General features: G+C 43.6%; 53 protein-coding genes (2 of these 53 running past the window's edge). 13 read left to right on the plus strand and 40 right to left on the minus strand.

Annotated features, from left to right (window positions below; translation table 11 throughout):
- From fabF to yceD, 8 genes are all read right to left on the minus strand, one after another.
- Nucleotides 1-833, minus strand: partial view of a beta-ketoacyl-ACP synthase II gene (gene fabF / locus ACQEXU_RS11585; protein ID WP_427010930.1) — the 5' portion only. The gene continues 412 nt to the left of window position 1, outside the view; the window shows 833 of its 1245 coding nt (coding positions 1-833); its start codon is at nucleotides 831-833; its stop codon lies beyond the left edge, outside the window.
- A 90-nt stretch (nucleotides 834-923) separates the two neighbouring features.
- Entirely contained in the window at nucleotides 924-1157 is a 234-nt protein-coding gene (acpP, locus tag ACQEXU_RS11590) for an acyl carrier protein (protein WP_004406112.1), read from the minus strand.
- Nucleotides 1158-1392: 235 nt separating this feature from the next.
- Nucleotides 1393-2127: a 3-oxoacyl-ACP reductase FabG gene (gene fabG, locus ACQEXU_RS11595; RefSeq protein ID WP_427010989.1), complete on the minus strand. Its 735-nt coding sequence runs from the start codon at nucleotides 2125-2127 to the stop codon at nucleotides 1393-1395.
- Between the two features lie 34 nt (nucleotides 2128-2161).
- The gene (gene fabD, locus ACQEXU_RS11600) at nucleotides 2162-3085 is read right to left on the minus strand and encodes an ACP S-malonyltransferase (protein ID WP_427010931.1); all 924 of its coding nucleotides are present in this window, start codon (nucleotides 3083-3085) and stop codon (nucleotides 2162-2164) included.
- A gap of 76 nt (nucleotides 3086-3161) precedes the next feature.
- Nucleotides 3162-4112 carry a beta-ketoacyl-ACP synthase III gene (locus ACQEXU_RS11605; protein ID WP_427010932.1) on the minus strand — a complete coding sequence of 317 codons (951 nt, stop codon included), beginning with the start codon at nucleotides 4110-4112 and terminating at the stop codon, nucleotides 3162-3164.
- A gap of 5 nt (nucleotides 4113-4117) precedes the next feature.
- Nucleotides 4118-5143, minus strand: a complete 1026-nt coding sequence (plsX, locus tag ACQEXU_RS11610; RefSeq protein WP_427010933.1) for a phosphate acyltransferase PlsX — start codon at nucleotides 5141-5143, stop codon at nucleotides 4118-4120.
- Nucleotides 5144-5152: 9 nt separating this feature from the next.
- A complete protein-coding gene (gene rpmF / locus ACQEXU_RS11615; protein ID WP_427010934.1) occupies nucleotides 5153-5323 on the minus strand; it encodes a 50S ribosomal protein L32 in 171 nt (56 codons plus the stop codon).
- A 32-nt stretch (nucleotides 5324-5355) separates the two neighbouring features.
- Nucleotides 5356-5880, minus strand: coding sequence for a 23S rRNA accumulation protein YceD (gene yceD / locus ACQEXU_RS11620; RefSeq protein ID WP_427010935.1), 525 nt, complete (start codon nucleotides 5878-5880; stop codon nucleotides 5356-5358).
- A gap of 148 nt (nucleotides 5881-6028) precedes the next feature.
- Here yceD and ACQEXU_RS11625 point away from each other — a divergent pair, with 148 nt between their 5' ends.
- Complete coding sequence (locus ACQEXU_RS11625; RefSeq protein WP_427010936.1) at nucleotides 6029-6610, plus strand: Maf family protein; 582 nt, start codon at nucleotides 6029-6031, stop codon at nucleotides 6608-6610.
- A gap of 82 nt (nucleotides 6611-6692) precedes the next feature.
- Here ACQEXU_RS11625 and rluC read toward each other — a convergent pair whose 3' ends face one another.
- Entirely contained in the window at nucleotides 6693-7640 is a 948-nt protein-coding gene (gene rluC, locus ACQEXU_RS11630; protein WP_427010937.1) for a 23S rRNA pseudouridine(955/2504/2580) synthase RluC, read from the minus strand.
- Between the two features lie 569 nt (nucleotides 7641-8209).
- Between rluC and rne the strand changes: the two genes are divergently transcribed.
- Together rne and ACQEXU_RS11640 are read left to right on the plus strand one after the other, a co-directional pair.
- Complete coding sequence (rne, locus tag ACQEXU_RS11635; protein ID WP_427010938.1) at nucleotides 8210-11122, plus strand: ribonuclease E; 2913 nt, start codon at nucleotides 8210-8212, stop codon at nucleotides 11120-11122.
- A gap of 250 nt (nucleotides 11123-11372) precedes the next feature.
- Nucleotides 11373-12929 (plus strand): SulP family inorganic anion transporter, encoded by a 1557-nt coding sequence (locus tag ACQEXU_RS11640; protein WP_427010939.1) that lies wholly within the window; start codon nucleotides 11373-11375, stop codon nucleotides 12927-12929.
- Between the two features lie 41 nt (nucleotides 12930-12970).
- Here ACQEXU_RS11640 and rnd read toward each other — a convergent pair whose 3' ends face one another.
- The 8 genes from rnd to ACQEXU_RS11680 form a co-directional block, all read right to left on the minus strand.
- Complete coding sequence (gene rnd, locus ACQEXU_RS11645; RefSeq protein ID WP_427010940.1) at nucleotides 12971-14086, minus strand: ribonuclease D; 1116 nt, start codon at nucleotides 14084-14086, stop codon at nucleotides 12971-12973.
- 89 nt (nucleotides 14087-14175) lie between these two features.
- A complete protein-coding gene (fadD, locus tag ACQEXU_RS11650; protein WP_427010941.1) occupies nucleotides 14176-15864 on the minus strand; it encodes a long-chain-fatty-acid--CoA ligase FadD in 1689 nt (562 codons plus the stop codon).
- 122 nt (nucleotides 15865-15986) lie between these two features.
- On the minus strand, nucleotides 15987-16838 hold the full coding sequence (locus ACQEXU_RS11655; protein ID WP_427010942.1) for an alpha/beta fold hydrolase: 852 nt from the start codon (nucleotides 16836-16838) through the stop codon (nucleotides 15987-15989).
- A complete protein-coding gene (locus tag ACQEXU_RS11660) occupies nucleotides 16838-17395 on the minus strand; it encodes a Slp family lipoprotein (protein WP_427010943.1) in 558 nt (185 codons plus the stop codon). Before ACQEXU_RS11660 ends, ACQEXU_RS11655 begins: the two co-directional genes overlap by 1 nt.
- Nucleotides 17396-17418: 23 nt before the next feature.
- A complete protein-coding gene (locus ACQEXU_RS11665) occupies nucleotides 17419-17724 on the minus strand; it encodes a chromosome partitioning protein ParA (protein ID WP_427010944.1) in 306 nt (101 codons plus the stop codon).
- Nucleotides 17725-17770: 46 nt separating this feature from the next.
- Complete coding sequence (tsaB, locus tag ACQEXU_RS11670; protein ID WP_427010945.1) at nucleotides 17771-18472, minus strand: tRNA (adenosine(37)-N6)-threonylcarbamoyltransferase complex dimerization subunit type 1 TsaB; 702 nt, start codon at nucleotides 18470-18472, stop codon at nucleotides 17771-17773.
- Between the two features lie 12 nt (nucleotides 18473-18484).
- Complete coding sequence (locus tag ACQEXU_RS11675; RefSeq protein ID WP_427010946.1) at nucleotides 18485-20413, minus strand: ATP-dependent DNA helicase; 1929 nt, start codon at nucleotides 20411-20413, stop codon at nucleotides 18485-18487.
- 96 nt (nucleotides 20414-20509) lie between these two features.
- Nucleotides 20510-20710 (minus strand): hypothetical protein, encoded by a 201-nt coding sequence (locus ACQEXU_RS11680; RefSeq protein ID WP_427010947.1) that lies wholly within the window; start codon nucleotides 20708-20710, stop codon nucleotides 20510-20512.
- A 199-nt stretch (nucleotides 20711-20909) separates the two neighbouring features.
- On the opposite strand from ACQEXU_RS11680, the gene purU reads away from it, so the two are divergent.
- Complete coding sequence (purU, locus tag ACQEXU_RS11685; RefSeq protein WP_367988571.1) at nucleotides 20910-21743, plus strand: formyltetrahydrofolate deformylase; 834 nt, start codon at nucleotides 20910-20912, stop codon at nucleotides 21741-21743.
- A 43-nt stretch (nucleotides 21744-21786) separates the two neighbouring features.
- Here the strand turns inward: purU and ACQEXU_RS11690 are convergent, their stop codons facing one another.
- Entirely contained in the window at nucleotides 21787-23790 is a 2004-nt protein-coding gene (locus ACQEXU_RS11690; protein ID WP_427010948.1) for an FAD-dependent oxidoreductase, read from the minus strand.
- 251 nt (nucleotides 23791-24041) lie between these two features.
- Here ACQEXU_RS11690 and sppA point away from each other — a divergent pair, with 251 nt between their 5' ends.
- The gene (gene sppA, locus ACQEXU_RS11695) at nucleotides 24042-25892 is read left to right on the plus strand and encodes a signal peptide peptidase SppA (protein ID WP_427010949.1); all 1851 of its coding nucleotides are present in this window, start codon (nucleotides 24042-24044) and stop codon (nucleotides 25890-25892) included.
- A 177-nt stretch (nucleotides 25893-26069) separates the two neighbouring features.
- Nucleotides 26070-27083, plus strand: coding sequence for an asparaginase (gene ansA / locus ACQEXU_RS11700; protein ID WP_427010950.1), 1014 nt, complete (start codon nucleotides 26070-26072; stop codon nucleotides 27081-27083).
- A 57-nt stretch (nucleotides 27084-27140) separates the two neighbouring features.
- Here the strand turns inward: ansA and ACQEXU_RS11705 are convergent, their stop codons facing one another.
- Nucleotides 27141-27425: a YeaC family protein gene (locus ACQEXU_RS11705; RefSeq protein WP_367988567.1), complete on the minus strand. Its 285-nt coding sequence runs from the start codon at nucleotides 27423-27425 to the stop codon at nucleotides 27141-27143.
- Nucleotides 27426-27528: 103 nt separating this feature from the next.
- Between ACQEXU_RS11705 and ACQEXU_RS11710 the strand changes: the two genes are divergently transcribed.
- On the plus strand, nucleotides 27529-28347 hold the full coding sequence (locus tag ACQEXU_RS11710; protein WP_427010951.1) for a DUF2989 domain-containing protein: 819 nt from the start codon (nucleotides 27529-27531) through the stop codon (nucleotides 28345-28347).
- 34 nt (nucleotides 28348-28381) lie between these two features.
- Here ACQEXU_RS11710 and msrB read toward each other — a convergent pair whose 3' ends face one another.
- Entirely contained in the window at nucleotides 28382-28780 is a 399-nt protein-coding gene (msrB, locus tag ACQEXU_RS11715) for a peptide-methionine (R)-S-oxide reductase MsrB (RefSeq protein ID WP_427010952.1), read from the minus strand.
- 355 nt (nucleotides 28781-29135) lie between these two features.
- Here msrB and gap point away from each other — a divergent pair, with 355 nt between their 5' ends.
- Nucleotides 29136-30131: a type I glyceraldehyde-3-phosphate dehydrogenase gene (gene gap, locus ACQEXU_RS11720; protein ID WP_367988564.1), complete on the plus strand. Its 996-nt coding sequence runs from the start codon at nucleotides 29136-29138 to the stop codon at nucleotides 30129-30131.
- 156 nt (nucleotides 30132-30287) lie between these two features.
- The gene (locus tag ACQEXU_RS11725) at nucleotides 30288-31172 is read left to right on the plus strand and encodes a D-hexose-6-phosphate mutarotase (protein ID WP_427010953.1); all 885 of its coding nucleotides are present in this window, start codon (nucleotides 30288-30290) and stop codon (nucleotides 31170-31172) included.
- A 32-nt stretch (nucleotides 31173-31204) separates the two neighbouring features.
- Here the strand turns inward: ACQEXU_RS11725 and ACQEXU_RS11730 are convergent, their stop codons facing one another.
- The 5 genes from ACQEXU_RS11730 to cysB form a co-directional block, all read right to left on the minus strand.
- Nucleotides 31205-31999, minus strand: coding sequence for an ABC transporter ATP-binding protein (locus tag ACQEXU_RS11730; protein WP_427010954.1), 795 nt, complete (start codon nucleotides 31997-31999; stop codon nucleotides 31205-31207).
- On the minus strand, nucleotides 31996-32934 hold the full coding sequence (locus tag ACQEXU_RS11735) for an ABC transporter permease (protein WP_427010955.1): 939 nt from the start codon (nucleotides 32932-32934) through the stop codon (nucleotides 31996-31998). Before ACQEXU_RS11735 ends, ACQEXU_RS11730 begins: the two co-directional genes overlap by 4 nt.
- A gap of 61 nt (nucleotides 32935-32995) precedes the next feature.
- A complete protein-coding gene (locus ACQEXU_RS11740; protein ID WP_427010956.1) occupies nucleotides 32996-33961 on the minus strand; it encodes an ABC transporter substrate-binding protein in 966 nt (321 codons plus the stop codon).
- Nucleotides 33962-34123: 162 nt separating this feature from the next.
- Complete coding sequence (locus ACQEXU_RS11745) at nucleotides 34124-35317, minus strand: methyltransferase (protein ID WP_367988559.1); 1194 nt, start codon at nucleotides 35315-35317, stop codon at nucleotides 34124-34126.
- A 55-nt stretch (nucleotides 35318-35372) separates the two neighbouring features.
- Nucleotides 35373-36347: an HTH-type transcriptional regulator CysB gene (gene cysB / locus ACQEXU_RS11750; RefSeq protein WP_367988558.1), complete on the minus strand. Its 975-nt coding sequence runs from the start codon at nucleotides 36345-36347 to the stop codon at nucleotides 35373-35375.
- Nucleotides 36348-36652: 305 nt separating this feature from the next.
- Here cysB and ACQEXU_RS11755 point away from each other — a divergent pair, with 305 nt between their 5' ends.
- Both ACQEXU_RS11755 and miaE read left to right on the plus strand, forming a co-directional pair.
- Complete coding sequence (locus ACQEXU_RS11755) at nucleotides 36653-37417, plus strand: DNA repair protein (RefSeq protein ID WP_367988557.1); 765 nt, start codon at nucleotides 36653-36655, stop codon at nucleotides 37415-37417.
- A 77-nt stretch (nucleotides 37418-37494) separates the two neighbouring features.
- A complete protein-coding gene (miaE, locus tag ACQEXU_RS11760) occupies nucleotides 37495-38265 on the plus strand; it encodes a tRNA isopentenyl-2-thiomethyl-A-37 hydroxylase MiaE (RefSeq protein ID WP_427010957.1) in 771 nt (256 codons plus the stop codon).
- 63 nt (nucleotides 38266-38328) lie between these two features.
- Here the strand turns inward: miaE and pyrF are convergent, their stop codons facing one another.
- The 13 genes from pyrF to tig form a co-directional block, all read right to left on the minus strand.
- Entirely contained in the window at nucleotides 38329-39024 is a 696-nt protein-coding gene (pyrF, locus tag ACQEXU_RS11765; RefSeq protein ID WP_367988555.1) for an orotidine-5'-phosphate decarboxylase, read from the minus strand.
- A gap of 69 nt (nucleotides 39025-39093) precedes the next feature.
- Complete coding sequence (gene lapB, locus ACQEXU_RS11770) at nucleotides 39094-40263, minus strand: lipopolysaccharide assembly protein LapB (RefSeq protein ID WP_427010958.1); 1170 nt, start codon at nucleotides 40261-40263, stop codon at nucleotides 39094-39096.
- Nucleotides 40264-40291: 28 nt separating this feature from the next.
- A complete protein-coding gene (locus ACQEXU_RS11775) occupies nucleotides 40292-40567 on the minus strand; it encodes a LapA family protein (protein WP_367988553.1) in 276 nt (91 codons plus the stop codon).
- Between the two features lie 136 nt (nucleotides 40568-40703).
- Nucleotides 40704-40985, minus strand: a complete 282-nt coding sequence (gene ihfB, locus ACQEXU_RS11780; protein ID WP_367988552.1) for an integration host factor subunit beta — start codon at nucleotides 40983-40985, stop codon at nucleotides 40704-40706.
- Between the two features lie 215 nt (nucleotides 40986-41200).
- Nucleotides 41201-42871, minus strand: a complete 1671-nt coding sequence (gene rpsA / locus ACQEXU_RS11785; RefSeq protein ID WP_367988551.1) for a 30S ribosomal protein S1 — start codon at nucleotides 42869-42871, stop codon at nucleotides 41201-41203.
- Between the two features lie 105 nt (nucleotides 42872-42976).
- Complete coding sequence (cmk, locus tag ACQEXU_RS11790; protein ID WP_367988550.1) at nucleotides 42977-43657, minus strand: (d)CMP kinase; 681 nt, start codon at nucleotides 43655-43657, stop codon at nucleotides 42977-42979.
- Nucleotides 43658-43811: 154 nt separating this feature from the next.
- Nucleotides 43812-44111 carry a ComEA family DNA-binding protein gene (locus tag ACQEXU_RS11795; RefSeq protein ID WP_367988549.1) on the minus strand — a complete coding sequence of 100 codons (300 nt, stop codon included), beginning with the start codon at nucleotides 44109-44111 and terminating at the stop codon, nucleotides 43812-43814.
- 137 nt (nucleotides 44112-44248) lie between these two features.
- Nucleotides 44249-46108, minus strand: a complete 1860-nt coding sequence (gene ppiD, locus ACQEXU_RS11800) for a peptidylprolyl isomerase (RefSeq protein WP_427010959.1) — start codon at nucleotides 46106-46108, stop codon at nucleotides 44249-44251.
- Nucleotides 46109-46272: 164 nt separating this feature from the next.
- Nucleotides 46273-46545 (minus strand): HU family DNA-binding protein, encoded by a 273-nt coding sequence (locus tag ACQEXU_RS11805; protein WP_367988547.1) that lies wholly within the window; start codon nucleotides 46543-46545, stop codon nucleotides 46273-46275.
- Nucleotides 46546-46739: 194 nt separating this feature from the next.
- Complete coding sequence (lon, locus tag ACQEXU_RS11810) at nucleotides 46740-49091, minus strand: endopeptidase La (RefSeq protein WP_427010960.1); 2352 nt, start codon at nucleotides 49089-49091, stop codon at nucleotides 46740-46742.
- Between the two features lie 116 nt (nucleotides 49092-49207).
- Complete coding sequence (gene clpX / locus ACQEXU_RS11815) at nucleotides 49208-50491, minus strand: ATP-dependent protease ATP-binding subunit ClpX (protein ID WP_367988545.1); 1284 nt, start codon at nucleotides 50489-50491, stop codon at nucleotides 49208-49210.
- 82 nt (nucleotides 50492-50573) lie between these two features.
- Nucleotides 50574-51200 carry an ATP-dependent Clp endopeptidase proteolytic subunit ClpP gene (clpP, locus tag ACQEXU_RS11820; protein WP_367988544.1) on the minus strand — a complete coding sequence of 209 codons (627 nt, stop codon included), beginning with the start codon at nucleotides 51198-51200 and terminating at the stop codon, nucleotides 50574-50576.
- Between the two features lie 103 nt (nucleotides 51201-51303).
- On the minus strand, nucleotides 51304-52608 hold the full coding sequence (tig, locus tag ACQEXU_RS11825; protein WP_367988543.1) for a trigger factor: 1305 nt from the start codon (nucleotides 52606-52608) through the stop codon (nucleotides 51304-51306).
- A gap of 504 nt (nucleotides 52609-53112) precedes the next feature.
- On the opposite strand from tig, the gene ACQEXU_RS11830 reads away from it, so the two are divergent.
- Together ACQEXU_RS11830 and ACQEXU_RS11835 are read left to right on the plus strand one after the other, a co-directional pair.
- Nucleotides 53113-54894 carry a sensor histidine kinase gene (locus tag ACQEXU_RS11830; RefSeq protein WP_427010990.1) on the plus strand — a complete coding sequence of 594 codons (1782 nt, stop codon included), beginning with the start codon at nucleotides 53113-53115 and terminating at the stop codon, nucleotides 54892-54894.
- The gene (locus ACQEXU_RS11835; RefSeq protein ID WP_367989150.1) at nucleotides 54894-56240 is read left to right on the plus strand and encodes a sigma-54-dependent transcriptional regulator; all 1347 of its coding nucleotides are present in this window, start codon (nucleotides 54894-54896) and stop codon (nucleotides 56238-56240) included. The genes ACQEXU_RS11830 and ACQEXU_RS11835 overlap by 1 nt, the downstream gene beginning before the upstream one ends.
- 9 nt (nucleotides 56241-56249) lie before the next feature.
- On the opposite strand, the gene ACQEXU_RS11840 is transcribed toward ACQEXU_RS11835, so the two are convergent.
- Together ACQEXU_RS11840 and ACQEXU_RS11845 are read right to left on the minus strand one after the other, a co-directional pair.
- A complete protein-coding gene (locus ACQEXU_RS11840; RefSeq protein ID WP_367988542.1) occupies nucleotides 56250-56483 on the minus strand; it encodes a DUF2789 domain-containing protein in 234 nt (77 codons plus the stop codon).
- Nucleotides 56484-56601: 118 nt separating this feature from the next.
- Nucleotides 56602-57671: the end of a TonB-dependent hemoglobin/transferrin/lactoferrin family receptor gene (locus tag ACQEXU_RS11845; RefSeq protein ID WP_427010961.1), read on the minus strand. Its footprint extends 1099 nt past the window's final position; 1070 of the gene's 2169 nt are visible here — the last part of the coding sequence; the start codon falls outside the window, past its right edge — the gene reads right to left on this strand; its stop codon occupies nucleotides 56602-56604.

Below are 57671 nucleotides of genomic sequence, written 5' to 3' on the forward strand. Positions count from 1 at the left end.
GACCCATCTTCACTTGGAGAGGTCATATGATAAGCATCACCAGACATACCGAAACCAACAACTTCAGCATAAATCTTAGCGCCACGAGCTTTTGCGTGTTCGTATTCTTCTAGAACCATGATTCCGGCACCGTCACCAAGAACGAAACCATCGCGGTCTTTATCCCAAGGACGAGAAGCTTTCTGAGGTTCATCGTTACGAGTAGAAAGTGCTTTCGCTGCACCAAAGCCAGCCATGCCTAGTGGAGTAGATGCTTTTTCTGCACCACCAGCAACCATAGCTTCCGCATCGCCGTATGCAATCATACGTGCTGCGTGACCAATATTATGAAGGCCAGTTGTACACGCCGTCGAGATCGCAATATTTGGACCACGTAGACCGCGCATAATAGATAAGTTACCCGCAACCATATTAACGATGGTTGATGGAACGAAGAATGGGCTAACCTTACGTGGGCCTTTGCCTACCAACGCAGTGTGGCCAGTTTCGATCAAGTCTAGACCGCCAATACCTGAGCCGATAGCAACGCCTACGCGAGCCGCATTTTCTTCATTGATTTGTAAGCCAGAGTCATCTAGGGCTTGGATACCCGCGGCGATACCGTACTGGATAAAAAGATCCATTTTACGAGCATCTTTTTTAGACATGTACTCAGTGCAATCGAAGTCTTTTACAAGGCCTGCAAAGCGAGTAGAAAAGTTTTCAGTATCAAAATGTTCGATATTAACGATACCACTTTGACCTTCTAGCAGGGCTTTCCAAGATGATTCTACAGTGTTGCCTACCGGTGACAACATACCCATGCCAGTGACAACAACACGACGCTTGGACACGATTTTATTCTCCGGGATTGAAGTGATTCTACGAGAGAGATAGAAGAGTTTAAAAACACAGGCGGCCAGAAGGCCGCCTAGGGGGAGATATTACTGAGCGCTGTTCACGTAGTCGATTGCAGCTTGAACAGTAGTGATCTTCTCAGCTTCTTCGTCTGGAATCTCAGTGTCGAATTCTTCTTCTAGAGCCATTACTAGTTCAACAGTGTCTAGAGAATCAGCACCTAGATCGTCAACGAAAGAAGCTTCGTTTTTAACTTCTGCTTCGTCTACACCTAGCTGTTCAACAATGATTTTCTTTACGCGTTCTTCGATGTTGCTCATTTTTTCTTTTCCTTTACAGATTTCGCCTAATGCGATGATTCCGTAGTTTATTCGAACTATTGAAAGTTGCAAGGGGGTCCTTGCTGGTCAAACCACAATTTTAGCGATTTTAACCGAAATTCAATACATTTTTGACTTATATCATGCACAACTGTTGTGCAGGTTTACATCTAATCTCACAAGTTAGAAGCCGTTTTATAAGACAACAAACAGCTCATTTTGTTCAGATTAGACATTAAACCATGTACATGCCACCATTTACGTGCAAAGTTTCACCAGTAATGTAAGCCGCTTCAGGTGAAGCAAGGAAAACCACTGCTGATGCAATTTCACGTGGATCACCTAGACGACCAGCAGGCACGTTCGACAACGTTGCTGCACGTTGGTCATCATTTAGCGCCTTAGTCATGTCAGTTTCGATGAAACCTGGAGCAACAGTGTTAACCGTTACGCCACGAGAAGCCACTTCACGAGCCATTGATTTAGTGAAACCAATTACGCCTGCTTTCGCTGCAGCGTAGTTTGTTTGACCCGCGTTACCCATAGTACCAACAACAGAACCTACGTTGATGATGCGACCAGCGCGTTTTTTCATCATGCCACGTAGAACCGCTTTAGACATGCGGTAAATTGGTGTTAGGTTCGTATTGATGATGTCATTCCACTCATCATCTTTCATACGCATCAATAGGTTATCGCGCGTGATACCTGCGTTGTTAACAAGAATATCGATTGCACCGAACTCATCGTTGATGGTTTTTAGTGTTGCTTCGATAGACTCAACGTCAGTTACGTTAAGTGCTAGGCCTTTACCGTTTTCACCTAAGTACTCGCTGATCGCCGCTGCACCATTTTCAGAAGTCGCAGTACCGATTACCGTTGCACCGCGCTCAACAAGAAGTTCAGCAATCGCACGACCAATGCCACGGCTTGCGCCTGTCACTAGAGCGATCTTACCTTCTAGATTCATCATGTTGTGTTTTCCTTTTCTTATCGTGAACGAATTACTTAGCGGCTTCTAGCGACGCTACGTCGTTAACAGCTGTTGCACTTAGTGTTTTCACGATACGTTTAGTCAGACCTGTCAGTACTTTGCCAGGACCAAGCTCAAGAAGATTTTCTACGCCTTGCTCGCTCATTAGTTGCACACTCTCAGTCCAACGAACTGGGCTGTGAAGTTGACGAACAAGTGCGTCTTTGATTTTTGCAGGATCCGTTTCTGCTGCCACATCAACGTTGTTGATAACAGGAAGTTGTGGTGCATTGAACTCGATAGACTCTAGCGCAACCGCTAGTTTCTCTGCTGCTGGTTTCATTAGAGCACAGTGTGAAGGCACTGAAACAGGAAGAGGAAGTGCACGTTTTGCACCCGCTTCTTTACATAGTGCGCCCGCGCGCTCTACTGCGTCTTTGCTACCTGCGATAACAACTTGACCAGGCGAGTTGAAGTTTACTGGAGAAACTACGTCACCTTGCGCTGCTTCTTCACAAGCTTTTGCAATTGCTTCGTCATCTAAACCGATGATGGCATACATTGCACCAGTACCTGCTGGTACTGCTTCTTGCATAAGTTGACCACGTAGCTCAACCAGTTTGATTGCTTCTTTAAAGTCAATCACGCCAGCACATACCAGTGCTGAATACTCACCTAGGCTGTGACCCGCTAGATTTGCTGGTTGCTCAAGACCAAGCTCTTGCCACACGCGCCAGATAGCAACCGATGAAGCTAACAATGCAGGCTGAGTACGGAAAGTTTGGTTGAGATCTTCTGCAGGTCCATTTTGAACAAGCGCCCATAGGTCGTAACCTAGTGCGTCAGATGCTTCTGCAAATGTTTGTTTTACTACGTCATATTGTTCGCCTAGGTCAGCAAGCATACCAACAGCTTGAGAGCCTTGACCTGGAAATACGATAGCAAACTTGCTCATGTTATTTTCCTTTAAGCAAAGTAAAAAGAAATAAGATGCACCTTAGTGCATCTTAAATTTTGAATTTTTGTTAAATTTAAAACTTCACTAGGGCTGAGCCCCAAGTAAATCCGCCACCAAAGGCTTCAAGAAGTAGCGTTTGGCCACGCTTAATTCGACCATCACGAACCGCTTCATCCAACGCTGTAGGTACCGTTGCTGCAGACGTGTTACCGTGTTTATCAAGTGTAATCACGACTTGGTCTAGTGACATCGAAAGTTTCTTCGCTGTCGCCGAAATAATGCGGTAGTTCGCTTGGTGCGGCACTAACCAATCTAGCTCAGACTTGTGCATATCGTTTGCAGCAAGTGTATCTTTCACTAGCTTAGATAACTGAGTTACTGCCACTTTGAATACTTCGTTACCCGCCATGTGCAGCCATTTGTCAGCATCTTTACCACGCTCTGGTACAGGAAGACTCAGTAATTCGCCAAATTGACCATCAGCATAGATGTGTGTTGATAAGATGCCCGGCTCTTCACTTTGACCAACAACCACTGCCCCCGCAGCATCACCGAACAAAATGATAGTAGAACGATCGGTAGGATCACACGTTTTTGATAATGCATCAGCACCAATCACCAGTACGTTTTTACACATGCCTGATTTAATGTGTTGGTCAGCTACCGATAGAGCGTAAATAAAGCCAGAACATGCAGCTGCCAAGTCAAATGCAGGACAACCTTTGATGCCTAGCTTATCTTGAACCTGACATGCTGAAGATGGAAACGTGTGGCTACCGCTCGTTGTCGCTACAATGATCAAATCAATATCATTTTTGTCAATGCCAGCCATTTCGATAGCATTCTTAGCAGCGTAATAGCCCATATCTGCAACAGATTCGTTTTCAGCAGAAATTCGACGCTCTCTGATACCTGTTCGGGTTACGATCCACTCATCGCTTGTATCTACCATTTTCTCGAGATCTGCGTTTGTACGCACCTGAGATGGCAGGTAGCTGCCAGTACCTAAAATTTTGCTATACATGAAGACTAATAATGCCTCTCGAGTAAAACCGCTTCCAAACGATCGCTAATACGGCCTGGTACTTGTCGTTTGACCTCGTGTAGCGCTTCGCCAATTGCGTTGACAACAGCCGCTACATCAGCACTTCCATGGCTTTTTATGACAATGCCGCGCAATCCTAGCAAACTTGCGCCGTTATACTGGTCGGGGTTCAATGTTTTTAGTTCATTAAATAAGCCAGAAAATAATTTTCTTGCAATCCAACCTTTTATTGAGGAAGCCATCATATACGCTTTTAGCTTATCAATAAAAAGCTGGGCTGTGCCCTCACAAGCTTTAAGGCAAACATTACCTACAAATCCATCACAAACAACCACATCTGCAACATCTTGTAGTAGCTGATTACCTTCAATGTAGCCAACATAATTCACAGACTGAGTTTGTGATAGCATTTCAGCGCATCGCTTAACCAAGTCATTGCCTTTAATTTCTTCAGCGCCAATGTTTAATATTGCAATTCGAGGAGGACGTTGAAGATATTGCTCAGCCAATGCGCTTCCCATAACCGCAAATTGAAATAAAGAATCCGCATCACTGGAAACATTCGCACCGAGATCCAGCATCCAAGTTTTCCCACCTTTTAGGGTAGGTAACGCGGAAACTAATGCTGGCCGTTCGATCCCAGGCAATAATTTGAGCTTAAAGCGAGAGAGTGCCATTAAGGCGCCTGTATTTCCACCACTTACACAAGCTCCTGCTTGCCCATTGGAAACATGATCGATCGCCAGAGCCATGGAGCTTCCGGTACTATTTCTTAAAGCAAACGATGGTTTTTCTGAATTGGAAATCACTCGGTCACAGTGTTCAATACGCAGGCGTGAATCTGGCTGATAGCCAAGCAAAGAAAGTTGAGTTGTGATCGCGTCCCGATCACCAATTAGGGTCACTTTTAGCTCTGGGAAATGCGACAGTGCCTGCACGGCGGCAGGCACTGTGACGCGAGGACCGAAATCCCCGCCCATTGCATCAAGTGCAACGGTTATATTTTGCAAAGGTCAACCTTACTTGTTGATAACCTTCTTGCCGCGGTAGTAACCTTCAGCAGTGATGTTGTGACGTAGGTGAGTTTCACCTGAAGTTGCGTCAACAGAAAGTGCTGCTGTAGTTAGGGCATCGTGTGAACGACGCATACCACGCTTAGAACGTGTCTTACGGTTTTGTTGTACGGCCATGGACCCTACTCCTGTGTTAATGGCTTATAGAATTACTTCTTTAAGCTTTTTAAAACATCGAATGGATTCGGTTTCTCTTCCACTACTTCTTCTGGAAGTTCACCAAACACCATGCTATCTGAATTAACGCTACAGTCCGCCTCATCATGCATTGCAACTTGAGGTAAGTTTAGAATGAACTCGTCTTCAACTAACTGTATTAGGTCAACTTCACCGTACTCGTTAAGATCTACCAAATCGTACTCTTCCGGTGCATCTTCTTCACTTTTTTCACTGTAATACGGTGTATAAGTGAATTCGACTTCGCACTCATGTGCGAAAACCTCGTTACAGCGTTGACACTCTAAATCGACTTCTATGTTAGCTTTACCAGAGATAACAACAAGTCGCTGTTCATCTAACTCAAATGACAATGATACTTGAGCGTCGCGTTTAACGCCTTCGACCGATTCCTCTAAGCGCTTAAAAAGACTGACCTGAATGATACCATCATAATCAAGTCGCTTTTGAGCAGCGCGTGCCGGATCAACCGTTCGCGGTATTTTTACCTTTTGCATAGGGCGCGAATTCTATCTTTCAATTTGTTTAGAGTCAAAGAAAAAGGGCAAAAAAGTCTACTTTTTTTCCTTTCAGGCGAGAGTGCTATGGCTTGCTCAAAAAGATCGTATATCCTTCTGAAAACACGCGAGCAGATTGTAAATCAAAATGAAAAATTACCAACTAGTTTTAGCTTCAACCTCTCCCTATAGACAGTCATTATTGGCTAAGCTGAATCTACCTTTCGTAACGGCAAAACCTGAATGCGATGAAACACCGTTTGAACAAGAGTCCCCAGAAGAACTCGTGACACGGCTTGCTATGAACAAAGCAACCTCATGCCAGTTGGAGAAAGACTGTTTGGTCATCGGCAGCGACCAAGTTTGTGTTATTGATGGGACAATTGTTGGTAAGCCACTGACAGAGGAAAATGCAGTCGCTCAATTATTAGCTCAAAGTGGACGATGCATTACTTTTTTCACAGGTTTAGCACTTCACAATACTTCCACACTCGAAACACAAGTCAAAGTCGATACATTTCATGTGCATTTTCGACAGCTAAGTGAGGAGGATATTCGTCAATACATTCAAAAAGAGCAGCCTCTGTATTGTGCAGGAAGTTTCAAGAGCGAAGGGTTGGGTATTGCATTATTTGAGAAGCTTGAGGGGAAAGATCCCAATACATTGGTTGGGCTTCCACTTATCGATCTTATCGATATGTTAAAAAATCAAGGTGTTGATATTTTCTAACTCACAAAGTGCCCGTTAACCTTTGAGCACCAAGTAGCCTTATAAAATAAGGGAGCTTTCCGCTCCCCTATTTGTTAGATGTTCAATCTTTTTTACGCAATCCAGCCAATACTTTTTCCAGTTTTCGTTCCATTGGCGCATTAATTTCCATCCATTGTTCCGTTGCTGGATGAATAAACTTTATGTTTGCCGCATGAAGGAATAAACGCTCCAAACCAAATTGTTTTGTGTATGCATCAAATCTTCGATCACCATAACGGTCATCCCAAGCAATTGGATGGCCAGCGTATTGAGTATGTACCCGAATTTGGTGAGTACGTCCGGTGATGGGACTTGCTTGTACTAACGTTGCATCAGAAAACTTTTCTAAGATTTTGAAACGTGTTTCCGAAGGTTTTCCATTTGGGTTAACGCGAACAATGCTATTTACTTCATTTTTAAGTAAAGCAGCGTTCACCACTTTACAGCTGTTCTTCCACTGCCCCATCACCAACGCAAAATAAAACTTCTTCACCGTTTTCTCACGAAACTGAGCTTGTAAATGACGTAACGCAGAGCGTTTTTTAGCAACTAATAAAATACCCGATGTATCACGATCAATTCGGTGTACTAGCTCAAGGAAACGAGCTTGTGGGCGCAATGCCCTTAATGCTTCGATTGCACCAAATTTTAATCCACTACCACCATGCACTGCCGTACCTGAAGGTTTGTTCAAAATCAGCATATGATCATCTTCGAAAATGATCATGTTTTCCAACTCTGCCACCTTATTTAACTTCGTACTAGGTGCAACCTCGTTCGGTTTTTCTTCTATCGTTACTGGAGGAATACGAACTAAGTCTCCTGCTTGCAGCTTATATTCAGCTTTCACCCGTTTTTTATTTACGCGTACTTCTCCCTTGCGCAAGATTCGATAAACCATGCTTTTAGGGATACTTTTCAATTGGTTGCGCAAGAAATTATCAATACGCTGACCTGCCATGTCGTCATCAATGTCGACGAACTGGACTTTTGTTCTTATCTCGTTCATGAAGGCATTCTATCACTGAAAATTGCGTCAATTCACACTTTCTTCGCAACTTACTGGTAAATTGATTAAGTATGTGTCGGTTTCAAATCATGTCCGTTTAAATAACAGTCAAGCTTGAACAATTGAATCCTTAAATACAAATAGTCACTTAAAAACATAGAGTTATCAAAAGTGAAATTGGATTTTTTTATCGAATTATTATAAAGCTGATTGCTGAGTTTACTGGGTACTGCTATAGTTCACACCTGCAATAAATGATTTGTTTGCTATTTAAACAAAGCTGGTCATTTTTGAGCAAAACTTGAGTAGAAGGTTAATTTACTAAAATGCTGCATACGGCGTAAGACATTTTCGAAATTAACACTCTCGTTGCCCTACTCGCCGCCACTTCATGTTGAGTAAATCCGCCCCAATGCGGCTCATAAACGAAAGCGTTTGTGAGAACTGAAGTGCCCCAGAGCATCCCTCCAGCCGGGAGGCTGCACCGATATAGCCACGGGATCAGGCACCGTGAAGGCGCTCTCAAGCAACGAGAAAACGATTACAAAAAAAGACAACGAGATTTGTAAATGAAAAGAATGTTAATTAACGCAACTCAAAAAGAAGAGTTGCGTGTTGCTTTGGTTGATGGCCAAAGACTTTACGATTTGGATATCGAAAGTCCTGGTCACGAATCAAAAAAAGCAAATATCTACAAAGGACGTATCACTCGCATCGAACCTAGTCTTGAAGCAGCTTTCGTAGACTACGGCGCAGAAAGACACGGTTTCCTCCCTCTAAAAGAAATTGCTCGCGAATACTTCCCCGAAGGTTACACCTACCAAGGCCGTCCAAGCATCAAAGAAGTGTTAACTGAAGGTCAGGAAGTTATTGTACAAGTAGAGAAAGAAGAACGAGGTAGTAAAGGTGCAGCCTTAACTACGTTTATTTCTCTAGCGGGTAGTTACCTAGTATTAATGCCAAATAACCCTCGTGCTGGCGGAATTTCTCGTCGTATTGAAGGTGATGAACGCACTCAACTAAAAGCGGCATTGAGCACACTTGAGCTTCCTCAAGGTATGGGCCTCATTGTACGTACTGCGGGTGTAGGCAAAAGTGCTGAGGAGTTGGAATGGGACTTAAACGTTCTATTAAATCACTGGGGAGCGATCAAACAAGCTTCTGATGCTAACCCAGCACCTTTCCTTATTCACCAAGAAAGTAACGTCATTGTGCGTGCTATTCGCGATTATTTGCGTCGCGACATTGGCGAAATACTGATCGACAGTAATACGATTTATGAACGTGCTCTCGACCATATTCGCCTAGTGCGCCCAGACTTTGTCAATCGTGTGAAAAAGTACGATGGTGAAGTGCCACTATTTAGTCACTACCAGATTGAAAGCCAAATCGAGTCTGCCTTCCAACGTGAAGTTCGTCTCCCTTCTGGCGGCTCTATCGTTATTGACCCAACAGAAGCTCTCACATCTATTGATATCAACTCTGCCCGCGCGACAAAAGGCGGAGATATCGAAGAAACAGCGCTGAACACAAACCTTGAAGCTGCTGACGAAATTGCACGTCAATTACGTCTTCGTGATCTTGGTGGTCTCGTCGTGATCGACTTTATCGATATGACCCCTGTTCGTCACCAGCGTGAAGTGGAAAACCGTCTACGAGATGCGGTTCGTATGGACCGTGCTCGTGTTCAAATTGGACGTATTTCTCGCTTTGGTTTGCTAGAAATGTCACGCCAGCGCCTGAGCCCTTCTCTTGCAGAAGCCAGCCACCATATCTGTCCTCGCTGTACCGGTACTGGTGTTGTTCGTGATAACGAATCGCTTGCTCTCTCTGTTCTTCGTTTAATCGAAGAAGAGGCATTGAAAGACAATACAGCTCAAGTACTCGCTGTTGTTCCTGTCCCAATTGCTTCCTACCTACTCAACGAAAAACGTCGCTCGGTTAACCATATTGAACGTACACAAGAAGTGAAAATCACTGTTGTGCCCAATTCAGAAATGGAAACACCGCATTTCGATGTAATTCGTGTACGTGAAGGCGAAGAGTTCGACCTACTTTCTTACCTACTACCGAAAAAACTTGAAGCGTTGAAAGAAGCAGAAGGTAAAGAGTCTCCAGACGTTGAAAGTAAACCGAAGAAAATCGAAGAGCCTGCTCTTAAAGGGTTTGCCGCACCATCACAATCGGCACCGACACCAAAACCTAGCAAGGCCAAACCTGTTGCGACAAAAGCGCAAGCTGAGGAGCAACCAGGTATTATTTCTCGTCTGTTCAAAGCTCTAAGCGGCTTCCTATTTGGCTCAACCGAAACTGAAGAGAAGAAGGAAGAGCGTGGCCAAAAAGAGCAGAATAATCGCGGAAATCGCAATAACAACCGCCGTAACCGTAACGATCAACGTCGTCGCAATAATCGTGACAATAACCGAGATCGTGATAACAATCGTGATAAGCGCAAACCGGCGAAAGACGAGCAAGCTCAAACTCAAGAGCGCAAGCAACAAAATCGCAAGCCTAAACAAGAACGCCGCAATAAACGCGATCGTGACGATGTGAAGGCAAGTAAAGTTGCAGAAGAAGGTCTAAAGCTAGCGGCTGATGCTCAAAGCAAAGCACCAGAAGCTCGTCCAGAAGAAAAAGCTGCGAAGGTGAAAGAACGTCGCCAACGTCGCAAACTGAACAAGCAGGTTCGTGTTAAAAACCAAGCGGCTCAAGCTGAACAAGAGCAGTCTGCTAAAGTTGAACAAGCTCAAGCTATTGCTGAAACAGTGGAAAAAGAAACCATTGTAACGCAAGCAGAAGAGACTGAGCAACAACCTAAGCAGCGACGCAATCGCCGTTCTCCACGTCACCTACGAGCAAGTGGCCAACGCCGTCGTCGTGGTCGCGATCGCCGTCCAAACCCATTCCGCCTTCGCAAAGGTGGTGTAGCATCTCCAGAGATGGCTATGGGTAAGGTTATGCCTCGTTACGACTTACCGACTAAGCCAGTGAAGAAACAGGCTGAAAAAGAAAATGTTGTAGACACTACAACAGTAACTGTACTTGGCGGATTTGCATGCCCTGAAATGGCCATGGGTAAGGTTATTATCAGACATGAAACCGTTGCTCAGAAAGTTGAAGAGCAAGAAGTGCAGAGCACGACAGCAGAAACAATCGTTCCTGTCGTTGAATCAATAGCTGAACCTGTTGAGCAAGCTCAGCCAAATGCTGAAAGTGAGCAGAAGGTTGTAGTCGCGACAAAAGCAGAAACTCCAGAAGTGGTTGCTAACGTTGTTGCACCTCAATCTGACATCAAAGTGCCACTTGAAGTGAAAGGTCATGCTTCAGCTCCAATGGCGAAAGCTCCTGGTACTACAGCACTTAAAGAAATTGAAGTTATTGCAGCACCTTTCCGTGCTGAACGCTATCAAATTCGCGGTGCAGGTAGTCAAGTTGCAACGAACCAAGCTGGTTCTGCAATGGCAAAACCTAACAGCTTTTAATTAGCAAAAGCCTGAATAAGCAGCTCCTATTTGGAGCTGCTTTTTTATGTCATGCAGACGAACTCATTGGCATATTTATTGGTCAATGGTGGTTCATTATTGAACTTAATCACACTTTTCGGTAGCATGCGCCGATTCGGTCTAACTCTAGAACTTTTGTATCACGGCTCTTTTTACTTTGCATTCTGCTCAGCTGATATATAAGTCATAGTTAGAATACACTCATTTACTTAGTCAACACTGAGCAAACATGTTTGAATTCCCACAATTTTCTAAACACTCCGTAAAAAATGATGTGCTATCAGGTTTAACTGTTGCGCTTGCACTTGTCCCTGAAGCTGTTGCTTTCGCTTTTGTTGCGGGTGTTGACCCAATGGTTGGTTTGTACGCTGCATTTATTGTAGGGCTTGTTACCTCTATATTTGGTGGTCGCCCAGGTATGATTTCTGGTGCTACAGGCGCAATGGCTGTCGTCATGGTAAGCCTAGTTGCAACTCATGGCGTCCAATACCTGTTTGCCGCTATATTACTAGCTGGCCTTTTCCAGATTACCGCTGGTTTGTTTAAACTAGGCAAATTCATTCGTATGGTTCCTCACCCTGTAATGATTGGCTTTGTAAATGGTTTAGCCATTGTTATCTTCCTGGCACAATTAGGGCAGTTCAAAGCTCCGGATTTAAGTGGTGCGCTGACGTGGCTTCCATCCGACCAGATGATGTTGATGCTGGGTCTTGTGGCCTTAACAATGGCCATCATTCACTTTTTGCCAAAGCTAACCACAGCAGTGCCTTCTTCTCTGGTTGCCATCGTGACGGTTACAGCACTCGTTGTAGGGCTTGATCTAGAAACACGTACTGTTGTTGATTTCCTTCGTACTATGTCAGGTAACGAAGCTGCGACACTAGCAGGTTCTTTACCAACCTTCTCAATTCCAACCGTACCACTGACATTGGAAACTCTCCAAATTATCCTGCCATACGCAATTATTCTTGCTGCTATCGGGTTGATCGAATCACTGCTTACGCTAACGGTACTAGATGAAATGACCAATACACGTGGTCAATCAAATCGTGAATGTATCGGCCAAGGTATGGCTAACGTCACCTGTTCTATGTTTGGTGCAATGGGTGGCTGTGCGATGATTGGTCAATCCATGATCAACGTAAACTCGGGTGGTCGCGGTAGACTATCAGGTATCGTTGCAGCGGTAATGCTGCTGATGTTCATTCTGTTTGCCTCATCTTTAATCGAAATGATCCCACTTGCCGCACTTGTTGGCGTTATGTTCATGGTTGTGATCGGTACATTCGAGTGGGCAACATTCAAACTTGCGCGCCGTGTACCAAAACAAGATTTCTTTGTTATCGTCCTAGTTACGGTTGTAACCGTGCTTACTGACTTAGCAGTCGCGGTTGCTGTTGGTGTCGTAGCTTCTGCACTTATGTTTGCTTGGGAGCATGCGAAACACATCTACGCATCCAGCAGAATTAATGACGAAGGCTCAAAAGAATACCAAATCAATGGCCCTATCTTCTTTGGCAGTGCTGCAAACTTTTTAGAACTGTTTGACGCTCCAAATGACCCACAAGACGTTATCGTTGATTTTGCTAACTCACGTGTCACTGATCATTCTGCGATAGAAGCGATTGAAACTCTTGCTGAGCGCTACTCTGCGGTCGGTAAAACCCTTCACCTTCGTCACTTGAGCCCTGACTGCCGTGCCTTATTACAGAAAGCAGGAAGCTTGGTTGAGATCAACGTAAAAGAAGATCCAAGCTACAAAGTAGCTACAGATATATTGGCATAATAAAAACACTATAAAAAAGGCTCCCGATTGGGAGCCTTTTTTTAAATCAATTTATTCAGTTTTTCACCAAGCAGTTCCAAACGCCAACCTTGCATAAGATCAGGCAAATTAGCCGGGTCTCGATCCTTGTTCCACACCCAGCTTAATAGCTGATTGAGTTGCTTCTTAGAAGCCAAAAATTCGGTACTTAAGCCACTCAATTGAGAAACATGTTTAACCTCATCTTTTAGCTTTTTAAAGAGTTGCTTATATCCCGGTTTATCCATCATACGCACAATTTTCTCTGGAAAGTCCTCTGGCGAAGTGCCTTTTGCACTCTTAACCAAAGATATGATTCTCGCGCTATGACGCTGCACCGAACGAAGGTCCATCCCCTCTTGTTCCATTTGGTTGCGATTTTGGATGCCTAAACGAGCAACGGTCAGTAAGTCCGTTTCTTTAAAAACAAAGTTTAAGGCTAAATCTCGGCGAATGGCTTCTTTATATCGCCATGTTGCTAGGGGTTTGAGTATGGCTAGTTCTCGAGGTTTTAACTGCCAAGCCCCTTTTATATCCAAATAGGCTTTGTCAGGATCCACTTCTTTTATACGTTTTGTAGCAATAAGATCGCTTTCTTGTTGTGCAGCCTCCCACCAGCCCGCTTCTACAATTTCAGCATGCAGTTTTTCGTACAATGGTAGCAAGTAATACACATCAGCAGCAGCGTATTCAAGTTGACGATCGCTTAGTGGGCGAGCAAGCCAGTTTGTTCTTGATTCGCTTTTATCCAGTTCAACACCAAGGAAACTATCAACCAACGATGCAAAACCCGTCGACAATCCATTTCCAAGAAATGCCGCCATTATTTGTGTGTCTACCATTGGATAAGGAAGACATCCAAATGCATTTTGGAACACCTCTAAGTCTTCACCACAGGCATGCAGCACTTTCAGTACCGATGTATCTTGCAGTAACTGCACAAACGGTGTCATGTCTTCTAGCTCGATTGGATCTATCAAAGATAACTGTTTGCCATCGAATAGCTGAATCAGCCCTAATTGAGGGTAAAACGTCCGAGTCCTAACAAACTCGGTATCTAACATAACGACCTCAACCTCTCGGGCGGCGGTACAAACTTTCTCTAGCTGTGTCACTTGCGTAATGATTTGATAGTTCACTAAATTCTCGCTGTGTTGAAGTTTCTGCCATACAAAAATGCCGACAATTAAGTCGGCATTTTATCACTAATCAAAGCGTTAAAGTAATTTTACTCAGCTTTAGTAAGCTTCGCATCATTTTCTTCGCGCAGAACACGGCGTAAGATCTTACCCACATTAGTCTTTGGTAAATCTTCTTTAAACTCGACCAATTTAGGCACTTTATAGCCAGTTAAATGCTGACGACAGTGTGTGATCACTTCGTCTTTCGTCAAGCTAGGGTCACGCTTAACGACGTATATTTTCACCACTTCACCGGAGACATCATGCGGCTGACCAATGGCTGCAACTTCAAGTACTTTGCCATGAAGAGCAACAACATCTTCGATTTCATTTGGGTAAACGTTAAAGCCAGAAACCAAAATCATATCTTTCTTGCGATCAACAATATGTAGGAAACCTTCTTCATCAAACTTGACGATGTCGCCCGTTGATAGCCACCCATCTTGGTTGATCACCTCTTTCGTTGCCTCTGAGCGTTGCCAATAACCTTGCATCACTTGAGGACCACGAACTTGAAGTTCACCCACGCCATCATTGGCTAACGGATTCCCATCTTCATCAACAATACGTACTTCTGTTGAAGGAACTGGCAAGCCAATGGAACCATTGTACTCGGTTAAGTCGTGCGGATAAGCGGCCACTAAAGGAGAACACTCAGTCAAACCGTAACCTTCCAGCAAATAACAACCTGTCGTCTTCTTCCACTGTTCTGCAACCGCTCTTTGAACGGCCATACCACCACCAACAGCCAACCTTAAATTGCTAAAGTCCAATTCATGGAAGTCTTCATTGTTGACCAAAGCATTAAACAGCGTATTTACCCCAGTAATTGCAGTAAATGGGTGCTTTTGCAGCTCTTTTACAAAACCCGGAATATCACGCGGGTTGGTAATAAGTAGGTTGCGTCCACCAATTTCCACAAACAGCAAACAGTTAACGGTCAATGCAAATACGTGATAAAGAGGAAGCGCTGTGACGACTAACTCTCGTCCTTCCGTAAGTACTGGGCCATAAGCACCTTTTGCCTGCATGACGTTTGCGATCATATTACGATGCGTCAAAATGGCGCCTTTAGCGACCCCTGTCGTCCCACCCGTGTATTGCAAAAATGCAATATCATCACCCGACATAAATGGTTTGACGTACTGAAGACGACGACCTTTATGCAGTGCTTTACGCATGGAGATTGCACCGGGCAGGTTATATTTCGGGACCATCCCCTTGACGTACTTGACGACAAAATCAACCAACGTTCCTTTTGCCCTTGGTAGCATTTGCCCTAAACTAGTTAAAACAACGTGTTTTACTGGTGTATTTTCAACAACTTGTTCAAGCGTATTAGCAAAGTTTGAAACAATCACAATCGCTTTAGCGCCAGAGTCATTAAGTTGATGCTCAAGTTCACGAGGCGTATAAAGTGGGTTAACGTTAACAGCGATTAAGCCTGCGCGAAGAACACCAAACAGCGCAACTGGGTATTGCAATAAATTCGGCATCATCAACGCAACACGATCACCTTTTTGCAACTTCAACTCATTTTGCAAATACGCAGCAAATGCGCGGCTGCGCTCTTCCAGCTTACGAAACGTCATGACCGAGCCCATATTCATAAATGCGGGCTGATCAGCGTATTTCTGTACTGATTGTTCAAACATCTCAACAAGAGATGGATACTGATCTGGATTGATCTGTTCTGGTACGTCACTTGGATAACGAGACAACCAAGGTTTATCCACGATACTACTCCTCGTAATTGGCCTGCTAAAATGGCACCACTATTGACACAATATCGTGTCATTCCACGGGCATTATTACAGCACAGCCTAGGGGCTTGAGCACGAAAGACTCAAACACTTGTTTAAATTTTGTTAACTAAGCCAAAAATTAGATCAGATACTCTAGATGGATACTGTAAATGGCAGTGATGTCCTCCTCTGATAACATGAACATCAAAGTTAGGCCATTTTTCTATCTGAGTATTCAAGTATGAGAAGCCGTCTTCTCCTAGAATAATGTACTGTGGGCATTGGACTGCTTGAAGTATGCCTGCTGCATGTTCAAAGTGCATACGGTATAAGGAATCACTTTGTAACTTTTGATCATGTCGCCAACGCCACGTTGAGTCTTCTTGTATCAAACCTCGACGCACAATTGGCTCTATCTGCATTGCTTCTAACTGGTTTACTTTCGCTCTGCGAGCAACAGCCTCTTCGATACTAGCAGGACTTCTCTGTGGTTTTCGCCGAATGCGTTGACGACTCAGCACACCATCCCGCAGGCGAGCGACTACATTTGACGCAGGCTCAGCTAATGGACCAAAGCCTTCTATCTGAACTAACCCCGAGATCTGCTCAGGAAAGGCGGCACTATAACAACTCGCAATCAAAGCACCAAGAGAATGTCCTACCAACACCCGTTTGTTTGCTGAAAAATTAGACAAAACTTGATAAACGTCGTCGATATAGTCATGAAATGGATAAAAGTTACTGCCAGATTTATGGGTTGAGAGACCATGTCCAGGTAAATCGATTGCGCAAAGATGCAGTGATGGGTTGTGGCGATGAAGTGCTTCTATCGTCGTTATAAAGCTAGCCGCATTATCTAACCAGCCATGAAGAAAAACGACCGATATTTCGGCCGTTTCCATATTCCCTACTTCCAAAGCGGCGATCTCACCGCCATGAATTGAATAATGACAAGATTTGAGCATTATTTTACGACCTGAATCACTTGCCCTTGAGATACCCTTGGAAAAGGGTCACGACAGAAGATGCCACGACAAGGGTAATAGTGGCTGTTGAAGTCATTTACAATCACCCGCTCTTCAACACGCCATAAGTGGTAACCCACTCCTTTCATGACTGGAAAGATATAGTCATACTGCCCGACTTTACCTTTTTCAGTGCCACTCGCGGCGCCCAATACCGTCACCAATCGCCCTTTTGCAAAGGTGACCGGATCAACAAAACCGTCGATGTAAGCAACAAAACGTCCACTTGGTTCTGTATCTATGTTTGGTCGGCCTGTTTTATCGATCGGTATGTTAACAACTTCAACTCGCGTTTTATCCGCTAAGTTTCTTACATCGGCAATCATTCCACCAAGGCGTATCATGCTGTCCGACTTGATAGAGCCAGAGTTCCACGCTTGGTAATCGGTTGTCACCGGCATAGAATCGGTTTTGAGGTTTTCTGGCAATGTGCTGCAGGCTGACAATAAAATGAGTGCAGCCATTGAGATGATGAAACGGCAGGCTAAACGAGGCATGATGTTTTCCATTGTTGATAAAGCTAGATGTAAATATCGACGCCTAAAAGCTGGCTAAGTTCCTCTCGCTTGGCTTGGTTCATCACATTCATATACTCTTCCATTGCTTTACGACCTTGCCCTTCAGGGAGATCATATTGGATTTGAGCCCGATGTATATCAGACTCTTTCACTTGACGAATGCTATGAGCAACCGCGTTGGCAACCTTAGTAGGTTGGCCAACTTGAGACTGAGCTTGAGATTTCTTTACTTCGTTCTTTTTGTTGGTCTTATTCGTTCGGTTAGAACCAGGGACCTGAGAAGGAGGTAAACCATTAATCGATACCATATCGTTCCTTTAATAAAAAAGGCTGTTTTACCAGCCCTTTCCGTATTTACTCACGTCCCGGTAACTTTTTCCAAGCAACCTTATCGCGTAAGTAAACGGGGCTAGAATCTTCCACAGCCACCGTGTTGCCTTTCTCCAGCTCTAACTTTGCCAAATAGACAATGTCTTCCGCGTCGGGAAAGAAAACATCACTGGCTTGACGCTTCAGTTGCAACGCTGAAAATTCTTCGCTGTACGCTTCCCAACCAGTGCCCGCTGTATACCAAACCTGCTCATCGAGAACCGTTTGCTCAGCGACTTCAGTAGGTGGAACAACACATTCTTGATCTATCGCATCCCAACTGCCATCTTCTTGACGGCCAAAGCGTCCCCAATACACTTCACTCATACGAGCATCAATCGCACAAGCAACACGGGTAGCTTGATGCTTTCGGTAACAGCCTTGTGCCATGGCTTGAAGTGTTGATACACCGATCATCGGCAGATCTGCGCCAAATGCTAAACCTTGTGCAATTCCAATGCCAATGCGGACTCCCGTGAAGCTACCAGGCCCACGACCGTAGGCTAACGCATCTAATTCACTCAGTGTGATTCCGGCTTCTTTTAATACCTCATCCACCATTGGCAATACTTTTTTTGTGTGATCACGCGGTGCAACTTCACTGCGGACGTATATTTGGTCTCCGACCATGAGTGCAACAGAGCAGTTTTCTGTTGCAGTATCTAGAGCAAGAATTTTTACACTCATCGACATCTCTAACTATTCGTTTGTTGTTTCTGAAATCTGTTGTAGGAACGCTTTAACCCTATCCAAACCCCGCGTTCTTGGGATGGGTGGTAAACTGGATAAGAACACACCACCATAATCTCGAGTAACTAATCGGTTATCGCAGATGATCAATGCCCCTCGATCTTTCTTATCTCGGATCAATCGTCCAACCCCTTGCTTTAGCGTAATTACAGCATCTGGTAACTGTACCTGTGCGAATGGGTCTCCGCCTTTTAGGCGACAATCTTCAATTCGCGCTTTAAGCAATGGGTCATCTGGCGCTGTAAAAGGCAATTTATCGATAATAACACAGCTGAGTGCATCACCTCTAACATCTATCCCTTCCCAAAATGCTCCCGTGGCAACTAACAGCGCATTACCTAGCTCCATAAACTCAGCCAGCGTTTTCTGCTTACTGGTCTCACCTTGTAATAGAACTGGGAAATCCAGCACCTCTCGAAACAGTTCACCAAGTTCACGCATCATGCTATGTGATGTACAGAGAAAAAAGCAGCGCCCTTGGTTTTGTTCAATCACTGGTGCAAGCATATCCACCAGCTTTTGCGCCAATCCCGGACTATTCGGCTCAGGTAAATAACGAGGCACACATAGCCTTGCTTGTTGTTGATAATCAAAAGGACTTGGTAAGGAAAACTGAGACTGAGGCTTCAGCCCTAATCTTGACGTAAAGTGGCCAAAATCACCATTTACTGCCAGCGTCGCCGACGTAAAAATCCATGCCCCTTGCTTCATCTCAATTTGTTCATGAAACTTATCAGCCACAGAGAGCGGTGTGATATGCAAGCTGAAATGGCGTGGCGTAGTATCATACCAATACGAATACCCAGTAATGGAGACATCGCAAACTCGGTCAATGCGACCCTTAATGGTATTGGCTCTTTCAAATGCAGTGTCCAATAATTGGCTGCGACCCAGCGCTAGTTTTAATACATCAACAGCAAAATCTAACGCTTCTCTCACTCGCTCCAGTTCTCGAGCAATCGATGGCGATTGTATCGCCTCACGCCAATTACCACGAAACCCCGGCTCTCCTAGCGTGATTCGCAAGTCCATGGCACTTTGAACCAATTTCTCCCCGACCTTTTGCAATTGACGCATGTCTTTCGCTTCTGCCCGATAACCAATTTCAATGTCTTTCGCTAATTCTTGGATTTGGCGACTAGAGACTGATTGGCCAAAGTATTGGCTAGCAATGTCAGGAAGTTGATGTGCTTCATCAAAAATAAAGACATCCGCTTCGGGGATAAGCTCACCAAAGCCAGTCTCTTTGATTGCAAGATCGGCAAGAAATAAATGGTGGTTGACCACGACGACATCTGCATCCAAAGCTTTCTTACGTGCCTTTAAAACAAAACACTCTTGATAGCTTGGGCACTCCTTCCCTAAACAATTGTCATTCGTTGAGGTAATCGTGGGAATCACTAAACTATCTTCAGCGATGGCATCACAATCACCCAAATCCCCAGTCTTTGTTTCAGAAGCCCAACTACGCACCTTAACTAACTGACTCAATAAAGCCGGGTCAGCTTGGTGAGAGTGGCTTTCCACCATTTGACGACTTAGTCGATCTAAACACAGGTAGTTGGCTCGGCCTTTTAATAAAGCGACTTGCCCATAGAAACCCAATGCATTGGTCATTAAAGGCAGATCACGGTGAAAAAGTTGTTCTTGAAGGTTTTTCGACCCTGTACTGATGATCGTTTTCTTTCCACTCAATAAAGCTGGGACTAAATAAGCGAACGTTTTACCGGTACCCGTTCCTGCTTCAACCACCAATTGCACCTGTTGCTGGATGGTTTTTAAAACCGCCTCCGCCATATCGAGCTGAGCTTGTCGTGGTTGAAAACCGGGGATTGCTTTGCCTAGCGCCCCATCAGCAGAAAAGGTTTTCGAGATCATGTATATCGGTACAGTATTTTGAGAATAGAGAGGATTATGGCAGTTTTTGGAATGGAGCGCGAATCCGATTTTGACTCCGCGCTCAGTGGCAGAAAATTAACGGCGATTTAAGTAGCGTGCAAGCCAAGAAGGCCCAAAGAATTCGTTCTGATTGTCTGTGATTATTTTTGCTGCTTCACTGGGTGAGGCTTTACTTTCCCATAGTTCCATGAGTAAGGCATCATCAATTTCATGATCCCCAACTAATTCGCTTACTCGTTCTGAATACAGTTTGCGCGCGAGTAGTTCTCTATCCATAAATACCACCTTAAGACACTCAAATGAGGGAGAGAATCTTCAACAAATGCGGTCAACCAAACGGTTAACTCAGATTATTTGTTGAAACCAACTTGATATTAGTTTAATTGTAGCTGTGATATTGCGGCTTAGTTCACCGTTCGCTAGCCCGAAAAAAATTCACCATACAAAAAAAATAATTCACGGAAGTACGAACTAAATGGAAAAGAAAACACTGTTGACCCACTGTACAGACGCACCGGGTCTTATCTCAAAAATAACCAATATTTGTTATAAACATCAGTTAAACATCATTCACAACAATGAGTTTGTTGATAACACCAGCGGCCATTTCTTTATGCGCACTGAGCTTGAAGGCTATTTCAATGATCAAACTTTCCTTGCGGACTTAGATCAAGCACTACCTGAAAAAGCGAAGCGCAAATTGGTCGATTCGTCACGTAAACGTATCGTCATTCTCGTGACCAAAGAAGCCCACTGTATTGGCGATATTCTCATGAAGAATTTCGATGGCAGTTTGGATGTCGATATCGCAGCTGTCGTTGGCAACTATGACACACTACGTGATCTAACAGAAAAATTTGGCATCCCATACCATTGCGTGTCTCATGAAGGTTTAAACCGCGAAGAACATGAGCAAAAGATGTTAGAAGTCATCGATCAGTATCAAGCAGATTACCTTGTTCTGGCTAAATACATGCGTGTTCTCACACCAGGTTTTGTTGAAAAATATCATCACAAAATAATCAATATTCATCACAGCTTTTTACCGGCATTTATTGGTGCAAAACCGTATCAACAAGCCTATGAACGTGGTGTAAAAATCATCGGTGCGACGGCTCACTTTGTAACTAACGATCTCGACGAAGGCCCGATCATCAAACAAGATGTGATTCCTGTCGATCATAACTTTAGTGCCCAAGACATGGCTCAAGCAGGCCGTGATGTTGAAAAAAATGTTCTTAGCAAGGCATTGAATAAAGTTTTGAATGATCACGTTTTTGTATATGGAAACAAAACCGTTATCCTCTAAATAGTAAAAAGGCCTCATTACAATGAGGCCTTTTTGATTGATGTTATAGCTTTAACGCTAATTCAACGCCTTGCCGAATCGCGCGCACTGCATCAAGCTCACCAGCATAGTCAGCACCACCAATCACATGCAGTTTTCCTTCAAGGCTCGACCATTGTGCTTCAAATGGACGTACTGATTCTTGACCAGCACAAATCACCACTTTATCTACTGGCAGAAGTTCTTCCTTGCCATTGTGATGAATATGAAGTCCTTGATGGTCAATTTTGTCATAGCTGACACCACCAAACAGGTTCACTCCCCTTTTTTCCAACGTACGTTTGTGGATCCAACCTGTCGTTTTTCCCGGACCTTTCCCTACTCGGCCATTTCGACGCTGCAGTACCCAAACTTGTTTATCAGTCTCCGAGTCCGGGTATGGGAATAAGCCCCCTGGGTGATCTATTTCCTTATCAATCCCCCACTCGTGTAGCCAATCATCCAAGCTATGCTCCGTGGGTTCTGTAAGCATGGTAGCAATATCAACACCAATACCACCAGCGCCAACAATGGCGACATTGTTACCAACATAGGTTTTGTCTTTGATGAGCGTTTGGTAATCAACAACTTTATCCGGGTTATCAATACCTTCAATCTCAACCATGCGTGGTTCAACTCCAGAAGCCATCACCACTTCATCATATTCACTCAGCAACGCCATGTTTGCTTCTGTTTCGAGCAATAGATTCACGCCAGTCTGTTCGATTCGGTTAGCAAAATAACGAATAGTTTCTCTAAACTCTTCTTTTCCTGGAATTTGCATTGCTAATCTAAACTGACCACCAATCCGATCATTTCGCTCAAATAAGTCAACTTTATGAGCACGCTGAGCCAATGTGGTTGCGCAAGCAAGCCCGGCAGGACCTGCGCCAACAACTGCAATAGATTTTGGTGATGAAGTTGGAGTAACCACTAACTCCGTTTCTCGGCACGCGAGCGGGTTCACCAAGCAACTGGCACGTTTGCCTTTAAATACATTATCAAGACATGCCTGATTACAACCAATGCAAGTGTTGATAAGTCGAGATTGATTATTTTCTGCTTTTGCTACGAAATAAGGGTCTGCAAGAAATGGGCGCGCCATGGACACCATATCAGCCTGACCACTTGCTAAAATCTTTTCTGCTTCATCTGGCGTATTAATGCGGTTGCAAGTCACAATTGGTACATTCACGTGTGGCTTTACTTTCTCGGTCACCCAAGTAAATGCGCCTCTTGGCACTTGTGTCGCTATAGTGGGTATTCTTGCTTCGTGCCACCCAATACCAGTGTTAATGATGGTCACACCTGCTTGCTCAAGCGCTTGGGCAAGTTGTATCACTTCTTCAAACGTGCTGCCTTCTTCCACCAAATCCAACATCGACAATCGAAAGATAATAATGAATTCTCTACCGACAGACTTCCTGATGGCTTTGACCGTTTCAAGCGCAAAGCGAATGCGATTTTCATAACACCCACCCCAATCGTCGTAACGCATATTGGTGCGTTTACAGATAAACTGGTTGATGAGATAACCTTCAGAGCCCATCACTTCCACACCATCGTAACCAGCTTGCTTCGCCAAGGAGGCGCTATTTGCAAAAGCCGCGATCGTATTTTTGATCTGGCGTTCACTCATTTCACTCGGAGCAAAACGAGCAATCGGAGCTTTAATCGCTGAAGCACTTTGGGAAAAGGGATGCATTGCGTATCGCCCAGCATGGAGTAGTTGAAGCGCAATTTTGCCACCGTGCTTGTGCACTGCCTCGGTCACTACTTTATGAGCTTGAGCATGTTTAGGTTTACTGAATTCGGCACTAAAAGGATGTAAACGCCCACGTAAATTTGGAGAGAAACCACCGGTAACAATCAGTCCAACGCCACCTTTAACACGTTCTTCGTAGAACGCTGCTAATTTACCGAGGCCTTCCTTATCCTCTTCCAAACCAGTATGCATTGACCCCATCAAAACTCGGTTACGCAGTTGGGTAAAACCAAGATCTAATGGTTTAAGTAAATTCGGATACATAGCAAACTTCACTTCTCATTATTATCTTTCTGGTCTGACCACAATATTACCAACAACAACAAAAATCAAACAAGCGTTTACATTTATGTAACACCGATCAATCTTGAGGTTGTTCACATGTACTACTTTAAGTAGGATGGTAGATACTTAGGTTGTCAGGCATGTTTCTGAACAACACACGGTTAAGTGTCTAAAAAACCGAAGGAAAACGTTTAGTAGAGATTATCGACGTATTCCAAAGCGGAGAGAGAATGAAAAAAATATTTAAATTTGTTGGGCTTATTTTTAAGGGGATATGGAAACTCATCACCTTCATGCGCCTAGCATTAATGAATCTGTTCTTTATTGCCAGTATTGCTGTGATCTATTTCGTATACACCAGTGGAGATACAGCAGCGCCGTCCGTTCCGACCAAATCAGCATTAGTTCTGAATCTATCAGGCCCAATTGTTGAGCAAGCGACTTATGTCAACCCTATGGATTCATTAACGGGTTCGGTGTTTGGTCAAGAGATCCCTCATGAGAATGTCTTGTTCGATGTTGTTGAAGCGATCAGATATGCCAAAAGTGATGATAACGTCACTGGCCTAGTGCTTGCGCTACGTGATATGCCTGAGACCAATCTCACCAAACTTCGCTACATTGCAAAAGCGCTCAATGAATTCAAAACTTCTGGAAAGCCAGTTTACGCGGTTGGCGACTTTTACAATCAGAGCCAATACTACTTAGCCAGCTATGCAGATAAGATCTACTTAGCACCTGATGGCGCTGTCATGATCAAAGGCTACAGTTCCTACTCTATGTATTATAAAACGCTGCTCGAGAAGCTGGATATTAATACACATGTATTCCGTGTAGGGACGTATAAGTCTGCGATTGAACCTTTCGTCCGTGATGATATGTCTGATGCGGCCAAGGAATCAGCCTCACGTTGGTTAACGCAACTTTGGGGGGCGTATGTTGATGATGTGTCCACCAATCGCAACATCACACCAGAGACGTTAAATCCAAGCATGGATGACTTCTTACATCAGCTCAAAGGTGTCAATGGTGATCTGGCTGTATTATCAAAAAACCTCGGGTTAGTTGATGAACTAGCAACCAGACAAGAAGTTCGCTCAAAACTGGTTGAGACCTTCGGTAGTGATGGTGAAGACAGTTACAACGCGATTGGTTATTACGATTACCTCGCAACAATGAAGCCAACCTTCGATATCGCCAGTGATGATATTGCTGTTGTCGTCGCTAGCGGGACTATCATGGATGGTACGCAACCACGTGGAAGTGTAGGTGGCGACAGCACCGCTGCTCTATTGCGCCAAGCTCGCAATGATGACAAGGTCAAAGCTGTGGTTTTACGCGTCAACAGTCCTGGTGGTAGTGCATTCGCCTCAGAGGTCATCCGCAATGAAGTTGAAGCAATTAAAGCGGCTGGTAAGCCCGTAGTAGTTTCCATGTCGAGCCTTGCAGCTTCAGGTGGGTATTGGATTTCCATGGGAGCCGATCAAATTGTAGCGCAACCAACAACGCTCACTGGCTCTATCGGTATATTTAGCGTTATTACCACATTCGAAAAAGGCCTTAATAAACTTGGGGTATACACCGATGGTGTAGGCACTTCACCATTCTCTGGTGTAGGCATCACAACAGGGTTAAGCCAAGGCGCTGCAGATGCTTTCCAAATGGGCATCGAACATGGCTATCAACGCTTCATTTCTTTGGTGAGCAATAGCCGTGACATTCCGGTTAATCAAGTTGATGGTATTGCTCAAGGACGAGTCTGGACAGGCCAAGATGCATTAGAGCATGGTTTGGTGGACAAAATGGGCGACTTTGATGACGCACTTGATCTTGCGGCTGAACTTGCACAAATTGAAAACTACAATGTTTTCTGGGTAGAAGAGCCATTGTCTCCCGCTGAACAATTCATCCAAGAATTCATGAATCAAGTTACTGTCAAACTTGGGGTTAACCTCCAAAGCCTGATACCGCAAAGCCTATTACCCGTTGTAAATCAGCTTGCACAAGATGCTTCACTACTAGACAGCTTAAACGATCCAAAGGGGCAATACTCTTTCTGTCTCACCTGCGAAGTTCAATAACTATGAAGCTAGGCCAAATGGCCTAGCTTTTTTAGTCCCACTAATAAATAGCAAAATCAAACTTTCTCACTGGTTGCTGGAACTCTAATCAAGTAGTGACTGAAGGCTCTTTTTATTGTGAGCCATTTCGCTATAATCGCCGCTCTGTTCCCTAATTTACATTGGTTGTCTCAAACCATGGCTAGAAAACATATCTATATCGCCTACACAGGCGGAACCATCGGCATGCAGAAATCGGATCACGGCTATGTTCCTATCGCCGGATTTATGGAAAAACAACTAGCAAGCATGCCTGAATTCCACCGACCAGAAATGCCAAAATTTACCATCCACGAATATGATCCTCTGATCGATTCATCTGATATGACGCCTGCAGATTGGCAGCAAATCGCTGATGACATTCGTGACAACTATGACAATTACGATGGGTTCGTGATTCTCCATGGCACCGATACAATGGCATATACCGCTTCTGCACTGTCTTTTATGCTAGAAAACTTGGGGAAACCTGTCATTGTTACAGGTTCGCAAATTCCTCTTGCGGAATTGCGCTCGGATGGTCAAGCAAATTTACTGAATGCCTTACATATCGCAGCCAACTACCCTATTAATGAAGTGACCCTGTTCTTCAATAATCAGTTAATGCGTGGCAATCGCAGCACTAAATCTCATGCAGACGGCTTTAATGCATTTACCTCACCCAACTTACCTCCATTGTTGGAGGCGGGCATCAACATTCAAGTTAGTAACAACGTAAAAGTTGATGAAAAACCACAAGGTAAATTTAAGGTGCATACGATCACACCACAACCGATTGGCGTGATCACCATGTATCCAGGCATTTCACACGAAGTTATCCGAAATACGTTGCTGCAGCCCGTTAATGCGATGATCTTATTGACGTTTGGTGTGGGCAATGCTCCGCAAAACCCAGAGTTACTTGGCCATCTTAAAGAAGCATCTGAGCGTGGTGTCATTGTTGTAAATCTGACCCAATGTCTGGCAGGCAAGGTAAATATGGGGGGTTATGCCACAGGTTGTGCTTTGGCTGAGTCTGGCGTGATCAGCGGTTATGATATGACTCCAGAGGCAGCATTAGCGAAACTGCATTACTTATTGAGTCAAGGCTTATCTTATGAAGAAGTCAAAACTCAAATGCAAAAAGTATTGCGTGGAGAAATGAGCCTCTAGCACCCAACTTAAATAAAAAAACCATTCAAGAGAATGGTTTTTTATTTCCAAACGCGCTTAATCGCGATTGATGTTCACCCTAACAATATCGGTCTCATTAGCCGAAAATTGTTTTTTCAATTCAGCTTTGGATTTGAAATTGATCTCTCCACCTTTCGCCACCGTCATATGCTGAGCATCATCATTATGTTTAGATTGATACAGCATCACAGCTTGCATACAAGAATCTCGCTGCTCTTTTGAAAGTGGTGTACCCTCAGGCCACTTACCTGTTTCAACAGCATAAACCAGCCGCTCATATACTTCCGGTGTAATAGCGTTTAATAACTGTTGTGCATCCATGATGTATCCTTAATGATAGAGATTGCCATAAACCATAACCAGCAATGCGATTGAGTCAAGGTGAGGCAAAAGAATAAGTGTAACTGATCACAAGCAGTCGAATATGAAACCAATAAAACTAACGTTAGTAACAATGGTCGCCGTAAGTATCACAGGATGCTTTGAAGGCAGAAAAAATACCGAACAATTGTGCAACGATAATCCTGCGTTGAGGTGTGAACAACTCAATATCAATGACGGGCAATGCCGGGTTCCACGAACAGATTTAATTTGGCACCGTTTTGAAGTGCTAAAAAACCCGACTGACACACGTCAGATCAAAGAGTATCAATTGGTTAGCGAATACAAAAAGTGCCTTGAACTGGCCTCGCAAATACAGCCAATCGATCAAACCGAATTGAAACAACGCCGATTTAATGCACTTATTCATTCAGGTGAAGAACAAGAGCGAATTGCCCAAGAGCTTAAAAAATCCAACTCGCCTCAAGCACTTTATTTTTTGTGGAGCCAAATTGGAGACGACCAAGCTAAGCGAGCTTTTCTTCAATTGGAAGGTTCACCCGCTCTTGAGACCGCAGAAATGCAATATGCTCTAGCGACCTTTTACACGAGCCGAGACCTAGAAAAAACCATCAAATTACTCAATCATGCACTTGAACTGTCCAAAGGGAATAATGTTAACCCTGAAATATTTAAGTCTCTTGCCAGTATTAATTATCGCTTAAACAATAAAGAACGAGCCTACGTATGGGCGATCGTCGCCAGCAACTTTGATGTCCCCATTGCGTCAGACAAAGAGCTGCAACTTCTCTATGGATTCAGCGATGCCAAGTACCGACAACTACAGGAACTCGCAGACGACTTAGAGAGTGCGATAAAATCAGGAAAATATCGCACTTCAATGACATCTAAAATCGATTAGAAAATTATGAAAGGATAGAACAACGAGCGGTGATCTATTCACCGCTTTTACTAGATTTGTTGAAAATTAACGACACAGAGTTGACACAAAATCGCTCTCCCGTAGTTTTAGGCCCATCAGGAAACACATGCCCCAAATGACTATCACATGCCGCACAACGTATCTCGATACGCTTCATTCCGTGGCTCAAATCATCTAGATATTTGATACAAGTCTCATTAACTGGCGCGTCAAAACTTGGCCAACCGCAGCCTGAATCATACTTATTGTCAGACTGAAAAAGTGGCGCTGAACAACAAGTACACGTATAAATTCCCGTCTCTTTATTGTGGAGTAATTTACCACTAAATGGCGCTTCAGTACCTTGTTCACGACAGACTCTAAACTCTTCGTCCGTTAGCTGCTCACGCCATTGTTCATCTGACTTAATCATTTTTCCCACTCCTGATTTATTCAATTTTTTTCTTCCTTTTCTCAGTTTTTATATTGACTTTTTTCGCGAAAAACTTGCTAACGCCACCCTTTGTAGCACATACTTTCTCACCGTAAAAGTATGACTGAATTTTGAGCTTTTTTTAAACCTCTAAGTTATCTTACGCCAACTGGTGAAAACAAAAGTCAACATTAGGGTTAAAAATTAACCGATTGCGACGAATTGTGAAAAAAAGCGACGCTTTTTTTTGACTTTAAACAAGTTAAGTCCGATTATCTGTTGCAGATTTTGGCTGGATTTTGTAATTTTACTACCAGTTATCTTTAATCAGAAATTAAGTTGTGGAGCAACTATAATGACTATCAAAGTAGGTATTAACGGTTTTGGCCGTATCGGTCGTTTCGTATTCCGTGCAGCGCAAGAGCGTGCAGACATCGAAGTTGTAGGTATTAACGACCTAATCGACGTAGAATACATGGCATACATGCTTAAGTACGACTCAACTCACGGCCGTTTCAACGGTACTGTTGAAGTTGAAGGCGGTAACCTAATCGTTAACGGTAAGACTGTACGTGTTACTGCTGAGCGTAACCCAGCTGACCTTAAATGGGATGCAATCGGTGTTGACGTTGTAGCTGAAGCTACTGGTCTTTTCCTAACTGACGAGACTGCACGTAAGCACATCGAAGCTGGCGCGAAGAAAGTTGTTCTAACTGGTCCTTCAAAAGACGCAACTCCAATGTTCGTAATGGGTGTTAACCAAGACACTTACGCTGGTCAAGACATCGTTTCTAACGCTTCTTGTACTACTAACTGTCTAGCGCCTATCGCTAAAGTTCTTAACGACGAGTTCGGTATCGAATCTGGTCTTATGACTACAGTTCACGCAACTACAGCTACTCAAAAAACTGTAGACGGTCCTTCTGCTAAAGACTGGCGCGGTGGTCGTGGTGCTTCTCAGAACATCATCCCATCTTCAACTGGTGCTGCTAAAGCTGTAGGCGTTGTTCTTCCAGAACTAAACGGCAAACTAACTGGTATGGCTTTCCGCGTACCAACTGCTAACGTTTCTGTAGTTGACCTAACTGTTAACCTTAAGAACGGTGCATCTTACGAAGCTATCTGTGCAGCTATGAAAGCAGCATCTGAAGGCGCTCTAAAAGGTGTTCTAGGTTACACTGAAGATCAAGTTGTTTCTCAAGACTTCATCGGTGAAGTTCAAACTTCAGTATTCGATGCTAAAGCTGGTATCGCACTAACTGATAACTTCGTTAAAGTTGTATCTTGGTACGACAACGAAATCGGTTACTCAAACAAAGTTCTAGACCTAATCGCTCACATCTCTAAGTAATTAGAAATAGCGCTTAGCGAAGATCTTCGTTAAAGAAAAGGCGGCTCACGAGTCGCCTTTTTTGTATCTGAAATTTGAGCATAGTCTTCGACAATATACCAATAACTGTGAATACTACGTCGAGGTTCTTCTCTCCCTACCATAGGAAAACAGACGATGGATTTAAAAACTCTTCCGGCCCTAACTGTCTTGTCCGATAACATCACTATCGTAGAAATTGACCAAGTTAAAGTCGTACGCGTTATTCATGAGAAAGCAACGGCTGGTATCGCTTTACACGGCGGCCACGTAGTCTCGTTTACACCAGCAGGTCAAGAAGATCTGATTTGGATGAGCGAGAAAGCAATCTTTGATGGAAAAGCCGCACTTCGTGGTGGTATTCCAGTTTGTTGGCCGTGGTTTGGCCGTATTGCAGCACCTGCGCATGGCTTTGCACGTACCGCAGAATGGGAACTGGTTGAACACCGCGAAAATGATAATGGCGTAATCATTGAACTCGCACTGTTCCCAACAGAGGAAATTCACGACATCTGGCCTCATATGTTTGATGCTCGTCTTGTCGTTGAAGTAGCTGAAGAGCTTAAAGTAACGCTGAAAGTGATGAACATCGACGATGAAGCTTGGGTCTTCTCTGGTGCATTACACACTTACCTAAACGTAGGCGACATCAAACAAGTTCAAACCATGGGCATGGGTGCAGAATATATTGATGGCTTAAAAGCAGGTGAAGTTTGCCAAGGCGGCGATGTTCTGCAATTAACTGACACGATTGACCGAGTTTACACACAACCAGAAGCACAAATACTAGTGAAGGATCCGGTATTGAACCGCACGCTGAATGTAGAAAACCAAGGTCACAATTCCGCGGTATTGTGGAACCCATGGGCAGAAGGCGCACAAGGTATGAGTGATATGGCCGACAATGGTTATGAAACCATGCTGTGCGTTGAATCAACTTTACATGCCCCCGTTATTGAGGAAGGGAAAACCCTTCAGCCTGGTGAGTCACATTTATTAGTAACCACTATTGGTGTTCAGTAAGAGTTAAAAAAGGAGGCATCAAGCCTCCTTTTTTAATTTAATAACAGACTATCATCTGCTAACTCTTCTCCTCGAACTTTCGAGAACATTTCTAATAGATCAGGAACCTTCATATTGCTACGTTGATCCCCTTTCACATCAAGGACAATTTCCCCTTGGTGTAGCATGACGGTTCTATCTCCACATGCCAATGCATCTTTCATTGAATGTGTCACCATCATTACAGTAAGGTCGAACTCTTTTACGATCCTCTTCGTTAAGTCAATAATAAATGCCGCCATCCTTGGATCGAGTGCTGCAGTATGCTCATCTAGCAATAGCAACTTACTCTCTGACAACGTCGCCATAACTAAGCTCACGGCTTGACGTTGCCCACCGGAAAGCAGGCCAATGTTATCTCCCAACCGGTCTTCTAAACCAAGACCTAAGATACTGATCCGCTCTTGAAATAGCTTTCGTCGCTGAGAAGACAACGACAAACTCCAACCTCGCTTTTTCCCCCGCATATATGCTAACGCCATATTCTCTTCAATGGTGAGGTCACCGCAAGTTCCGGCAAGCGGGTCCTGAAACACTCGAGCACATTGACTTGCTCGCTGATCCACGGTTTGTCGAGTCACGTCCATTTCATCAATGATGACTTTCCCACCAATCATTGGTGTTTCGCCTGTCACCGCACCAAGCAGCGTCGATTTTCCAGCCCCATTAGAACCAATCACAGTCAAAAACTGATGTTCAGGCACCTCAAGAGTGACTCCTCTCAAAGCTTGATTCTCGAGTATGGTCCCAGGATTAAATGTGACCCTAATATCTTCCAATCGAATCATGCAACATCTCCTGATTCTTTCTCCTGCTCAACATGCTTCTGAGCAGGATGATTAATCTTTTTTGGCGTTAAGTTCCCTTTTATTTTTGGCGCGATCAGTGCGATTGCGACTAATACGGCCGTAACTAGGTTTAAATCTGAGGCTTGAAGGCCAAACATACCCGTACTTAAAGCAAAAGCAACTGCCAAGCGATAAAGCACCGAGCCAACGATAACGGCGACAACAGCAACCCATATCTTACGGCCGGGAATCAGCGTCTGTCCTAAAATAACAGCAGCAAGTCCGACAACAATGGTACCAACACCAGATGTTACATCAGCAAAGCTATTAGTTTGGGCAAATAAAGCACCGGCAAATCCAACAAACCCATTAGATAAAGCCAAACCAAAATAGGTATAAAATGATGTGCTAGCTCCTTGAGCTGAAACCATTCGCGCATTCACCCCTGTCGCTCGCAACGCCAAACCAAAATCGCTATTAAGCAATCGAACAACGAGCCATGCGGAAACTAACACTAATAAGCCAACGATGAGAGGACGGATTAGAACTGGGTCTCCAATGGCTTCAAACGGTGTAAGAATGGTTTCCTCACCAAGCAAAGCCATATTGGGCTTACCCATAATTCGAATATTAATTGAAAATGCTGCAATCATCGTGAGGATAGAGGCCAATAAATGCAATATTCCACAACGTACAGCTAGAAATGCCGTGACCCACCCTGTCGCCGCACCAGCCATTATCGCCATAAGAGTTGCAACCCATGGGTTAATACCTGCAACAATAACCGTCGCGGCAACCGCTGCCCCCATTGGGAAGCTACCATCAACACTTAAATCGGGAAAATCAAGAACACGAAATGTTAAATAGACGCCGAGTGCGACCAAACCGTATAGCAGACCGATTTCCAACGCACCAAAAAAAGCAAAAGCAGACATACAAACTCCCTTTTCTGCTAATTGCGGACAACCTCGTGTTGTCCGCATTCGTATAATCGCTTTATTTCACGCTGGTTGCGCGAGCTAGGACGGACTCTGGCAATGCAATACCCAATTTCTCAGCCGCTTTTTTGTTAACGACCAAATCAGAGCCTTGAGCAACTTTTACATCCAAAGTTCCTGGCTCCGCTCCTTCAAGGATCGCCGCAACATAATCCGCAGTTTGAACACCAACTTGATAGTAATCAAAACCTAAGCTGGCTATTGCTCCTTTTTCTACATAAGACGTTGCACCACCAAGAACCGGTGTCTTGGCTTGGTTTGCCGCAACAATCATCCCTTCGATTGCACTGGCAACTGTATTGTCTGTCGGCGCATAGATGACATCAGATTTAGCTGCAATCGCCTGTGTTGCAGACTGGACATCCGCACTTTTCAATGCAGTCGCTTCCACCACTTTGATACCCTGCTCTTTTGCACTGGTTTTCAGTAGTTCGACCAAAGTAACCGCATTTGCTTCCCCTGGGTTAAAAACAACCCCTATAGATTTAACATTAGGGAAGATTTCTTTAATCAATTCAACATGCTGCTTAACAGGTGAAAGATCAGAAAGGCCCGTCACATTTTTTCCTGGTGCCTTCATTGTTTTGACTAACTTAGCACCAACTGGGTCAGTGACTGCCGTAAAGACAACTGGAATTGTTCTGGTTGCAGACACTAGTGCTTGCGCTGTTGGTGTAGCAATGCCAACCAATACATCTGGCTTTTCTCCAACGTATTGTCTTGCGATTTGAACCGCAATAGCAGGGTTTCCTTGTGCAGTTTTATAATCAAATTCTAGATTCTTTCCTTGCTCATAACCCTTTGCTTTCAAACCATCGACTAAGCCTTGTCTAGTCGCATCTAAAGCGGGATGCTCGACAATTTGCGATACTGCTACTCTTGCGGTTTTGGCCATAATGCTTGCCGATGATAATACCGCCGCGCTTGCAAGAACGGCGGTTACAATAGCTTTACCTGCTTTCATCTCAACTCCTTGAATTCAGCACTGTGGTGTGGATGTTGTGTTTCATTGTGTTGTTATATTTACCTGTACACTAAGTGTGCAGGTAACAACATTATTACCAGTAACGATACGGAATTGGAAGTAAGATTTAACAATAAGGCAACAAAGATTGATCGTCAGTCGTTATTTTCTTTCCGCGTGCAAGAGAATGTTTCTAGGGGTGATTTTCTTTGGACAAAAGGTCGATAACTCAACCTGATAACCACATGATTGTAGATATAGAGCGCGATCGTACACCAACCACATTTCCAATGGACGACGAAAAGCCTGTTGAATTAGGCTCAATTTCTCCATCTGCCAATAGCGCAGCTCTCCCGCTTCCTGATATAGCGAGAAATTCACATCAGGTAATCTTATTTTCTTTTTCTCACTTGCCCAGTAACAAAAAACTTCAAACCCTTCATTTAAAGAAGACTTTTTTATGCTCGGAATAGGAATGTATTGTGTTATACCCAACTGTTCGCGAAGTAACAAATCGAATCCCAGTCGATAACTCATTTCAAGAAAGCGGTGACGTTTAACTCGTTCGCCTCCCGTTACCGTTTCTTGCAAGGGTATACGCAAATCTTGCCGCTTGAGTTGCAAACAAGCCTCGCGCCCTTCAGCCGACAGAGGCTGATAGTCGTCATTCTGTATCAAGTGATAACAACAGGGTGATATCGATATTGCAGGAAGCCTGAGCTTTGTACCAATCTTAAGTAGGGAAACATGTAGATCACCACAAGCATGAAGTGCTACAGCATGTTGATTGACGTTAAACACTGATTCAACCTGTTGGCTTAACGCATCCCCCTGAACAAATGTCATCGGAAGTTTTTGTTTGTCAGCTTCTGCTTGACCAGACTGACAAAGGTCATCTTGGTACTCTAAACTCGTCACCAGTTCTGAACTTTCAGATGCTAGTAAACGCCCCAAATACCCCTTCCCTGAGCACCACTCCAACCATTCAGAGCCTTTGTGATGCTGTATCACGTGATAGCTTAATGAAGCAATTTGCTCTAGTTTTCGTCCGGGGATACCTGCATAACGACGTGAAGAAAAATCAAGCAAATGTTCTTCTCGACAAGGTAAAGAAGACAATTGATCAAGTTGTGCTAAATCAGGAATAAATTGGGTTAACCATAGATTAAGTGCCGAGGCATCATGCTTAAGTCGTTCTACTTCTTCGTCAGATAAACTAAACAAAGCTTGATAGAGTTCAGGGTAATGCTCAGCCCAAGCAGGTTTACCCGAGCAAGCAGAATAAAAAGGGTCAGCACGCCACAACGATTGATAGCGTGATAATAGTGAATCTAACGAGATAAAAACAGACTTCATGGCTCCCCCAAAAGTTGGCGTGTATTTTGAGGGAACCGGTATGAAAAGAAAAGTGCTATCGAACAGGGAGATCGATGTCTTTAAACATTTCCTCTATTTCAACATTTGACTTGAGTGAAATGGCTTGCTCAACAACAGGTCGAGTTAAATGAGGAGCAAAACGCTCCATGAAATCATACATGTAAGAGCGCAAAAAAGTGCCTCGACGGAAGCCAATGCTTGTCGTACTTGCCCCAAAGATATGGCTTGCATCAATTGCGACTAAATCCGTATCCTTGTCTTGATCGATTGCCATACTTGCGATGACACCCACCCCAATACCCATTCGTACATAGGTTTTTATCACATCCGCATCTGTTGCTGTAAATACCACGCGTGGCGTAAGCCCGACTTTATTAAATGCTGTATCTAACTCAGATCGCCCCGTAAAACCGAACACATAAGTAACGAGTGGATAAGAAGCCAGATCTTGAATGGTAATATGCTCTTTTTGCGCCAGTGCATGATCCTTCGGAACCACAATCGAACGATTCCAATGGTAGCAAGGAAGCATAATTGCATCTTGATACAAGTGCAAAGCCTCAGTAGCGATAGCAAAGTTTGCAGTCCCTTTTGCTATAGCTTCAGACATTTGCGTTGGCGTGCCTTGATGCATATGTAGAGACACTTTAGGGTAGCGAGCGGTGAAGCCTTTGATCACCTCTGGAAGAGCGTAACGTGCTTGAGTGTGGGTAGTTGATATATTCAGCGTCCCCATTTCTGGGTGCGTGTGTTCGCCAGCGACCGCTTTAATGCTCTCTACTCGCGATAAGATTTCTTGAGAAATACGAATAATATCTTCACCCGCAGAGGTCACTTGAGTTAAATGCTTACCACTACGCTCAAAAATTTGGATACCGAGTTCATCTTCTAATAACCTAACTTGCTTACTGATACCTGGCTGAGAAGTATATAGACTCTCAGCTGTCGCAGACACATTCAGATTGTGGTTCACTACTTCAACAATATACTTCAGTTGTTGTAACTTCATTCTTGACCTCGTAATCCCTTTCGACGCCCCATATCGAGCAAACATAGTTTATAATGTTTAGTTATAACGCCTCTTGAATAAAATTGATAGTGGATTTGTTGTTTTGTAGAAGCTCGGAGAGGAATTGAGCGAAGAACAAAGTATTTTGCAAGCAATGACTCATTATGGAATGATGGTCAGGTAATTTTCTTTAATTATCAAGAAGCAAACAGTCATAATACAAAAGAGCGAAATATGGATGCAGTGTTAGTTAAGATTCGTGTATCCTTATCTGCTAGCCATTAAAGACATAAGATACGGAATTTATGAATATTGGTTTAATTATTGCGTTAGTCGCAATCTTATTAGTGTTGGTCCTTGGCTACAACATCATGCTTCAATACAAAGTTAAGGTCGAGACAGCTAAGAAACAAGAAGGTGCACGTTACTTAACGATCATCGATGCGACAGAAGAGCTTATTGGGCATGCACACCACCTTCCTTACAGTAAGGAATTGTTGCTCTGCCTGAATAACCGAATCTTGGATGCCGTAGAAAGTATGCATCAGCTTGATCCCAAAAATAAGCAGTTAGCCCACCGTGTAGATCACGTAAAGCAACAAATTAAGCAGCTGGATGAAACCTATCAAGGTGGCGAAAGTACCGCATTTAAAGTTCCTAGCAGCGACAAGCAAGCCATTGTGATGCTGAAACTGGTAAAACGTCTTCGTGATACAATCCGAAGCGAACACAACAAAGGTCGCTTTGATACTCAGTCCTATGTAGCCGAAAATGCTCGATTAGAAACAATCCAAATTCGTATTAATATTGAAAACGTAATTAAGCGGGCTAACGACTCAATTGTAAGGGGTCAGCCGGGAACGGCTGTTCAGTTACTGCGAAAAGGCTTAGACGCGCTTGCCTCTAAAAACGACAGCTACTCAAACCAAGCCAGAGAAAAACTGCAAGGCATGTATGACGAGCTCGAACAGAAGCGCCAAAATAAAAGTGCTGAAGAGCTTGAACAGATCGAGCAGAAAGAACGTAAAGACGATATGGACGTTCTCTTTGGTGAAAAGAAAAAGTGGTAATATAATCCCACTTCATGCTTTCAAAAAGGTCGCATCTGCGACCTTTTTTCTATTTATTTTTGCAAAGTGACCGCCCAATGATCGAACTAAAACAATACCAGTCACTCCTAGAGCCAATTAATGGCTTCCTACAATGCTCAACGCCCGATGCATGGGTAGAAGAAGCTCGTAAACCTGAAAACTTAAAAGTTGTCTTAATAGACCATTTATTGTGCGAATTAAAAGCAGGGCAATCTGCAATGTACCTGATCCGTAAATACGCAGTTGATCAATCAAGCGCTCATAATTTACTTGATTGGTTTAAACCCTACGAAGACTTTGCTTACCGTAAAACAGGAAGCCTTGAAACTCTCAAAGGAAAAAGCAATATCTCGAAAGCAATTATGGCAAAGTCAAACTCTTCATACAGCCAAGACTTGATTGATAAAATGGTATTACTGATCAAAGAAGAGTTACACCACTTCTATCAAGTGTTAGAAATTATGGAAAACCGCAGCATTGCTTATGAACCAGTACAGGCAAGCCGTTACGCAAAAGGTCTTATCAGTAATATGGCGACTCATGAACCGCAAACATTAATAGATAAATTAATTATTGGTGCCTACATTGAAGCTCGCTCATGTGAGCGTTTTGCCAAACTTGCGCCTCATATGGACGAAGATATTGCCAAATTCTACGTCTCTCTACTGCGTTCTGAAGCAAGGCATTATCAAGATTACTTAACATTAGCAGAAGAGATTGCTGGCAGAGATATCAGTGAACGCGTGGATTATTTTGGGAAACTTGAAGCTGATTTAATCTCCTCTCCAGATAATGACTTTAAGTTTCATAGTGGCGTACCTGCCTAAATAAAAAAGGATGCTTATCAAAGGCATCCTTTTTATTTCATCATCTATATGATGTGAACTACACTAAACCAGTGTTGCGTTAATCTCGGCTAAAACAGCTGCAGGATCAGCAGCTTGTGTAATAGGTCGGCCAATAACCAAATAGTCCGATCCTGCCTGAACTGCATCCACAGGAGTCATAATACGCTTTTGGTCACCAACAGCAGCACCTGCTGGACGAATTCCTGGCGTGATAAGTTTGAACTCTTTACCTAACTCACTCTTTAACATTGAAGCTTCTTGAGCTGAGCAAACTACCCCATCCAATCCTGAAGCCTTTGTGAGTTTCGCTAAACGAATAACTTGCTCTTGTGGAGCAATATCAAGTCCAATTCCGGCCAAGTCACTCTGTTCCATACTGGTAAGAACCGTAACACCAATAAGTAGTGGACGGTCTTTTCCATAAGGTTCAAGGATTTCACGTGAGGCCGTCATCATGCGCTCACCACCTCCAGCATGAACGTTTACCATCCATACTCCCATTTCAGCTGCAGCGCGAACCGCTTTAGAACATGTGTTAGGAATATCATGGAATTTGAGGTCAAGGAACACCGAAAAACCACGCTTATGTAGCTCTTTAACGAAACTAGGACCAAATAGCGTAAACATCTCTTTGCCCACTTTAAGGCGACATGATGATGGATCAATTCTATCTACAAAGGCTAATGCATCAGCTTGGTTATCATAATCCAGCGCAACAATGACTTTTTGGTCGATCATTTCATCTCCTGACAGGTTATCTTTACATAAAAAAATGCAGCTGACAGAAACTGTCAACTGCATTAAAAACTATTCACCATCCAATCCACGGATTGGCTTAATCGTCCCCCACCCTTTACAGGAAGGGCAATGCCAATACATTGAATGAGTTGAGAAACCACACTTCCGGCATCGGTAATGAGGCTTAACTTTTAATTGTTCTCCAACGAGCTTCTGTAAAGTGCCTAAGCTCGCTTTAGCACGTCCTTCTTCTGCATCAGCCAGATGGTAGTCCATCAAACGATAAAAGCCCTTCATGGTTGGGTTTTTCACTAGCTGACGTGTAAGAAGTTCTTGAGCTGCACCAACACCTTCATGTTGAGCAACCAGTTGAGCCAACATTAGCTCGGCAGACACACCTGCTTTGTTTGCAATACACTGGCGCAGAAAATCTAATAGTTCATCTTCGCGGCCTAAATGGTGATAGCAATCCGCTAAAGTTGGTAAAACTTCACTAATAAAGTCGGTATCTTGCTCCAGCACCATCTCCATATACTTAATGGTGTTGGTGTAATCTTCGTTCTCTAGGTATAGCTTACCCAAAGCGATGCTAGCACGAGCACATTTTGCATCTTCATCTAACGCACGTTTGAAGTATTGAATGGCTTTCGCATCATTCCCATCAGCTTTTTCTTGCATTGCTAGTTCACAGCAGAAATGGGCAATTGATGTTTTCATTCGCTTTCTGCCTAATTTAACAAGCAGTGACGCGTAATGAATGGCTTTATTCCATTCTCTTGTCTGTTGATAAATCGCCACTAACTGTTGCAGAGCCGCTTCTTTGTGATCGGGTTCATCGACCAACTGTTCGAAAATACGTTCTGCTCGGTCGAGAAACCCTGACGCCATGTAATCTTTGGCAAGTTGTTGGAGCGCGATGTTTTTTTGGTCAATAGTCAGACCAGAACGAGAGATTAGATTTTGGTGAATACGGATCGCGCGGTCAACCTCTCCCCGGGAGCGGAATAGGTTGCCTAGAGCCAAGTGAGTATCAATCGTGTCGTTGTCAACTTGCAACAATTCAATAAAGTGGTCAACAGCTTTATCGGATTGATCAGAAAGCAGCAAGTTTAATCCCGTCACATACTGACGGGATATTTGATGGGATTGCTTCTGCTTGTCTTGCTGAGCACTGCGATTACCCATATACCAGCCATAAGCTGCAGCAATCGGCAACAACAAGAAGAGTATTTCCAGCATTGAGTGAAAAGCCTACCTATAACTTTGATTACGCTTTATTTTCTTCAATAGGCTGTGAGGCGGATAGCTTATTTAGTTGCTTATTCAGCTTACGAATTTGCAGTCGAGATTTTAGATGTAAGCTACCAAAAATCGCCCAAGCCAGTGCAAATCCTACCACGAATACTCCGCCAAGTAATGTAGATAAGTGGAAATCGCCTTGTGCAATAAGATAGTTAAACGTTACCACCGCTTGATTTTGAGAGCCTAATGCTAAAGCAATAAGAAATAGCGCAAGCGCGATAACAATTTTTATAATTTTCATAGTCCATCACCTTTCCAGTAATTGCCGCTACGATTATGCAGTAAAAGCTTGAAACAAACCATGATTTCAGCGCTTTCTCCATGATAAAAAAGCGGCATACCAAAAGTATGCCGCTTCACATGTCTCTTAAATAAGATTAGCCTAGATTAACGCGCTCTCTCAGCTCTTTTCCTGGCTTAAAGTGAGGAACAAATTTTCCTTCAAGCTCCACTTTATCACCAGTTTTTGGATTGCGCCCAACACGTGGCTCACGATAATGCAGAGAGAAACTACCAAAACCTCGGATTTCGATTCTGTCACCACGCTCTAGAGTCGTCGCCATATGTTCTAGGATATCTTTCACTGCGTCTTCGATCTCTTTCGCTGAAAGGTGAGTTTGTTCAGCACAGAGTCTTTCTATTAATTCAGACTTAGTCATAGTTTCCCTCATAGAGTAATTTATCACTTATTATAGTAAGTAATACCAATTCCAACAAACACTTGCTTTAAATTCTAGTCAAAATTTAATCAAAATGTGGTTTGTGCGAAGTGACTGTTCTCACAACTCTAACGTTATTGGAATTAGTATTGTTCTACGTCATTCGATAAAAAAGGAGCCTTTCGGCTCCTTTTTTCTGGCTTTAGCAGAGTAAATTACTCGCCTTTAGCTGCTTTGAAAGCGTCAGCCATAGCGTTACCGAATGAAGCATCATCTTGCTTGTTCAGTGAAGCCATTGCTTCTTGCTCTTCAGCTTCGTCTTTAGCTTTGATAGATAGGTTGATTACGCGGTTCTTACGGTCAACACCTGTGAACTTCGCTTCAACGCTGTCACCAACACTTAGGATTAGAGAAGCATCTTCAACGCGGTCACGAGCTACTTCAGACGCACGGATGTAACCTTCAACGCCTTCTTCTAGTTCGATTGTCGCGCCTTTAGCGTCAACAGAAGTAACAGTACCGTTAACTAGAGCACCTTTCTTCTTCTCAGATACGTAAGCATTGAATGGGTCATTTTCCATTTGCTTAACGCCTAGAGAGATACGCTCACGCTCTGCGTCTACTGCTAGAACAACTGCAGAGATCTCGTCACCTTTCTTATACTCACGTACAGCTTCTTCACCTGGAACGTTCCAAGAGATGTCAGATAGGTGAACTAGACCGTCGATGCCGCCTTCTAGACCGATGAAGATACCGAAGTCAGTGATAGACTTGATCTTACCAGTTACTTTGTCGCCTTTAGCTTGTGCTTCAGCGAATGACTGCCATGGGTTAGCTTTACACTGTTTCAGACCTAGAGAAATACGACGACGTTCTTCGTCGATCTCAAGAACCATAACCTCAACTTCGTCGCCAACATTAACAACTTTAGATGGGTGGATGTTCTTGTTAGTCCAATCCATTTCTGAAACGTGTACTAGACCTTCAACGCCTTCTTCGATTTCAACGAAACAGCCGTAGTCAGTTAGGTTAGTAACGCGACCAGATAGTTTGTGACCTTCTGGGTAACGCTTAGCGATTGCTACCCATGGATCTTCACCTAGCTGCTTAAGACCTAGTGACACACGAGTGCGCTCACGATCGAACTTAAGGACTTTAACTAGGATTTCATCACCAACGTTTACGATCTCAGATGGGTGTTTAACACGCTTCCAAGCCATATCTGTGATATGTAGAAGGCCGTCAACACCGCCTAGATCTACGAACGCACCGTAGTCAGTAAGGTTCTTAACGATACCTTTAACTTCAGAACCTTCTTGTAGAGTTTCTAGAAGTTCATCACGTTCAACGCTGTTTTCAGATTCGATAACTGCGCGACGAGAAACAACTACGTTGTTGCGCTTCTGGTCAAGTTTGATAACTTTGAACTCTAGCTCTTTGTTTTCTAGGTGAGCAGTGTCACGGATAGGACGTACGTCTACTAGAGAACCAGGAAGGAAAGCACGGATACCGTTTAGTTCAACAGTGAAACCGCCTTTAACTTTACCGTTGATGATACCAACAACAGTTTCAGCTTCTTCGTAAGCTTTCTCAAGAACGATCCAAGCTTCGTGACGCTTCGCTTTCTCACGAGAAAGCTGAGTTTCACCGAAACCGTCTTCAACAGCGTCTAGAGCTACGTCTACTTCAGAACCAACTTCAACTTCAAGTTCGCCAGCAGCGTTCTTGAATTGTTCAGCAGGGATTGCAGACTCAGACTTAAGACCAGCGTCAACAAGAACGAAACCGTTCTCGATAGCTACTACAGTACCTTTAACGATAGTACCTTGTTGGAATTCAGTCTCGTTTAGAAACTCTTCAAAGAGTTGAGCAAAAGATTCAGTCATTTATTTAATCTTCAATAAATTAAACGTCCACGGGTTTCCTACCACATGGGGTTATTAACTTCGCCAGCCATCATCCTTGCGGCCAACGCTCTGACCTAGCAGCCCTTAAGCTACTAGCTTAGATTCGATATATTGTAGTGCTTTTTCTACTACTTCGTCGATACTCATCGTAGTGGAATCCAGCAAAAGTGCATCCTCAGCGGGACGCAATGGCGCGACCGAGCGATTACGATCTCTGTGATCTCGCTCTTGGATCTCGCTCAAAAGGTCGTCAAATTTAACATCTAACCCTTTGCCTTGCAACTGTTTAAGGCGGCGATTCGCTCGCTCTTCAGCGCTTGCATCAAGGAAAATTTTCACTTCGGCTTGAGGGAAAACAACCGTCCCCATATCACGGCCATCAGCAACAAGACCAACGCCCTCGGCAAATGCTCTTTGTCTTCGTAGTAGAGCTTCTCGTACCCTTGGGAAAGCAGCTACTTTTGACGCAGCCATACCCGTTTCTTCTTTACGTAGCTCACCGGACACATCCTCACCTTCAAGAATAACCTTAACCAAATCACCTTCTGCGATAAACTGAACATCTAGGTGAGTAGCTAGAGGTACTAACGCATCTTCTGAGTTGATATCAACACCATGATGGATTGCAGCAAGTGCAAGCACTCGATAAATAGCGCCTGAATCGAGCAATTGAAATCCTAGCTTTTTAGCCAATAGCATACAAAGTGTGCCTTTGCCTGCACCACTTGGGCCATCCACAGTGACTACCGGTGTGTGAGAAGACATGTTTTACTCCAATTTAGTTGATGATCTACCTCGTTGGAGGCCAGACTTTTCAAGCGGGAAAGTATAAAGGCATTGGGAGAATGGTGCTAGCGAGGAATATAAAGAATTTACTTATAAGCGGAGGAACTCAATGATTCCCCCGCCCTATAGTGTTTTACAACTTGATACGCTCTTTATTTTTTTCGAGCGTACCACTACCGATACCTTTTACATTTGCCAAGTCTTCAACTTTCGAAAAATGACCGTTCAGTTCTCGATATTCGACAATTCGCTGAGCTTTTTTCAAACCAATACCTTTCAATAATGCAGCGATTTCCTCAGCTGAAGCAGAATTAACGTTAACCGTCAGCTCTATACCTTCATATTTATCGGTTGCTTTATCTGTCGCATAAGCCATCCCACTAAGCAGCCCCAAAACGATCACCAGACCAACCAAATAGTTTTTGATTTTCATATTGCTTCCTTTTTCATGACACAGAGGTAGTGCCAACATAACCATGTCTTGCATTTGGAAGTATCAACACAAAATAAAAACAAAACGGGCTGCAAATGCAGCCCGTTTTAATTTACTTATCAATTACATTGAAATCGTTATTGGTTCACGATGTAGTATTCGATATCAATAGTGTGGCGTAGGATGCTCAACAAACCAGCTAGATCTTGCTGTGCGTTCATCTGAGTCAATTGTGTACCAATTTGGTCATTATATTGTGCATCTGCAGAGGCCTCTACTTTTGCTAGTTCTATAACGACGATATCACCATTAAAGTCTTTAGCTTGAGCAAACTCAACCTTACCCTCTTCTGGCTTGCTCATCGCGAATACAACGTCAGCCAAAGGAGAGCTACGATCTAACTTCTCTACATCACCGAACTCAAGGCCTTTTTCATTAAGAAGTGTTCGCTTACCTTCCTTAAGCTCAGCCACTAACCCTGTAGCCAGTTCAAGCGCTTGTTGTTCACCTTTTACTTTAGATAGTTGGGCAACAACTTGCTCACGCACATCATTTAAAGGCAATACCATTTCATCACGAACGTCTTCCACGCGAACAACAATAATGTGTTCAGGGGCAACTTCGATGACTTCTGAGTTTAGACCGTCTTCTTTAACTTCAGGACTCAGAATAGCTTGCATTACAGCTGGAGTTTTTAACAGCTCAGGTGCGTCTGCTTGAGAAATAAAGTCAGTTGTATGAATCGGTTGGCTTACTGCTTTAGCTGCATCATCTAGTGAATCTGGGTACTCAAACGCAATTTTCTCTAATTCACTCTGCAGCTCATAGAATTGATCAACAGCTTGCTGATCTTTCAACTCTTGTTTGATGTCAGATGCAACTTCATCAAAAGGTTTAGCAACTGAATCTTTGAGCTCGTCAAGCTTAATAATGTGGTAACCAAAATCTGATTTAACTAAGCCAGAAACATCACCAACATTCTCTAGAGCAAAAGCCGCTTTTTCAAACGCAGGATCCATCACGTCACGTTCGATCCAACCTAGTGAACCACCTTCTTCTGCACTACCAAAGTCGTTCGATTTTTCTTCAGCCAATTTCGCAAAATCAGCACCAGCATTCAAGTCATCTAGAATTGCTTGAGCCTTAGTTTCATCGTCCCCTTCAATTAGAATGTGACTAACTTTACGTTGCTCTTCTGATGAATATTTATCAAGGTGCTCATCATAATATTTCTTTGCTTCTTCATCAGAAACAGAAATAGCTGATTTCAACTGCTCAGCCGAAAGCTCAACATATGCAATTTTAGCCTGTTCAGGACGAGTGTAACGTTCAGGGTTTTGCTCGTAATATTGCTGAATCTCATCTTCTGATAACTCAACTTTGCTCGCAAAATCAGCTAGCGATAATTTTACAGTTCGAACATCACGAGTTTGAGTTAGCAATTTACTCTGTGCATTGACTTCACCTGGCAGTGAGAAATCACTACCCTGAATTGCTGTTAGCAGCTGGTTGCGAACCAAATCACCACGCAGATATTCAGCAAAACTTTCTGCAGAGAATCCTGCTCGACGAAGGGCAGATTGGTAAATTTCTTGGTCAAACTTACCTTCTACTTGAAATTGTGGCATATCCAAAATCATCTGGCGTACTTGAGCATCGCTTACACGTAGTCCCAGTGATTCTGCATGCTGTTCAAGCAACACATCATTTACCATGCGATCAAGCACAGAACGACGGAAAGACTCAATATAGCTTGGGTCCCCAAGCAAGTTTGAAAAGTAATCCCCTAACTGGCTTTGCATACGATTGCGCTCATTTTGATAAGCTTGTTCAAACTCACCTCGAGCAATCTCTGTGTTACCAACTTTTGCAGCTGCGTTATTACCTCCAGAAACGAGGTAACTACCTACACCAGCAAATACAAACGATAGGATGATAAGTCCCAGAATAATTTTAACGGCGATGCTGTTAACGCCTTCGCGTAATCGCTCCATCATACTTAAGCCACTCTCCGCATAAAACTCGTATTAACCGCTGCTAACACGACATACGTTAAAAATAAAAAATTAATAGCGCGATAATACCAGAAAAAGAAATGCGCATCAGTATGATGCGCATATTTTAAAAAGGTTCGAAAATACTCGAAAAAAGAAGCGATAAATTAGTTACAAGCGTCTTTTAGTGCTTTACCAGCTTTGAAAGATGGTACTTTAGCTTCAGCAATCTGAATTTCTTCACCTGTTTTTGGATTACGACCAGTACGTGCAGCACGTGTACGTACACTGAAAGTACCAAAGCCAACAAGAGCAACTTGATCACCAGACTTAAGCGTATCGCTTACGGCTTCAATTACTGCGTCTAAAGCACGACCTGCTGATGCTTTAGAAAGATCTGCATTCTCTGCAATTTTTTCTACTAATTGTGTTTTATTCACTGTGATTCCCCTTTATGCTACCTATTATTATTTTTTAAAGATAGCTTTTGTTCCATTTCGGTTTTGTATCTAGCTTGAAGCCAAGTCCAGCAAGGCTTCAAGCTATAGTTGGTAACGTTAGCTCTACAAAAAAAAGCTGACAAGACTTTTTCGACTTATCAGCGTAATCTTTTACTTATTTTTGCTACACATCACTATTTTGCACTAGTAAATTCAACGCCTGAAGGCTCTTTTTCGAGTGCAACCTTCAATACCTCATCGATCCATTGAACTGGAATTACCTTTAAGTCAGCAATAACATTGTCCGGAATGTCTTCCAGATCACGTTCATTGTCCTTTGGAATGAGAACCGTTTTTATGCCGCCACGATGTGCTGCTAAGAGCTTCTCTTTCAGACCACCGATAGGTAGAACTTCACCACGTAGAGTAATTTCACCTGTCATGCCCACTTCCGCCTTTACTGGGTTACCCGTTAAGCTAGAAACTAGCGCAGTACACATTGCAATACCGGCACTTGGACCATCTTTCGGTGTTGCACCTTCTGGTACATGTACGTGGATATCACGTTTTTCATAAAAATCTGAGTTGATACCCAGTTTCTCTGCACGTGAACGTACTACCGTCATTGCCGCTTGGATAGACTCTTTCATGACATCACCAAGAGAACCAGTTTGTGTCAGCTTTCCTTTACCCGGCATCGCTTCCGTTTCGATCGTTAAAAGGTCACCGCCAACTTGCGTCCAAGCTAGACCTGTTACTTGACCGATACGGTTGCTGTCGTCCGCTTTCCCGAAATCATGACGTTGAACGCCTAGATATTCTTTAAGGTTATCCATCGTTACTGTGACGGATTTCAGGCTCGTATCCAGCAAGATATTCTTCACTGCTTTACGGCAGATCTTAGAAATTTCACGCTCTAGACTACGCACACCCGCTTCACGCGTGTAGTAACGAATAATGCCGATAATCGCTGAGTCTTCGATCGTGATTTCATTTGGCTTCAAACCATTACGTTTCACTTGCTTCTCAACAAGGTGACGCTTCGCGATGTTCAGTTTCTCGTCTTCTGTGTAGCCAGATAGACGAATCACTTCCATACGGTCTAGTAGCGGCCCGGGAATGTCCATCGAGTTCGACGTTGCCACGAACATCACATCAGATAGGTCATAATCAACTTCTAAATAGTGATCGTTAAACGCATTGTTTTGTTCCGGATCCAGAACTTCAAGCAGAGCTGAAGATGGATCGCCACGCATATCTGAAGACATCTTGTCGATTTCATCTAAAAGGAACAGTGGATTTTTCACACCAACTTTCGACATCTTCTGGATCAACTTACCCGGCATAGAACCAATATAAGTACGACGGTGGCCTCGAATTTCAGCCTCATCACGTACGCCGCCCAATGCCATACGCGTATATTTACGACCTGTAGCCGCAGCGATGGAGCGTCCTAAAGAAGTTTTACCGACACCTGGAGGACCGACCAAACATAAAATAGGTCCTTTAAGTTTGTTAATACGGTTTTGAACTGCAAGATACTCAAGAATTCGCTCTTTCACACGCTCAAGACCATAATGGTCTTCGTTTAAGATTTCTTCCGCTTTTGCGAGATTCTTCTTAACCTTAGAACGCTTATTCCAAGGAACTCCAACCATCCAGTCGATGTAGCCACGAACCACGGTAGCTTCAGCAGACATCGGAGACATCATTTTAAGCTTTTGTAGCTCTTGTTCAGTCTTCTCACGAGCTTCTTGTGGCATTTTTGAGTCTTCGATCTTTTGCTTCAGAACTTCGAACTCATCTACACCATCTTCGCTTTCACCCAGTTCTTTCTGAATCGCCTTCATCTGCTCATTCAGGTAGTATTCGCGCTGAGATTTTTCCATTTGCTTTTTCACGCGACCACGAATACGTTTTTCGACTTGAAGCAGATCGATTTCTGACTCCATTTGCCCCATCAGAAATTCAAGACGCTCTGTCACATCAAGTAGTTGCAAAACTTTCTGCTTGTCCGCCAGTTTAAGCGGCATGTGAGCAGCGATGGTATCGGCTAAGCGGGCGGCTTCATCAATACCGTTTAGTGAGGTCAGTACTTCTGGTGGGATCTTCTTATTAAGCTTAATGAAACCTTCAAACTGGTTGATGGCACTGCGAACAATCACTTCTTGCTCACGTTCATCAAGTTCAGATGTCACTAAGTACTCAGCGTCAGCGACAAAAAAGTCGTTGTCGATAAATTGATGAATCTTTGCTCGTTGTTGACCTTCTACCAACACCTTTACGGTACCATCAGGTAACTTTAACAACTGTAGTATCGTCGCTATGGTACCAACTTCGAATAGATCGTCTTTTGATGGCTCATCGGTATCCGCTTGCTTTTGTGCCACAAGCAGTACTTGTTTGTTGTTATCCATCGCAGCTTCAAGGCAAGCAATGGATTTTTCTCGGCCAACAAACAAAGGAATTACCATGTGCGGGTAAACGACTACATCTCTTAGAGGTAGTACAGGGATCTCGATACGTTCGGAACGTTCCAAGTTCATATTATTCTCTCTTCCGCTTAGTCTTATGAGCAGTATATGGGGGCTAATTAGTTGGATTCAATGGAAGAATAAAAAAAAGGAGGTATTTGATACCTCCTTTACAATTTGATGTGAAATTAAGATTCAGCGCCTGCGGCTTGGTTGTCTGTATTGCTGTAAATCAGCAATGGTTCCGATTCACCATTGATCACTGATTCATCAATAACCACTTTACTTACATCGGTGGTTGATGGCAGCTCATACATAGTTTCAAGCAACACACCTTCAAGAATTGAACGAAGGCCACGAGCTCCTGTCTTACGTTCCATTGCTTTTTTAGCAATGGCGCGTAAAGCGTCTTCACGGAACTCAAGTTCAGCATCTTCTAATTCAAATAGTGCAGCATACTGTTTGGTCAGTGCATTCTTTGGTTCGCAAAGAATTTGAATCAATGCGTCTTCATCCAGTTCGGTCAAAGTGGTAGTCACAGGAAGACGACCAATGAACTCTGGAATCAAACCGTATTTCACTAAGTCTTCAGGTTCCACTTTCTGGAATAGATCGCTGAGTGATTTTGACTCATCTTTTGAGCGTACTTCGGCACCAAAACCGATACCAGTACCCGTTGCAACACGTTGCTCGATAACTTTATCGAGACCGGCAAATGCACCACCACAAATGAACAAGATCTTAGAAGTATCGACTTGTAAGAATTCTTGTTGTGGATGCTTACGACCACCTTGTGGCGGAACCGATGCAACCGTACCTTCAATAAGTTTCAACAATGCTTGCTGTACACCTTCACCCGACACGTCTCGAGTGATAGATGGGTTTTCTGCTTTACGAGAAATCTTGTCGATTTCATCGATGTACACAATACCGCGCTCGGCTTTCGCTACGTCGTAGTCACATTTTTGCAGAAGCTTTTGAATGATGTTTTCAACATCTTCACCCACATAACCAGCTTCGGTTAGTGTGGTAGCATCCGCCATTGTGAATGGTACATCGAGGAAACGAGCGAGGGTCTCTGCCAGAAGTGTTTTACCACTACCTGTTGGACCAATTAGCAGGATATTACTTTTACCAAGCTCTACCCCTTCACTCGTTGTGTCTCCATTTCGTAAACGCTTATAGTGGTTATAAACGGCAACCGCTAGCACTTTCTTTGCGTAATCTTGGCCAATCACATAATCGTCAAGATGTTCACGAATTTCTTTAGGCGTTGGCAACGCTTCAGATTGTTTTTTCGGCAGAACATCTTTGATTTCTTCGCGAATAATGTCGTTACATAAGTCGACACATTCATCACAAATGTATACGGAAGGACCGGCGATTAGCTTGCGAACTTCGTGCTGGCTTTTACCGCAGAAAGAGCAGTAAAGAAGTTTACTACTACCGCTCTCTTTGCTTTTATCAGTCATTCGCTAACCTCTTAGCCTTTACTATCTATGATTTGAGTGTATATCAATTTAAACCGAATTGCGCTAAACAATTTGGCTCAGATCATTCACCGCGATGTGTTAAAACCGCGTCCACTAAACCATATTCTACTGCTTGATCGGCAGACATAAAGTTGTCGCGATCAGTATCTCTTTCAATGATTTCCAGAGGCTGCCCCGTGTGTTCAGCCAGCAACTTATTCAGCTTCTGTTTAATTGTCAGAATTTCTTGCGCATGGATCTGAATATCAGATGCCTGACCTTGGAAACCACCGAGAGGTTGGTGGATCATCACACGTGAATTTGGTAATACATAACGTTTACCTGGTGCACCACCTGCTAATAGGAATGCGCCCATTGAACACGCTTGGCCCATACACACTGTGCTCACATTTGGTTTGATAAACTGCATTGTGTCGTAGATAGACATACCTGCTGTTACGCTACCACCTGGCGAGTTAATGTATAGGAAGATGTCTTTGTCTGGATTTTCAGACTCAAGGAAAAGCAGCTGAGCAACGACAAGGTTTGCCATGTGGTCTTCTACTTGACCGGTTAAGAAAATCACACGCTCTTTTAGCAAACGAGAGTAAATATCGTAAGAACGTTCACCACGGGAAGTTTGTTCCACCACCATGGGTACTAGCGCGTCTAAAATTGGCGACATTGCATTTTTTTCTTGGTAGCTCATATTCTTATATCCCTAAAATAAATGGCCCGGATGATGTGTATCATACGGACCATTGTTAGCAGAATAGTTAACGGTTAGTCAACTTTTCTACGCAAGATATTGCTTATTGAGCAGCAGGTTGGTTCATTAGCTCGTTGAAGCTAACGTCTTTTTCAGTAACCTGTGCTTTAGCGATGATCGCGTCGATAGCTTGCTCTTCTAGAGCAACGTTACGCATGTTGTTCATCATCTGTTCGTTTTGCTCGTAGTAAGCAACAACTTCTGATGGATCTTCGTAAGCAGTTGCCATCTCTTCGATAAGTGCTTTCACTTTGTCTTCATCAGCTTTTAGCTCTTCAGACTTGATCACTTCACCTAGTAGAAGACCAACCATTACACGACGTTTTGCTTGCTCTTCGAACAATTCACGTGGTAGTTGAGCTGCTGCTTCTGGGTTACCACCGAAACGTTGAGCTGCTTGCTGACGTAGTGTACCGATTTCTTGATCGATAAGTGCAGCAGGAACATCGATGTCGTTTTCTTTAACTAGACCGTCAATCGCTTGCTCTTTGATGCGGTTTTTAACAGCTTGCTTAAGTTCGCGTTCCATGTTCTTACGAACTTCAGCTTTAAGTGCGTCAACACCGCCTTCTGCAACACCAAACTTAGCAACGAACTCATCGTTAATTTCTGGAAGTTCACGAGCTTCTACTTTGTTTACTTTGATAGCAAACTTAGCCGCTTTACCTTTTAGGTTTTCAGCGTGGTAATCTTCTGGGAAAGTTACGTCGATTTCAAATTCCATACCAGCAGTCTTACCTGCGATACCGTCTTCAAAACCAGGGATCATGCGGCCAGCACCCATCTCTAGAGGGAAGTTCTCAGCTTTACCGCCTTCAAACTCTTCACCGTCGATAGAGCCAACGAAGTCGATAGTTGCACGCTTACCAGCTTCTGCTGCTTCTTCAACTTCAGCCCAAGATGCTTGTTGTTTACGTAGCGTTTCGATCATCTCTTCTACGTCTGCATCTTTTACTTCAGTCAGTGGTTTTTCAACTGCGATAGTTTCAAGACCTTTTAGTTCAACTTCTGGGTAAACTTCAAAAGTCGCGTTGAAAACAAGGTCTTCACCTTCTTTGTTTTCTACTGGTGCAAATGTAGGTGCGCCAGCTGGGTTGATTTTTTCTTTAACGATCGCTTCGATGAAGTGGCGTTGCATTACTTCACCTAGAACGTCTTGACGTACTGCTTTGCCGTACATCTTCGCAACCATTTTTAGAGGCACTTTACCTTTACGGAAACCATCGAAACGACGGTTTTTTGCGATGTTGCGTAGTTCCGCTGTTACAGCATCTTCGATGTTAGCAGCAGGAACAGTAATGTTTAGACGGCGCTCTAGGCCTTCTAGCGTTTCAACAGTAACTTGCATTGTTCTTTAACCTCAAAACTGGCTCAGCGAAGCTGAGCATATGGGTCACGCATAATTCGCGTAACCACATCCTTATTCGTACTCCAAGAGCACCTATATAAATAGAGAATCGATAGTTGATGATTCAGCTATCGTACTAATTAGCGATATCTTTATTCACCCTAATTGGGTTCAAAGGTATCTCCGATTAGTCTCAGGATAAAAATTTAGACGCAGCATTCTAACGGCCAAGCTCTAAGCTGTCGAGCCGAACCAAGATATAGGGTGCGTAAACTCCTAAATTCTCACTTAACTGCTACTAAAACGAGCAATTAAGCTGGCAATGTTCACAGAAATGGGGACATTAATCTGTTTTTCAAGAGAAACTAGGCTTTTTTTTAAATTAAAAACTAAAAAGAGATCTAAGTCCTGTTTTGTCGCGCAATTTCGTAATCTTTTTAAACACCTTTGTAACAAAAAAACTTACCCTATGAAGGTAGATTTTGATACAACGGAAGGACCAGTATAGTGACATTTCGCCGGGCTCGTTTTTATCTCCTGACGCTGTATCTCCTGTTCTTGGTGCTTGGTTGTCACTTCTATTGGAGCTATCAGTTTCAGTCGTTATTGGATGAACATCAAGCGCAGTTGGATCGTTTTGCCAGCCATATTTCAGCCAAGCTCGATAAGTACGCCCACCTTCCTCAGTTACTGTCAAAAGATAAAGAGCTTGTCCAAGCATTGCTTGATGCCAATAACCCAGCACAAATCGAGATCACCAATCGCTATTTGCAGCAAGTCAACAATGTCATACAAGCCGCAGATACCTACTTGCTAGACAATATCGGCACCACCATTGCAACAAGCAATTGGAACCTGCCACGCTCTTTCATTTCACGAAACTTTGCTTGGCGTCCTTATTTTGCAAATGCTATCACGGGCAAGGCAAGCCAATACTACGCGCTCGGCTCGACATCGGGACAACGTGGGTATTACTACTCCTACCCCGTAATTTACGCGGCGGAGATCATTGGTGTCATCGTCATAAAAATGGATCTTTCCGCAATAGAAGAGAATTGGAAAAGTAAGCAAAGTTACTTTGTGGCAACCGACCCACTGAATGTGATTTTTATGTCGAGTAACAGTCAATGGTTATTTAAAAGCTTAACCACATTAAATGAGGCCGAGCGAAACACCATTCTCAACAGCCGCCAATACCTCGACAAACCAATACGCTCTCTTGGCCTTGTTGGTGATCTATCCAAACCAGTTACTGAGTTAATCAACCCTTACCAAGGTTGGTTAAATGGAGATTTCATCATTTCGACACGTCCACTTCCCGCCTTGCAGCTTAATATCCGTGTGCTCACCCCCAAGATGCATTTGTTTTGGGCAACAGCTGGCTTTGCTTTGGTACTCAGCATGGTGTTTGTCATTGGCTACTTGGTGATGTTGTTGCTACACCATCGACAGCTCAAACAACGACAGTTTGAACAATTGCAGTCCGAAGCAAAGCAGAAGCTCGAGTTTCTCGTCATGGAACGCACCGCTGAGTTACAAGCGCAAGTACATGAACGAACCAAAACCGAACATGCTTTGCGACAAACCCAAGATGAACTCATCCAAGCAGCCAAGCTGGCAATTCTTGGGCAAATGTCCGCTAGCATCAGTCACGAGCTGAATAATCCACTCGCGGCCATTCGTAGCTTTGCGGATAATGGTCGTCGCTTTCTTAACCGTGACAAGTTTGACCGTGTTGATGAAAACCTCGAACGGATTTCTAAGCTAACCGACAGAATGGCTAAAATCAGCGATCAATTAAAATCATTCGCACGTAAATCTGAGTCCAGCGAACGTCATTTGGTTACTATTGGGACGGTGTTAAGATCAGCAGAAGAGTTGCTTGCACCACAAATTAAATCCAGCCGCGTGCAATTTACACTCGCCCCCTACCCTAATGATATTCAAGTAGAGGTTAACCCGATTCAGTTAGAGCAAGTGGTCATTAACCTCGTAAACAATGCGCTGCAAGCCGTAGCTGAACAAATTGAACGTGTTGTTATTGTGAGTTGTGATGTCGAAGCATCCCTTGTTTTGATCCATATTGATGATAATGGCCCCGGGATTGCCAAAGAGAAAATAGAAAGATTGTTTGAACCTTTCTATACCACCAAGAAGAATGGACTTGGTTTGGGCCTCTCGATCTCACAACAAATTTTACAAGCCATGAACGGCGATTTAAGTGTGAGTCACAACCCAATGGGTGGTGCTCGATTTACCTTAACACTGCCAAGAAAGGACGCATGATGTACGACGTTTTTTTTATTGATGATGAAAGCGATATCCGCACAGCAATCGCACAAAGTTTCGAATTAGAAGAGATTAATGCCTGTTTTTTTGCGGATGCTGAACAAGCATTATTGGCAATCAAACAACATGGCATGCCCAAGGTAGTCATCAGCGATATTTGTTTACCCGGTATTTCTGGTGAAAACCTACTCTCTTCAATTTTGCATCAAGACGGTGAAGTTCCGGTTATTTTGATCACAGGTCATGGTGATATCTCCATGGCAGTCAATGCGCTGCGCAGTGGCGCGTATGACTTTATTGAAAAACCCTTTGCCATTGAGCGCTTGATCGACACGACCAATCGTGCCCTAGAAAAGCGTGAACTGACTTTAGAAAACCAAGCGCTGAAACGTAATTTAAAAGCAAGCCAGACACTCGGCCCTAGAATCATTGGAGATACTCCCGCTATTCAAAATCTGCGTGAAACCGTCGCCCATATTGCAGATACCCACGCAGATATTTTGCTATTTGGTGAAACGGGTACGGGTAAAGAGCTGTTCGCACGTTCTATCCACGAGCAAAGTCAACGTCGAGAAAAAAACTTTGTCGCGATTAATTGTGGTGCCGTTGCCGAAAACCTGATTGAAAGTGAATTATTTGGACACGAGAAAGGGGCATTTACCGGCGCTGATAAAAAACGGGTGGGTAAGTTTGAGCACGCTCATGGAGGCACACTTTTTCTGGATGAAATCGAATCCATGCCACTTCAAGCTCAAATTCGCTTACTTAGGGTTCTGCAAGAGCGCGTGATTGAACGTGTTGGCTCAAATGAACTGATTCCAATTGATATCCGAGTGATCGCCGCAACCAAAGTCGATCTCAAACAAGCTTCAGCCGAAGGAACATTTAGAGAAGATCTGTATTACCGGCTAAATATCGTCACCCTTGACCTACCACCGCTCAGGGCACGAAAAGAAGACATTGCAACCCTATTCCACCACTTCCTTTTAGTCGCCGCCGCACGTTACGGTAAAACCGCCCCCGCTTTGCCAGAAAGCGCCCTTCAACAACTTCTTAGGCACGATTGGCCCGGTAATGTGAGAGAGCTAAGAAACACAGCCGAACGATTTGTATTGCTAGGTAAGCTGATCCAAGAAGATGGTGTAAGTAATGCCGATGATGTACAGCGCGGATTAGCAGAGTTAGTTGCGGAGTATGAAAGAAGCTTAATCGAACAAGCGCTGAATGATACCGGTGGCAGCATCAAAATTACGATGGAAAAACTACAGCTTGCGAGAAAGACACTCTACGACAAAATGCAACGCTACGAGCTCGATAAGAATGACTTTAAAAACGATAGTTAAGGCACTGAATCAGTGCCTTAGCATGACATCAAGTTGATCGACAACTTCTGCCCAGTCGGCATCATCTTCAATTGCTTCTTTTAAAAATGCCGCTTGTGATGCGCTCCAGAAAAACGCTTCATGCAGCGCCGTGCCAACCACTAAACCATTATGGTGTTCAACGAAATCTCGAATTTCATCATCACTACTACCCAATCCAAGTTGGCTAAACAGTTCCGGAATCGTATGCGGTTGAATTTCCATACTGTGCCCTCCCACCTCTTTGAGCGTTCACTTTTATAGTCTAGTTGGTATTTTTCTGGTGCGGATAATTAAAAAAGGGCACATCTTGTGCCCTTAAAATTACTCCGGCGAAAACAGGTTAGAAGTTGTATTCCATGCTGATCCCCCAGTTACGCCCAGCTTGGGTATCGAAATCATCCAGCCCTTCGTCTTCACCTTTCAGATCTTTGTACAACCAGTACTTTTCATCAAAGACGTTGAAGAGCCCCGCACGCAGCGTCATATCCTGCATTGGACGATAGTAAGCGGTCAGATCGACGATGTTATACGAAGGCGCGTCAATATTGTCTTCATCTTGCCACTCGTCTTTCTTCGCTACCCACTTGTAGTTCAACAATGCACCATACTTTTCACTGTTAGCCGTGTAGCCAATGCCTATATTAGCGGTGAACGGTGCTACCGAGTCTAATTGGTGACCCGTTTTTTTATCTTTGCCTTTGGCATAAGCAAGACTTAAACGACTATAGATACCTTGGGGCCCTAATACTGTTGTTGCAAACTCCGCCCCATAAATTTCGGCTTCATCAAGGTTTTCCATCGTGATGACATCTTTGTCTGCTTCTTCACCAATCTTGTCACTGGTGATGAAGTTCTTATAGTCGTTATAAAACGCACTCACTTCATACTGCAGACGTTGGTTTTCACCCCGGAAACCGAGCTCATAAGACAAGCTTTCTTCCGCTTCAAGATCAGGATTACCTTCAAAAATGGCACCTTCACTGTAGTGGTAGTACAAGTCGTACACCGTTGGCGCTTTAAAACCTTGGCTGATTTGTGCATATGGGCTGAATAGATCTGCAGCGTGATAAACTATGCCAAGACGACCAGTCAACGCATCATTCTTGTTTCCTTGATGATCGATATCATAACCATCCGAGGTTTCAGGAGACGTTTTAAAAGCGTCATATCGCAAACCAGCAGACAGGACTAATGTTTCATCAAGTAGGAAGAGCTGATCTTGTACAAAGATCCCCCACTGGCGCACATCCGCATTAGGCAACCCGGTACTGCCCGGTTTCACCTGACCATCAGGAACCCCAGCTTGACCACTTGCAATAAAGTAATCGGTATTCTTTAAAGAGAATTTATTTTCAAGATAGCTGACACCATATGTGATCTGATGATAATACGTATCCGCCGCAGCGATTT

The sequence above is a fragment of the Vibrio sp. TRT 21S02 genome (assembly GCF_050113675.1).
Lineage (GTDB): Bacteria > Pseudomonadota > Gammaproteobacteria > Enterobacterales > Vibrionaceae > Vibrio.

What these genes read in the sequence shown, in the direction of transcription:
- acpP (WP_004406112.1), bottom strand. Translation starts at nt 1,157, where the DNA reads ATGAGCAACATCGAAGAACGCGTAAAGAAAATCATTGTTGAACAGCTA.
- fabG (WP_427010989.1), bottom strand. Translation starts at nt 2,127, where the DNA reads ATGAATCTAGAAGGTAAGATCGCTCTAGTGACAGGCGCAAGCCGTGGC.
- fabD (WP_427010931.1), bottom strand. Translation starts at nt 3,085, where the DNA reads ATGAGCAAGTTTGCTATCGTATTTCCAGGTCAAGGCTCTCAAGCTGTT.
- ACQEXU_RS11605 (WP_427010932.1), bottom strand. Translation starts at nt 4,112, where the DNA reads ATGTATAGCAAAATTTTAGGTACTGGCAGCTACCTGCCATCTCAGGTG.
- rpmF (WP_427010934.1), bottom strand. Translation starts at nt 5,323, where the DNA reads ATGGCCGTACAACAAAACCGTAAGACACGTTCTAAGCGTGGTATGCGT.
- yceD (WP_427010935.1), bottom strand. Translation starts at nt 5,880, where the DNA reads ATGCAAAAGGTAAAAATACCGCGAACGGTTGATCCGGCACGCGCTGCT.
- ACQEXU_RS11625 (WP_427010936.1), top strand. Translation starts at nt 6,029, where the DNA reads ATGAAAAATTACCAACTAGTTTTAGCTTCAACCTCTCCCTATAGACAG.
- rluC (WP_427010937.1), bottom strand. Translation starts at nt 7,640, where the DNA reads ATGAACGAGATAAGAACAAAAGTCCAGTTCGTCGACATTGATGACGAC.
- rne (WP_427010938.1), top strand. Translation starts at nt 8,210, where the DNA reads ATGAAAAGAATGTTAATTAACGCAACTCAAAAAGAAGAGTTGCGTGTT.
- ACQEXU_RS11640 (WP_427010939.1), top strand. Translation starts at nt 11,373, where the DNA reads ATGTTTGAATTCCCACAATTTTCTAAACACTCCGTAAAAAATGATGTG.
- ACQEXU_RS11655 (WP_427010942.1), bottom strand. Translation starts at nt 16,838, where the DNA reads ATGCTCAAATCTTGTCATTATTCAATTCATGGCGGTGAGATCGCCGCT.
- ACQEXU_RS11660 (WP_427010943.1), bottom strand. Translation starts at nt 17,395, where the DNA reads ATGCCTCGTTTAGCCTGCCGTTTCATCATCTCAATGGCTGCACTCATT.
- ACQEXU_RS11665 (WP_427010944.1), bottom strand. Translation starts at nt 17,724, where the DNA reads ATGGTATCGATTAATGGTTTACCTCCTTCTCAGGTCCCTGGTTCTAAC.
- tsaB (WP_427010945.1), bottom strand. Translation starts at nt 18,472, where the DNA reads ATGAGTGTAAAAATTCTTGCTCTAGATACTGCAACAGAAAACTGCTCT.
- ACQEXU_RS11675 (WP_427010946.1), bottom strand. Translation starts at nt 20,413, where the DNA reads ATGATCTCGAAAACCTTTTCTGCTGATGGGGCGCTAGGCAAAGCAATC.
- ACQEXU_RS11680 (WP_427010947.1), bottom strand. Translation starts at nt 20,710, where the DNA reads ATGGATAGAGAACTACTCGCGCGCAAACTGTATTCAGAACGAGTAAGC.
- purU (WP_367988571.1), top strand. Translation starts at nt 20,910, where the DNA reads ATGGAAAAGAAAACACTGTTGACCCACTGTACAGACGCACCGGGTCTT.
- ACQEXU_RS11690 (WP_427010948.1), bottom strand. Translation starts at nt 23,790, where the DNA reads ATGTATCCGAATTTACTTAAACCATTAGATCTTGGTTTTACCCAACTG.
- sppA (WP_427010949.1), top strand. Translation starts at nt 24,042, where the DNA reads ATGAAAAAAATATTTAAATTTGTTGGGCTTATTTTTAAGGGGATATGG.
- ansA (WP_427010950.1), top strand. Translation starts at nt 26,070, where the DNA reads ATGGCTAGAAAACATATCTATATCGCCTACACAGGCGGAACCATCGGC.
- ACQEXU_RS11705 (WP_367988567.1), bottom strand. Translation starts at nt 27,425, where the DNA reads ATGGATGCACAACAGTTATTAAACGCTATTACACCGGAAGTATATGAG.
- ACQEXU_RS11710 (WP_427010951.1), top strand. Translation starts at nt 27,529, where the DNA reads ATGAAACCAATAAAACTAACGTTAGTAACAATGGTCGCCGTAAGTATC.
- msrB (WP_427010952.1), bottom strand. Translation starts at nt 28,780, where the DNA reads ATGATTAAGTCAGATGAACAATGGCGTGAGCAGCTAACGGACGAAGAG.
- gap (WP_367988564.1), top strand. Translation starts at nt 29,136, where the DNA reads ATGACTATCAAAGTAGGTATTAACGGTTTTGGCCGTATCGGTCGTTTC.
- ACQEXU_RS11725 (WP_427010953.1), top strand. Translation starts at nt 30,288, where the DNA reads ATGGATTTAAAAACTCTTCCGGCCCTAACTGTCTTGTCCGATAACATC.
- ACQEXU_RS11730 (WP_427010954.1), bottom strand. Translation starts at nt 31,999, where the DNA reads ATGATTCGATTGGAAGATATTAGGGTCACATTTAATCCTGGGACCATA.
- ACQEXU_RS11735 (WP_427010955.1), bottom strand. Translation starts at nt 32,934, where the DNA reads ATGTCTGCTTTTGCTTTTTTTGGTGCGTTGGAAATCGGTCTGCTATAC.
- ACQEXU_RS11740 (WP_427010956.1), bottom strand. Translation starts at nt 33,961, where the DNA reads ATGAAAGCAGGTAAAGCTATTGTAACCGCCGTTCTTGCAAGCGCGGCG.
- ACQEXU_RS11745 (WP_367988559.1), bottom strand. Translation starts at nt 35,317, where the DNA reads ATGAAGTCTGTTTTTATCTCGTTAGATTCACTATTATCACGCTATCAA.
- cysB (WP_367988558.1), bottom strand. Translation starts at nt 36,347, where the DNA reads ATGAAGTTACAACAACTGAAGTATATTGTTGAAGTAGTGAACCACAAT.
- ACQEXU_RS11755 (WP_367988557.1), top strand. Translation starts at nt 36,653, where the DNA reads ATGAATATTGGTTTAATTATTGCGTTAGTCGCAATCTTATTAGTGTTG.
- miaE (WP_427010957.1), top strand. Translation starts at nt 37,495, where the DNA reads ATGATCGAACTAAAACAATACCAGTCACTCCTAGAGCCAATTAATGGC.
- pyrF (WP_367988555.1), bottom strand. Translation starts at nt 39,024, where the DNA reads ATGATCGACCAAAAAGTCATTGTTGCGCTGGATTATGATAACCAAGCT.
- lapB (WP_427010958.1), bottom strand. Translation starts at nt 40,263, where the DNA reads ATGCTGGAAATACTCTTCTTGTTGTTGCCGATTGCTGCAGCTTATGGC.
- ACQEXU_RS11775 (WP_367988553.1), bottom strand. Translation starts at nt 40,567, where the DNA reads ATGAAAATTATAAAAATTGTTATCGCGCTTGCGCTATTTCTTATTGCT.
- ihfB (WP_367988552.1), bottom strand. Translation starts at nt 40,985, where the DNA reads ATGACTAAGTCTGAATTAATAGAAAGACTCTGTGCTGAACAAACTCAC.
- rpsA (WP_367988551.1), bottom strand. Translation starts at nt 42,871, where the DNA reads ATGACTGAATCTTTTGCTCAACTCTTTGAAGAGTTTCTAAACGAGACT.
- cmk (WP_367988550.1), bottom strand. Translation starts at nt 43,657, where the DNA reads ATGTCTTCTCACACACCGGTAGTCACTGTGGATGGCCCAAGTGGTGCA.
- ACQEXU_RS11795 (WP_367988549.1), bottom strand. Translation starts at nt 44,111, where the DNA reads ATGAAAATCAAAAACTATTTGGTTGGTCTGGTGATCGTTTTGGGGCTG.
- ppiD (WP_427010959.1), bottom strand. Translation starts at nt 46,108, where the DNA reads ATGATGGAGCGATTACGCGAAGGCGTTAACAGCATCGCCGTTAAAATT.
- lon (WP_427010960.1), bottom strand. Translation starts at nt 49,091, where the DNA reads ATGAACTTGGAACGTTCCGAACGTATCGAGATCCCTGTACTACCTCTA.
- clpX (WP_367988545.1), bottom strand. Translation starts at nt 50,491, where the DNA reads ATGACTGATAAAAGCAAAGAGAGCGGTAGTAGTAAACTTCTTTACTGC.
- clpP (WP_367988544.1), bottom strand. Translation starts at nt 51,200, where the DNA reads ATGAGCTACCAAGAAAAAAATGCAATGTCGCCAATTTTAGACGCGCTA.
- tig (WP_367988543.1), bottom strand. Translation starts at nt 52,608, where the DNA reads ATGCAAGTTACTGTTGAAACGCTAGAAGGCCTAGAGCGCCGTCTAAAC.
- ACQEXU_RS11835 (WP_367989150.1), top strand. Translation starts at nt 54,894, where the DNA reads ATGTACGACGTTTTTTTTATTGATGATGAAAGCGATATCCGCACAGCA.
- ACQEXU_RS11840 (WP_367988542.1), bottom strand. Translation starts at nt 56,483, where the DNA reads ATGGAAATTCAACCGCATACGATTCCGGAACTGTTTAGCCAACTTGGA.